This window comes from Solibacillus isronensis (assembly GCF_023715405.1).
In the GTDB taxonomy this organism is placed as follows: domain Bacteria; phylum Bacillota; class Bacilli; order Bacillales_A; family Planococcaceae; genus Solibacillus; species Solibacillus isronensis_B.
Map to the genome: position 1 here is coordinate 1 of NZ_JAMBOC010000008.1, position 54,267 is coordinate 54,267.

Here is a 54,267-nt window from a genome sequence, read left to right on the forward strand (position 1 = left end):
AAAAGTAGTTTGAAAGCTCATTTGCTTTGCTAGCGATCCAACTTCGTTAGAAGTTGGAATCTATTGTTTGCTTCATTTAAGAAGCTTGTTTCATTAACGTTGCTTGTTCAGTTTTCAAGGTTCATTGTGTTGTCGTTGTGACAACTTTTATATCTTACCATTTATGTGATATGAATGTCAACAACTTTTTTCAAAAAGTTTTTAACCCATATTTCACTGTAAATTCAGTAACTCTTAAACTTTACCACTCTAAAGTCGAAAAGTAAAGAACTTTGTAATTTGTTGCGTCACGTTTTAGCGACAAGAAATAATATACCATCCCCATAACTATATTGCAATAGTTATTTCAAAAAATATTATACTTTTTATCAAAATCTATATAGCTTCACTTAATTCCCTTTCAATACATATAGAAAAGTACGCTTGATTGCTTCCTCATCTCCTTATATCCTTATATCCTTATATCCTTATATCCTTCTATAGTACTCTAACCGCCAACACACTCTTATTGTTCACCAGAACAAATAAGTACACTTTTCTTTCTATAATAAAGAAAAGAGCCCTGCGAATAACGCAGGGCCCTAAATAAACTTACTTCGTAGTATGGCGCATTGTCGGGAATAATAAAACATCACGAATTGATGGTGAGTTCGTTAGCAACATTACTAAACGGTCGATACCGATACCTAAACCACCAGTTGGCGGCATACCGTATTCTAGTGCTTCGATGAAATCATTATCCATTTCATGTGCTTCGTCATTTCCAGCTTCTTTCTCAGCCATTTGAGCTTCAAAACGCTCACGTTGATCGATTGGATCATTTAATTCTGTGAAGGCATTTGCATGCTCACGTCGAACGATAAATAGCTCAAAACGGTCTGTGAAGCGTGGGTCTTCAGGGTTTTTCTTCGCTAATGGGGAAATTTCCACTGGGTGACCTGTTACGAAAGTAGGTTGTACTAATGTTTCTTCTACTTTTTGCTCAAAGAATTCATTGATGATGTGACCTACTTCATGTGCATCTTTAATTTCCACACCGTGTTCAGCAGCATGTTTGCGTGCTTCTTCTACAGTCATCGGTGCCCAGAAGTCTACACCAGTTGCTTCTTTAACTGCATCTACCATATGCACGCGTTTCCAGCCAACACCTAATTCAATTGTATCTTCACCATATTGTACAGATGTTGTACCAAGAACGTCTTGAGCTACATGTGCAATAAGGTTTTCTGTTAAATCCATAATATCGTTATAGTCTGCATACGCTTCGTATAATTCAATCATTGTGAATTCCGGATTGTGACGAGTTGAAATACCTTCGTTACGGAATACACGGCCGATTTCATACACTTTTTCCAAGCCGCCAACAATTAAACGTTTTAAATGCAGCTCGATAGCGATACGCATATATAATTCCATATCCAATGCATTGTGGTGTGTAATGAACGGACGAGCCGCCGCACCACCTGCAATTGTATGCAACATTGGTGTTTCAACTTCCAAATAGCCATTGTTATCTAAATAGTTGCGGATTGCACGGATAATTTTTGAACGTTGGATGAATGTTGTTTTTGATTCATCGTTTGTCATTAAGTCTACATAACGTTGACGGTAACGTTGTTCTACGTCTGTCAGGCCGTGGAATTTATCAGGTAACGGACGTAACGCTTTTGTCAGGAAAGTGAACTCTGTCGCTTTAACAGATAACTCTCCAACTTGCGTACGGAATACGTTTCCTTTTACCCCTACGATATCCCCAAGATCTGCTTTGTTGAATAATTCATATGCTTCTTCACCGATTGCATCTTTACGTACATAAATTTGGATTTGGCCAGCTAAGTCCTGGATATGCGCAAAACCAGCTTTACCTTTACCGCGCTTCGTCATAATACGTCCAGCGATTACAACTTCACGTGGATTTTCTTCTAATTGCTCTTTATCAAATTGCTCATTTTCTGCAATAATTTCGTTCGATAAATGTGTGCGTTCAAAACGGCTGCCGAATGGGTCCATACCGTTTTCGCGAATATCTGTCATCTTCTGGCGTCTCACCAAAAGTTGGTCGTTTAATTCTTCGATATTTGACACGTATTTCACTCCTTAATGTTTTTGCGCTCCAAAACGGCACAATAGTCCATAATGTTTCCATTGTACAGTATTTCGTTTGGTGATTCACCTGTTTCGAATTAATTTTAAATATCAGACAATTCTGTTAAGTGATTTCCCTTTACATAACAAAAAGGCATCATCAGCTGATGCCTTTCATTACTGTTTATACAATAACCGCTTCTTCTTCGTATTCCTCTGCCACACTATTTAAAAGAATACGTAAATCTTGCTCAGTCTCTGTTAAATTGATGGCATTACGGATTTTCCCGTTTCCGCGAATTCCTTTTAAATACCATGATGCATGTTTACGCATTTCTCTTACCGCCACTTTTTCACCTTTAAGTGCTTTTAAACGTTCAAAATGAAGTAAACAAACGTCCATCTTTTCACGAATAGAAGGCTCTGGAATTTGAATACCTGATTCCAAGTATTTCACCGTTTGATAGATCATCCATGGATTTCCTAAAGCAGCACGACCAATCATAACCGCGTCTGCATTCGTATGTTCCAGAATGCGCTTTGCATCTTCCGGTGTTTCCACGTCCCCATTCGCGATAAACGGGATGCTAATATTTTTTTTCACTTCAGCTAAGACATCCCAGTTTGCCTTACCTTCGTACATTTGCACACGTGTTCGGCCATGCATTGCAATCGCGGCTGCACCTGCACGTTCTGCTGCTTGAGCATTTTCTACAGCGAATACACGCTCTTCATCCCATCCGATACGCATTTTTACCGAAACCGGCTTATCGACTGCATCGACAACAGCTGAAACCATTTCGTAAATTTTGTTCGGATCAAGAAGCCATTTTGCGCCAGCTTCACATTTAATAATTTTGTTTACAGGACAACCCATGTTGATATCGATAATGTCGGCTGTTGTATGTTTGTCTACAAATTTTGCCGCCTCTACTAAATTTTCTTTGTCTCCTCCGAAAATTTGCAGTGTCATCGGATTTTCTCGCTCATCGATATAAAGCATGTCCAATGTTTTTTTGTTGCGGGTATTCAACGCCTTATCACTGATCATTTCCGCATAGACTAACCCTGCACCAAATTCTTTTACCGTTAATCGGAAAGCCGAGTTGCAGATTCCCGCCATCGGAGCAAGAACGACACGGTTATCCATAATAATATCGCCTATTTGGAAAGGCTTTTGGTCGATGTTTGACACCTTTTGTTCCCTCCACCAGGTTATTCACCTTTTAATTCGATTATATCTATTTGTAATACATCTGCAATTGTTTGAAGCTGTTCTTCGGAGGGTTGTTTCTCGCCTCGTTCAATCCGCCCTAAAATTGTTACAGATATACCAATATGTTTTGCAAATTCGGTTTGCTGAATTCGTTTCAGTTTTCGAAAGGCACGAATTCTGCGACCGTATTGATTTTCTTCCACAGATTGACGCCTTCTTTCTTTATATCAAGTGCATGTAACGCTTTTTGCACGCCTACAAGCATATCATAATTTTGCGTCATAATCTCTTCTAACGGCACAAGAACGAATGCACGCTCATACATACGAGGATGCGGAATCGTTAAGGCTTCTGTTTCATATTGTTTTTGACCATACAGCAAAATGTCCAAATCGATTATTCGCGGTCCCCAGCGGAATTCACGAACACGGCCAAGATCATTTTCGATTTTTTGGCATTGTGCTAGTAGATTATGGGCATCAAGCTCCGTCTCAAGAGCAACGGCAATATTTAAAAAATCGGCCTGATCTGTAAAACCGACTGCTGCCGTTTCATAAATTGAAGAAATCGCTGTTACAGATATCGCCTCATGTGCGATGAGCAGCTTTACCGCGTCTTGCAAGTTTTGCTCACGCTCACCAATATTCGTACCAATCGATAAATAGGCTGTCGTCATACGAATTGCCCTCTTGTAATTTCGACCGCGACTTCTTTGTAATGTCCCGGTATTGGAGGATCAGGCTTAATAATTTCGACGCGGCACCCAAAAATCTGACCTTCATATTGCGTTAAAATACTTGAAGCAACTTTTTCCGCAACCGCTTCAATTAATTTATACGGTTTACCTTCAATCACTTCTTTACAGATATCATAAACGCCAACATAACTTACCGTATGATCCAGCTCATCTGTCTCACCCGCTCGTTTCATGTCCACAGCAAGCGATACATTAGCCCGAAAGCGTTGCCCTAATACGTTCTCTTCCGGTAATACACCGTGATAACCAAAAAACTGCATTTCTTTTAAATGAATGTAATCCATTGCAAACTCCTTAATGTCTCGGTGCCAATTCACCTTGTACTTCAAATTTCCCTACAAGCGCATCCATCATTCTTACTGTACGCGCCACTTCTTTAACATCATGAACACGCATCATATGGCAGCCCATTTGGACACCAAATGCACAAGTAGCGGCTGTCCCTTCCACTCGTTCCTCTACAGGTAATTCTAAAATTGACCCAATCATACGCTTGCGGGATGTCGCAAGCAATACCGGATATCCTAATGCAACAAGTTCATCAAGGCGCTGCATCGTTTCAATGCTTTCACTTAAGCTTTTCACAAAACCGATGCCCGGATCAAGGAAAATATGCTCGTCTCTTACTCCCGCTGCTTTTGCAATTGCAATACTTTCCTGCATATCGGCCATATAATCAGCAAAGTAGTTATCGTACTGATCTGACAGACGGTTATGCATTAAAATAATCGGTACATCCAGTTCTGCTGCAACATTTGCCATTTCCGGATCCGCTTTTGCGCCCCAAATGTCATTAATAATATGTGCACCCGCTTCAATTGCGGCACGCGCAACATTTGATTTATACGTATCAATTGAAATAATCGCAGGTACTTCTTTTAAAAGCGCTCGAATTACCGGTACGACACGTGCAATTTCCTCCTCATCGGAAATTCGTATATAACCAGGGCGTGTTGATTCCCCGCCGACATCGATGATTTTCGCTCCATCTGCCACCATTTTTTTCGCCTGGGCAACGGCTTTTTCTATCGAATTGAACTTGCCGCCATCCGAAAATGAGTCCGGTGTTACATTTAAAATGCCCATCACGAATGTTTCTTTGCGGAAATCCAGCTCAATCCCATTTAATGTGAGTACTTTATAGTTTTCTAACATGACGGTCTCCTAAACGCGTATTGATTTTTTGTAAATATATTTGATGCAGCTTTTTATAAAGTCTGCCTTCACTGCCGGCAAACTGTACCTTCCCAATACGGGAAATCGGTACAAGCTCCTGTACAGCCGTTGTAATAAAACATTCATCCGCCTGTTCCAATTCCCATGCCATAAAGCGGCCTTCTCGGACCGGGATTTGGAGTTCGTCAGCGAGTTGAATGACTATTTTTCGGGTAATGCCCGGTAAAATACCTAAATTAGTAGAAGGCGTATACAGTATACCATCTTTTATCCAAAAGACATTTGACGTAATACCTTCTGCTACAACACCGTCCTGATCCGTAAAGAAACCTTCTTGTGTCGCTAAACTCGGCAATTCTAACCGCGCTCGAACATTATTGCCGTAATGATGGCTTTTATAGCGGATCTGCTGTTCAGGAGAATTACGTGCTGTTTTCAGCCAGACCGCTTCTTTTTCTGTACCGCGCACCATATTCGGCAGTTCTTTACGAAACAGAATAACGGTTGGTTCGTTATATTCTGACGGAGCAAGTCCAATCGAATGCACACCAGCCGATACATTTAAACGAAAATACCCTTCTTTGCCATTCTGTGCATTGAGCTTTTCAATGACCTCTTCTATGTTCTGTAGCGTATACGGAAAATGAATACGGTACTCTTTTAACGCTTCCAGCAGGCGGCTGAAATGTTCATGCAAATAGACAGCCTTGCCCTCATATGTCCGAAACGTTTCAAAAAAACCGAGACCATATAAAAAACCGTGATCAAACGGGGAAATTTTCAAGTCCTGTTCATCGATATACTGGCCATTCATCCAACAAAGCATTGCCCATCCCTCCTAACAATACGTCTCAATAAATGTTCGTAACAGTTGCTTGCCGTCTTCAGTCATAATCGATTCAGGATGATATTGAACTCCTTCAATCGGATACTGTTTATGACGCAGACCCATAATTTCGCCTTCCTCTGTCCAAGCCGTTACTTCCAGACAGTCCGGTAATGTTGTAGGTTCTACGATCAGCGAGTGATAACGCGTTGCTAAAAACGGGTTCGCATTCTTTTTATGCAGACCAACCCCATTATGAAGAACAGGTGAAGTTTTCCCGTGCATCAATCTCTCTGCACGCACTACATCGCCGCCAAACACTTGTGCAATTGCCTGATGACCTAAGCACACACCTAGAATCGGAAGCTTCCCTGTGAAATGTTCGATAATCCGAAGACTTTCCCCCGCATCGTTTGGTGTACAAGGCCCTGGTGAAATAACAAGCACCATCGGTCGGAGCTTTTCGATTTCTTCTACCGTAATTTCGTCATTGCGCTTTACGACCAGTTCATGACCGAATTCACCGAAGTATTGCACTAAGTTGTATGTAAACGAATCATAATTATCAATCATTAAAATCATTTGCTCACCTCTTCTGCCATTGCTTTTGCCTGCCACATTGCTTTCGCTTTATTCATTGATTCAATATACTCGTTTTCCGGAATCGAATCGATGACTATTCCGGCGCCCGCCTGAATGTATGCAATGCTATCTTGAATATACGCTGTACGGATAACGATGTTTAATTCCAAATCGCCTGTATAGCCAATCCAGCCGATCGATCCTGTGTAAAGACCACGGCGTACCGGCTCAAGCTCTTCAATAATTTCCATCGTACGGATTTTCGGTGCCCCTGTAATCGTTCCACCCGGGAACATCGCCCGAATCACATCCGCATTTGTTTTTCCATGCGCAATTTCTCCTCGAACATTCGAAACAATATGCATTACATGTGAGTAATGCTCAATCACCATGAACTCATTTACTTCTACCGTCCCGTATTTGCTCACCCGTCCTAAATCATTGCGTTCCAAATCAACTAGCATGACATGTTCTGCACGCTCTTTTTCATGTTCAATGAGTTCATTGGCCAACGCTAAATCCTGCTCTTCTGATGCTCCGCGCGGACGTGTCCCAGCAATCGGTCTTGTTGAAAGCTCATTTCCTTTACGCTTTACAAGCAATTCCGGAGAGCCACTAACAACGGCAAAATCTTCACTTTCAATATAAGCCATATACGGCGAAGGATTAAACGAACGAACTGCCTCATACATCGCAATCGGTGCAGCCGAAAGCTTTTTCGCCTGACGCACAGACAAGTTCACTTGGAACACATCACCTTGTCCAATATAGTGCTGAATTTTATGTATAGCAGCTTCAAATGCATCTCCACTGAAGGAGACTTGCAATTCCGCTTCATCCTGCTGCATATTTTTTGCTGTTTCCTGATTAAAATGACGCTTTTCCAATCCGGCTACCGCATGCTGTTGCCAATCCGTTTGCCATGAAAGTAAATCAACTTCACTATTAGCAAATTTCATCAATGTCACTTCACCTGTTTGTACATTATGTACTGCCCAATGATCAAATAAATAAAAATAAAGATCCGGTACTTGCAAGTCATCTTCCGCCTCATTTGGAAGGAATTCTATCGTGCGCGCATAATCATATGAAATAAAACCAATTGCCCCACCTTGGAAATCAGGTAGTTTCGGATTCGCTTCAAGCTTGTACTTGGCGATCACTTTTTCCAGCTCCGCGAGTGCTTCACCTGTTTTCAGCTCTGTTTCTCCATTTTTCCAAGTTAGTTCAAGACCTTGTGCCACTGACTTTGCCTTTGCAATTGGCTGCCATGCGGCGATTGAATAATGCCCTCCACGACCGCTTTCCATAAACGTCCGCTGTTTTTCCGTTGCCGTCTGTTCTTGGAAACTATAATAAAATTCATCTTTTGTCATGTAAAAAGTATGTGTTTCTAGTTGTTGCATCAATTTACACCTGCTTTACCTTTTTCTTAATTAAACTCGATAACGCTGTAAAAATCCATTTTTAACTTAGCAGTTTCTAAGAAAAAAGCCATTCTACGAGAGTTGTTCTCGCAAAATGGCTTTTATAATTTCTTAGATAAATTTTAATTAGTCTTCAAATTGGTATAAAGGTGTTGATAAGTAGCGCTCACCGTTTGATGGAATAATCGCTAATACGTTTTTGCCTTTACCTAAACGTTTTGCAGTTTCGATTGCTGCGTAAATCGCTGCACCTGAAGAAATACCAGCTAAAATACCTTCTTCGCGCGCTACTTTACGTGCATATTCGAATGCTGTTTCGTTTTCAACCGGTAATACAGAATCATATACTTCTGTGTTTAATACGTCCGGAATGAAACCTGCACCAATACCTTGAATTTTATGTGGGCCAGGGTTACCGCCTGAAAGAATTGGAGAATCTTTAGGCTCAACAGCGATGATTTCGATTTCAGGGAATTTATTTTTCAATACTTCACCTGCACCAGTAATTGTACCGCCAGTACCTACACCTGCAACAAATGCATCTAATTTTAAGCCTTCTTGCTCGAATGCTTCCGCAATTTCAGGACCTGTTGTTAAACGGTGAATTTCTGCGTTTGCTTCGTTTTTGAATTGTTGTGGCAAGAAGTATCCTTCTGATTTAGATAATTCTTCTGCTTTTGCAATTGCACCTTTCATACCTTCTGGACCTGGTGTTAATACTAAGTCAGCACCATAAGCACGTAAAAGGTTGCGACGCTCTAATGACATTGTTTCAGGCATTACTAAAACTGCTTTATAGCCTTTAGCTGCTGCAATCATTGCTAAACCGATACCTGTGTTACCAGAAGTCGGTTCGATGATTGTGCCGCCTGGCTTTAATGTGCCATCTTTTTCTGCCGCTTCAACCATAGCTAAAGCTAAACGGTCTTTAACTGAAGAACCTGGGTTAAAGTATTCAAGTTTTACGTAAACTGTACCTTCATTTTCACTTGTTGCATTGTTTAATTTTACGATTGGTGTGCGACCTACTAAGTCCGCCACTGAATTTGCTAATTTACTCATTTTATCCATTCCTCTCCAAATCCCTACCAAATCAATAGGTTTTACTTAATTTGTATCTTATCAATTTTTAATACTACTTGTCAATTAATTGAAACGAAATTTTTGGAAAATTTCTGACTATTTAGGTTTACTTAATAAAAAGGCAGGGACAGCAAAATTGATTTCCATTCCAGGGGACGCTTTCCGCGGGCGTGGCCCCTCCATTCCAATCAATTTTATAAAGTAGCAGTTTCTCAATAAAAGTTTCTCTTTCACTAAAAACTTCAACTTCTGTCCTTGCCTGTCTAAAATCCTGCGTTAATTTTTGGATTCTCCGTAAATCCATGTGGCATTAAATTCTGCCCAGAAAGCTTCCGGTGTAATGGAAGGTGGCAGCTGTTCTAAAGCAAGCTGACGTTTTACATGGCCTTCTACTTCATCAAAGCTGAATGACTGCCCTTCCATGTTCTCTGTAACCTTGACAATCGCATAGCGCCCATCACTTAATACAAATGGTTTGGAAGTTTCATCTTCCTTCAGTTTTTCCACTTCTGGTAAAATTGCAGGATCGACTGCCGATTGACTTGATGAAATAAAGCCAATATCGCCGCCTAAACTAGCCGAAGCTGTATCCAATGAATGTTCACGTGCCAGAACCGCAAAATCAGAGCCGTCCTTCAGCTCTTTTTCCACTCGTTCCGCGTCCTCTTTTGAGTTCACGATAATCATACTTGTTCGGTGTGTAGTTGGAATATTATAAATCGACTTATTGTCTTCATAATATTTTTTAGCCTCATCCTCTTCTACAACAATATCATTTGTTAATACTTTATCGAGGATGAGTTGAGCTCGCATTTTTTGACGCAGTTGCTCCGGAGATAAGCTATGTAGAGTTGTATCATTTGAATCTTGTGCCGAGCGTAATAAGGCGATTTCTAAATCAATCTCTTCTTCTTTTACATCGAGTTTATATTTTTTCGCTGCTTTTTCCATAACAGCTTCATTTACTAAACTCTGCAATGTTTCTTTTCCATATCGGTTTTCCATTTCAGCAAGCCATTGTTGGCGTGTAATTGGATCTCCCTCGACGGCAGCGATGTTTTCGCCGCCGCCATCTTCTTTTTCTGACGTTTTTTCATCAGATGGGAGTAACCATAGCACAAACCAAAATAGATTTCCGATTAACAATAGTAACAATAACATCAACGTAGGTTTTGTTTTTAAGCGTCGTTGTGTGTACGGTAAATTATTTTGTGTTGGTTGTGGTGTTTGGTGTAAATTACGATTGGATTTCATTCACAAAGCCTTCAAGTTCACTTTTATCGAAGTGGTACTTTTCTAAACAGAAGTGACATTGTGCTTCTGCTTGACCATCTTCGTCAATCATTTCCTGAATCTCACCGACACCTAAACTGATAATTGCCGCACCAAAACGCTCTTTTGAACATTGACATTGGAACTGTACAGGCATTGATGAAAGAATTTGAACGTTTCCTTCTCCTAATACCGCTTCTAAAATTTGCTCAGGTGAATATCCCTTTTCAATCATTTTTGATACAGGCTCAATTGAAGATAAACGTTTTTCAATTGCTTCGATCGTTTCTTCATCACAGCCAGGCATTAATTGAATGATAAAGCCACCTGCAGCTAAAATTGTATTATCCGGATTTACTAATACACCTAGGCCTACTGAAGAAGGTACCTGTTCAGATGAAGCGAAGTAGTATGTGAAGTCTTCAGCGATTTCTCCTGAGACAATCGGTGTTTGGCCTGAGAACATATCACGTAAACCTAAATCTTTAACAACTGTAAGTGCTCCCTGAGAACCGACACCTGCACGTACATCCAGTTTCCCCTGTTCATTTAATTCAAAGTGAACATGTGGGTTTGTAACGAAGCCGCGCACATCTCCTTTGGCATCTGCATCGATAACCATTGGACCGATTGGACCGTTCCCTTCGATTTTTACCGTAATTTTGTCGTCCCCTTTTAACATCGCACCCATCATTACAGATGCTGTCATTGAACGGCCAAGCGCAGCAGATACTACAGGCCATGTATTATGGCGGCGTTGTGCTTCTCCTACAGTTTCAGTTGTATTTGTTGCAAATGCACGAACTTGTCCGTCATATGCAATTCCTCTTACTAAGTAGTCTTTCATGTTGAAATTCCTCTTTTCTATTGATTTCTTTTATAAATCGTCGCAAGTCCCTTGAGTGTCAAAAACGGATCGACAACATCAATCATCTGGGTTTCATTAGCGATTAATTTAGCCAGCCCGCCAGTTGCAATTACGAGGGGCTCTTCTTTACTTTGAGCTTTCATACGACTGACGATGCCTTCTACTTGTCCTAAAAACCCGTAAAAAACACCCGCCTGCATAGCAGCTACCGTATTCTTTGCCACAACTTGCGATGTATGGGCAATTTCTATGCGAGGTAATTTGGCAGCACGCGTATAGAGCGCCTCTGTTGATATAGCAATACCAGGTGCAATGGCTCCCCCTAAATAATCGCCTCGCTCATTAATAAAGCAATACGTAATCGCTGTACCAAAATCGATAATAATTAGTGGCCTGCCGCTATATTGCTGTAATGCGGCAACCGCATTCACGATACGGTCTGACCCAACTTCACGCGGGTTTTCATACTTTATATTCAAGCCTGTTTTTACACCAGGCCCTACAATTAAAGGCTGGATACTGAAATATTTTTTACACATTAATTCAAGTGCAAACATTATAGGTGGCACAACTGAGGATATAATAATCCCTTTTACTTGTTCAAATGAAATGCCTTCATGAGCAAAAAACGCCTTAAATTGCATCGCATATTCATCTTCAGTTTTTCGTATGTTTGTTTCTGTTCGCCAATGATGGATAAGTTTATCCTGATGATAAATTCCTAAAATGATATTGGAGTTACCTGCATTCATTACTAAAATCACAAGTGGCACCTACTTTTCCTGTACTGAAAAAAATCATACCATATTTGGCCATCTACTATACAGTATTCAGTATTTTTAGCCGGCAATCCTTCCCTTTCAACAACATCCGTTGATTTGCCAAGCGGACAGACGCTTTCCGCTAGAGTTTGCGTCCTCTATTTTAATCAACTTCCGTTATGTCAAAAGGAAATATATTAAGAAGAAAAAACTGACTATCTCCTTTTCCCAGGAAATAGTCAGTTTCATTGTATTATTTTGGACGGTCTTCATCGATGCCTTGCGGGCGATCATCTGAAACGTCTTTCGGTAAATCTTCAACTGTTGGTGATTTCTTTTCACCTTGAACTTCTTTGTTGATCGAAACATTACCAGCAGTTTCAATTGTTGGTGTTGCTTCTTTTTGTTCTTTTGGAAGCTCAGATTCTACTACCGCCTCTTCAGGAGGTAATATACCGTGGTCGCGTAAATGTTCGATTTGCTGTGCATTTAACGTTTCTTTATCAATTAACGTATTTGCGATTAAATCTAGTAAATCACGACGCTCTGTTAAAATACGTTTCGTACGGGCATATTGCTCATCAACGATACGCTGAACTTCTTTATCAATTTCATATGCTACTGTATCAGAATAATTTTGATCTGAACCGAAGTCACGACCTAAGAATGGGTTACCGCCTTGGTTTGAGCCGTATTGAACAGCACCAAGACTATTGCTCATTCCGTATTCTGTTACCATTGCACGTGCAATGCTCGTTACTTTCTGGAAGTCATTATGTGCACCTGTTGATACTTCGCCAAGCACGATTTCCTCCGCAACACGTCCGCCAAGCAATCCGGCAATACGGTCAAGTAACTCTTGCTTCGTTGTGAAGAAACGCTCTTCTTTCGGTAACATGATGGCATAACCACCAGCTTGACCACGAGGGACAATCGTTACTTTATGAACAGTATCTGCTTCATCCAATTCAAGACCGACCACTACGTGACCAGCTTCATGGAATGCAACAAGCTTTTTCTCTTTTGGAGAGTATACACGGCTTGCTTTTGCAGGACCGGCAATTACGCGGTCAGAAGCTTCATCAATATCAGCCATGTTTATTGATTTTTTGTTTTTACGAGCTGCTACTAGTGCTGCTTCGTTTAACAAGTTTTCTAAATCTGCACCTGAGAATCCTGGTGTACGTTGTGCAACAGCTGCCAAATCAACTGTATCTGATAATGGCTTATTGCGTGCATGTACTTTAAGGATTGCTTCACGGCCTTTTACGTCTGGGTGACCAACTGTAATTTGACGGTCAAAACGACCCGGACGTAATAATGCTTTATCTAGAATATCCGGGCGGTTTGTTGCAGCGATGATAATAATACCTTCGTTTGCACCGAAACCATCCATTTCAACTAGTAATTGGTTTAATGTTTGTTCACGCTCATCGTGTCCACCACCAAGACCTGCACCACGTTGACGACCTACTGCATCAATCTCATCGATGAAAATGATACATGGGGCATTTTTCTTAGCGTTTTCAAATAAGTCACGAACACGAGATGCACCGACACCGACGAACATCTCTACGAAATCAGAACCTGAAATCGAGAAGAATGGTACGCCCGCTTCACCGGCAACAGCACGTGCAAGTAATGTTTTACCTGTACCTGGAGGACCTACTAATAGAATCCCTTTAGGAATACGTGCACCGATATCAGTGAATTTACGGTGATCTTTTAAGAAATCTACTACTTCAACTAGTTCTTGTTTCTCTTCGTCGGCACCTGCCACGTCATTGAAACGAACTTTTTTCTTCGTGTCATCAAATAGCTTAGCTTTTGACTTCCCGAAGTTCATCACCTTATTACCGCCACCTTGCGATTGGCTTAGTAAGAAGAAGAATAAAATAATAATGATGACAAATGGAATGATGCTCGTAAGGAATGTTACGAACCCACTTGTTTGTGGTTGTTCTAAAATTTCCACTCCTGGATATTCACCGTTTGCAACTTGTTCTTCAACTTGCAAAATACGGTCTACAGAAGTTTGGTCATTTTGTAAAACGTTCACTGTGAAAGTTTCGCCTTCTTCAGCGCCTCTCATCTGACCTACAATCTTATACACGCCTCTTTCAGGCTGTATGTCCATAGAAGCAATCTCATTGCTCTCTAAAGCCTCAAAAAACGCATAGTAATCAAGGTTTTCAGTTGTCTTTTTTCCACCATTAAATGTTCCAAAAATCCCGATAATCACGAGAAATATTAGTAAATAAAATATGGTGTATCGAAATATTCGATTCATCCCCAGCCTCCTCACAACGTTACAGAAAAACTATAAGTAAAATCTTAACATACGTTGAAATTTTCATACAATAAAAAGCACCGCACATTTTAAACGTTAAAACGAATTATGACAAAATGCGCTCATTTACTACTTATGTCCTGGATGCTTGCCTTAAAATTGAAGGTTTGTACAATCTAGAAAATATTAGAATGAGTATACTTCACGTTTTAAAATTCCAATGTAAGGTAAGTTACGATATTTCTCTGCATAATCTAGACCGTAGCCTACAACAAAACCGTCCGGAACTTCGAAGCCAACAACATCTGCATTCAATTCCACTTTACGACCAGATGGCTTATCCAGTAACGTTACGATTTTAATCGATTTTGCTTTACGGTATTTAAATAAATCCACTAAATAGCTTAAAGTTAAACCACTGTCGATAATGTCTTCAATAATAATGACATCGCGACCTTCAACACTTGTATTTAAGTCTTTAAGAATTTTTACTTCTCCAGATGAAACAGTTGCATTCCCATATGAAGTAACATCCATAAAGTCCAGCTCTACATAAGAATCGAAACGTTTCATCAGATCCGTCATAAATGGCATTGCACCTTTTAGCACCCCGACAGCTAATGGGAACATGTCTTTGTATTCCTCTGTCAATTGAGCGCCAAGCTCTTTAATACGTTCCTGGATTTGTTCTTCTGTAATCATAATTTTTTCGATGTCATTTTGAATCATGAGTAGATTCCTCCTTTTATTGTTCAAACTTTCTAAAGACGTTCATTGCTATCGACAAGAAGCACCATTTCATGCAATGCCGACTTTACATTAGAAAATTTATTGTTAACGCGTACAGCTACTATCGCTAAAAGGTCATCATTAGCATCGACTAACAATGGCCAGCTAGCTCTTTTTGTTAAAGGAATCTTGTCATCAATAAAAATGCGAGATACTTTTTTCTGATGCGGCATACCTTGTAGCAAAATACGATCCCCTTGTTTGGGAGCCCTTACGAATAAGGGAAACGATACAGTTGATGCGGTGAAAAAGTGATGCGGATACTTTTGCAGTAAGTCCTCATCACATCGTGCAAGTTCCCCAATATATATGCGCATCGTTCCAAGCACACACCACTCATTCAAAGCGATTTGTTGATTTGATGTCGGCAAGTCCTGCTGCTTATATTCAAATACAACTTCATCGTATTGTTGACGCGCAATAAAATTCTCCGGTAAATCAAGTATACGACTTCCATCCGACGTTGAGAATAACGTCAAAATCGTCGTACAAAGTGCGTAGCTTTGAATCGTATTTGAATCGTTATAAAGATAACTTAATAGTATTAAAATGAGCCTTCTTTGTAAAGCAAGTGGCTCTTTTTGCAGTTCCGAAACCTTCACTTTATAACAATTTTTGTCGACTTTCTGAAAAAGCTTCGAAAAACGCTCTTCTGCAAGCTCCATTAAATACGAATCATCATCTAAAAGCTGCTGTGCAATGTGGACTGCGTGCCGGGAAACAAGGGGGTTTTCTTCCTTCAAGACTGGGACGACATTGTGACGGAAACGATTACGGGTATAGTTATTCTTTGCATTGCTTGGATCTTCACGGTATAAATGACCTTTACTATGTAAATATTCCCCAATTTCGTCTTTTGTAACCATCAAAAAAGGACGAATTACGGTAAATTGTTGAAATTTACGTGACGGTAAAATACCTTTCAATCCGTTTAGTGAACTCGCTTTCGTCAATGCCATTAACATTGATTCGAGCTGATCGTCCGCATGATGTGCCGTTACTAATTTTGAAAACTTATGTGTATGCATGACGGTTTCAAAGAAATGATAGCGTTCCTTCCGGCAAATCGCCTGAATGTTTCCGCCTTCTTTTTTGTGGATTTCCGCAATGGGTATCGCACAGCTATAGAAAGGTATCGCCCAGTCATTACATGCTTGCTCAACAAATTGGAGGTCTTGAGCAGATTGTTCGCCGCGCAGCATATGGTCAACATGCGCCACGGCGAGCTCAATTTGAAAATAGTTTCGGAAATGATAAAAAAAAGAAAGAAGCGCCATTGAATCAACGCCTCCTGAACAAGCAATTAATAGTTTATCTCCACTTTTAATAAGCTGCTGCTCTTTTATATACGCTAATACTTGATGTTCTAAAGTGTGCATTTACTCACCTCATATTACATTTCAATGTGTGATTGCTGGTCTGAATACTTGCCACGGTTTTATTACATGCTGCAAACGGAATAGCATTACGGTGCAATCGTCTGCAATCGGGTATCTTTGTTTGAATTGTGTCATGACATCGAATAATACAACCTGGATGGAAGCGCCATTTTCCAGCCCTTGACGAATCAGCCTGATAAATAATTGCTCCTGTGCATCCCATTGCGCAGATGGTGAAAATAATCCATCAGAAATCATTAAAATAACATCCTCTGACAATAGTTGCGTCATTTCCGTATCAATTGCGAAATTAGGTAAAAAACCAATCGGGGCACTTGTACTTTCTATTTTGAATAGATCATTCCCTCTTAACACATATGTCGTCATGCCTCCCGCTTTCCAACACCATAAATGGCCGAACTGTAAATCGACAAGTGCAAAATCCATTGTTGCATACATGTCCGAATCGTTTTTCAGCGACATTACATAATGCATTGTGTGCATCGCTGTTTCAGGATCCATGTTATACGTAAGGCAATCCTGCATCATTTGAATTAAGCGTTCACTTTCACGATTTGCTCGCACATTCGTCCCCATTCCATCCGACAGCATAATCGCCATAAGTCCCGGATGAATCGGAAACACACGGTAAGAGTCACCGGAAATTGCATGATTTGCGTGGGAATACGTATATATATCATACTCCAACTGATAACGAATTGCTGAAGTAAACTTAATTTGACGGTAAAAAATAGGCGAGTGCTGCTCGTAAATCTGTTCACCTTTCAATGGTTCATGCAAAAATTCAAACAGTTGCTGCTCTAGTTGGTGGATAACGACATGTGCATCACGATGATCTGCGACATAACAAACGAACTCTCGATTCCCTATTTCATTTTTTATCCACTGAATATGCAAACAGTTAATATCATGTTCTTTTAAAAATTGCTGCATCTCCCCATCCATTTCCGATGTGCCGATTTCTAATCGCTGGCTGTTTAACAGCTTTTCAAAGTGACTGCTTAAATCCCGAAGCTGTAAGGCAATCATTTTTTTGCCATGATAGAACTGTCTCTCCATATGCTCTTTGTGTAAAGCAGACTCTAGTTCTTCCAGCAATTTAGAAGATTTAATGCATTTCCCTTTCAGCTGCTCTTCTACCCGAATCCAGCTAACCGGTTTCGTACTTCTTTTTGCTAATCTCCACGAATCAATAATTCCTTCCATCTCCCCGTTTCTCCCCCAGCACTCTTCATATTTGAAACAGCTGGAGCAAATTAGAAACGGTTCTGCAGTTGTCTTACTTTTGGTCTTATTTTGTGTGAAATGATCAAACACAAGCTCCTTCATAAAAGATACAAATTGCTGAAACTGCTTAAGCTGCACTTCCACCACTTCATTACGGTTCACTTGAATGATGCTGACTGTTGTTTGTTTATAGTACATTTTACAATACTCAAGTATATTTTTCGGCAAAAGCAGAAAAATGATGGCCCCTGTAAGCATCGATATAAAATAAACACTATCAATCGGTAATGTCGCATCATAAAAGAAGAAAAAGATACTTGGCAGAAAACTAAAGAGCGCAACGACATAACGTCCCTGATTTTGTACAAAAGCTGCGACCAGCCCCGTACAAGCATATAAAATCATCATACCTGTGAAAGATAAGTTTGCTAAGCCGATAAAAAAGCCAAGAGATAATGAAAAGATGACCGTAGCTCCAACCGTAGAGGCATAGGCTACAAGGCAAATGAGGAAGTGAAGAACGATCAGCGCCATTGAAAAGTAAAAAAGCGCTAAGTTTTCCATGCCGATCAACATACCGGCCAAAACGACAATAATTGCCGTTATTTTTTCTCTTGTCCACTCGATATTTCCATTTTCTTTACTCGGCAATGTCAAAATACGCATAAAAAACAAAATCGATACCGCAAAAAAGCATTCATATACGATATAAAATAATGTCATGACGGATGGCATACCGCTATGAAGCATCATCTGCCATGCTAGTTGAATAGCAATAATTGTACTGGCTAGTAAAAAGTAAGGGGATATTTTTATAAACTTAAACCGGACGAGACATTCCATGAAGAAAAGCTGCACTAAAACAACAGCTGCTTGTCCAAAGCCAAGAAAGAGCGTTCCTAGTATTCCCCCTAGTAAAGCACTCTTCTGAAATGAGACAAATCTCGTTCGAATAACAAGCCAAAAAGGTAAAAATAACGGAGTAACAGCTTCAAAGAAAACTGCCTGTGCAAAACAGAAAGCTGCAAACGCTATAACACTCGCTATTATCATTCTCGATTTTTCTTTATATAAGAATAAGCTTAAGTTTAGTGTTTGAAACTCATTTTGATTATTTAATGTCACCATTTTTACTATCACCTTTTCTTTTTAACGCTATTATATAAAGCTGAAAAAGTGAAATTTGTCTGTTTGTAGGATTGGCGTCAAAAAATTGTTCGACGGTTTTTTTACGGTAATATGCGCGTTTTTACGCGTTTTTTAGTAGAAATTACAAAAAATAATACAAAGTAACTTTATGCGTATTATGATAGTGGAAATTACAAAAAAATAGTGTTGACACTAAATAGACTGCAATGTATTATTAGTTTTGTTGTTAATTTTGGCGGTGTAGCTCAGTTGGCTAGAGCACTCGGTTCATACCCGAAAGGTCGTGGGTTCGACTCCCTCTGCCGCCACCATTTATAGGCCCGTTGGTCAAGTGGTTAAGACACCGCCCTTTCACGGCGGTAACACGGGTTCGAATCCCGTACGGGTCATCTCAAAAGCTGTTTAGGAACTTAGTATTCCTAGGCGGCTTTTATTTTTGTCTCTATTCGTATTCTGTAATTTCGTGACACACACTCTCCCTTATACATTATACTTATTAAATAAGAGGAGGCGTTTTCTTTGGTGCAAAACTTTACATATTTAGCTTTTCTTTGCGGTATTAGCATGCTTCTAGTCGTTGGAGGCGTCATATTGACAAACTTGCCGCTCCCATTACAAATAATTATGATTGCAATCGGTTTAATTGGAGGCATTTTTTGCTTTGTTACCCTTATCCGTGTGCTCATCAAGCATAACTCTGAAAAAGAATGATCTAATTACGGACCCCTATATCTTCTTTACGAAAAAAAGCGATGGATTGTAAGTTTTGCACTTACAATCCATCGCTTTATCTATTTGACACTTTTTCTACGTTCAAACAGCCAGCAAAATTATCCTCTGCGAGCTCCACGGCCACCGCGCTTAGACTCAGTTGCACGCTTTAATGTAGTTAAACGCTCATCGCTATCTTTTAAGAAACGCGCCATCTTCTGTTCAAAGTTCTCTTTTGGTTGACGATCATTACGATCGTTAGAACGGTTGTTTTCGCGACGAGGACGCTGTGGACGCTCTGGTCGCTCAGCTTGAGGCTTTGCTTTACGAATTGAAAGACCAATCTTTCCATCCGCTTCAACATTCATCACTTTAACTTCGACTTCATCGCCTACTTTAAGATGCTCGTTAATATCTTTTACGTAGTTATCTGCCACTTCACTAATGTGAACTAAACCTGTTTTCCCATCTGGAAGCTCAACGAATGCACCGAAATTTGTGATTCCTGTTACTTTACCTTGTACTTTGCTGCCTACTTCAATTGACATAAAAAAAATGCTCCTCCTTAAATTTTAAGAGACTCTTCGATTGAAAAGCCATTTATCAATTATAATGAAACTTTTGTTCAATAGCTTCTTCTCTAATTATAGCTAACATAAAAAGAGTGTCAACAAGACACTCTACCTAAAGGCAATTAATACCAGAAATTTTATCACGAAATTACAATACTGACTGGTTTTTTATTAAATTTCAAAGTCACATTTTTCTTTATATAACGCGTTTTACAATATTATTTGTCATCTTCAGGCTTGTCTTTATTTTCTTTGTCCGATTTATTCGGTATTGTGAAAATAATTTCGCCTTCTTCAGAAAGGAAAAATTCTTTTCTTGCCAGCTTCGCAATATACTCATCATCTTCCAGCTTCGCAATCTGCAAATTCAATAGCTCTTGTCTGTGAAGCGCTTCTTCCAATCGTTCTTCAACCGCGGCTTTCGCTTCTTGTTTCGCGGCGAGGCGATCACTTTGGACCATGTTCGCTTTTACTAATACGGCTATTACTACAGTTGCTAAAATGAAAAATACTGCTAATCTTCTGCGACGACGTACAGCAATTTTTGCTTTAATTTGAGCTTTTGCTTGCGGATTTGAGCGGACATAATCGTTATTCAACGACTGGACATTATGGTTATGTAGCTCTTCTTGCACATTTCTTCTTCCCATTTCCGTCTCCTCCCTCACAATCAATAGTTGTTATCATTATACGAGTTCACTGCTGTGTTTTAAAGTTTTTTAACAAATATTTCTTGAAAAACTTAATAAAGGGACGGCAAATAAATAATACAATCCCTATTACTAGTTTTATAATATTTTTAACCAGTTTAACTACTACATGTCCAATAAAAATAACCGGCTTCACAAATAAATTTATACATACTCTTCCAACAAAGCGGATAATTTTTTGGAACAGCAATTCATAAGTTGCAATTCCGGCGATTTGGGCAAGTGGATCAACTACCCGCCATTGCCCTCCTTTTACTATAAATAACAAATAAAACGTAGTAACCCCTAGTATTAACCAGACTATCCATTCTAAAATCCAGGTAATACGTCGAATATTTTTTAGAGGGATACGATTTACATTAATGCGGATACAATCGATTATTGCACCTACAGCAACTCCGCTTATAAACATGACAAGAATGCTTATAAGCTGCGCACTCATCATCATCCAAACAATTTATGAAGGAAACTTTTCGATAAGCCACTCTCGCTTTCATCGTATTGGAATTGCTTCACTTCCCCTTCTAACGTCAGTAATCCCTTGTCCACATCTAAATGAACAATACGCAGTTCCTCACCACGAATCAATAAATGCCCTTGTGATGTATTCACATAAAATTCTTCCTGATCAAATCGTTCGATACTTTTAACAGATGTCATGTCCATCCGTTTACGATTACGTACCGTTACTAAGTGATCTCCTGACGAAATGGTATAACGTGCGCTTTCTTGATGAATAGTCAATGCAAGTCCCCCTTTGAGCTTATAGTTGTACACTATATGCACCAACGGAAAGAAGCATGACTCAAAAAGTTGGTCATGCCCTATTCTTATTCTTCATCATCAATAAATTCAGGTTCAACTTTCTCTAATCGCTCTTCTTTTATTATCGTGAACATTTTTAATGCATCTTCTTTTTTCACATTTTCGCGGATTTCTTCGACACGTGCCGTTACAATTTTTTGACCGAAACGAATTGCCAGCTCATCGCCTACTTTTACGGTACTGCTTGCCTTTGCTACTTTATCATTGATCGTAATACGGCCTTGCACCGCTACTTCCTTTGCTAATGTTCGACGTTTAATTAAACGTGATACTTTTAAAAATTTATCTAAGCGCATCCCATTACTCCCCTTTTTCCAGTTGTTTTGCTTCATTCCAAAATGCATCCAGCTGCTCTAATGTAAAATCACTGAACTTCTTGCCGCTCTTAGCTACACTTTGCTCAACAAAATGAAAGCGACGTGCAAATTTTTCGTTGGCATGTAGCATCGCTTCTTCAGGTGAAATTTTATAAAAGCGTGCGATGTTCACAAGTGTGAATAATACATCCCCGAATTCATCAGTACGGCTTATATCGTTACCTTGCGTTATTTCTTCGCGGAATTCTTGCCATTCTTCCGTAAACTTCTCCCATGCATCGTCAGCATTTGGCCAATCAAAACCAACTGTCGCCGCTTTTTTCTGATAGTTGTACGATGTTTGAAGTGATGAGTACGGACTATATTCGTTCTTTAATAATTGTTCGTCATCTACATGGCCTTTTTCCTGCTTTTTAATTTCTTCCCAATTGGCTACTACAGTTTCCGCATCTTCTGCAGTCACATTCCCAAAAACATGCGGGTGACGGCGAATCATTTTTTCGCTGATCGATGCAAGCACTTCTTCCAATGTGAAATACCCGTTATCTTCCCCTATTTGAGCATGTAAAAACACTTGTAAAAGGACATCGCCGAGCTCTTCAACCATAGCAAAGTCATCTTCGGCATCGACCGCTGCTAAAAACTCATGTGCTTCTTCCAATAAGTATTTTTTCAATGATTCATGCGTTTGTTTCTGATCCCAAGGACAGCCGTCAGGGCCACGCAACGTTGCAATGATTTGACGGAATGTTGTCCAGTCCCGTAAGGCCTCCTCATCAGATTGAACAGGCGGCACATATACCGTCGTTAAATTATTGATCTCTGCTGCCTGATCAAGCTCATAAAGCGGCACAGTACGCAATGACTCCTGTATAGACCCCGCTGCTGTAACAATCGTTACCGGGTAGTCATCACGATATTTTTCCATTAATGTGAGCTTTACTTCTGACGCACTGAACGAATCATACACTTGGGCAATCAAAATGTGCTGGCGCATGTTCATATCATGGATAGACATGCTCGTCCCGTCCAATAGCTGAAACCCTTCAATCGGATCAATTTTTAAAGCGCCGAAAATCGGGTCTAAAAAGCTTTGCCCTCCCTCGATTACAAGCTTGATCTGCCCGTTGCGGTCCGCTTCAATTAAGTGCTGGACGGTCTGTTCTGCTACGAGCGGATGTCCCGGAACAGCATACATTATGTCCTCTTTTGCTACAGCCTCAATAAGACGCATTGCAATTTCTTCATAAACGGGACCGAACGAGCCATGTTTAATATACACATCATCAAAGCTCGTGAACTCGATTCCTTCCAGTTTTAAGTCCTGGATGACAGGATGGTCCTCTGTTCGGACATATATTTTTTTGGCTGCTTTAATTTTTTTATAAACACCCATTTGCATTTGTTCAAAATCGGCTGCTCCTAAGCCAATAACAGTTAATTGATTCAAGTTATACACCTACTTCTTTCGATTTAACAATAGTTGATATGCAGCCATTCTCCTGCCGAGCGGGATTAAAAACCAATCCTTTTCAGTTAATACACGCATTTTTGCGACTGCTGTAATAAAAGTCCCTGCGCCAAGCATGACAAGCACACCGCTGTAAATAAGTGCATCAAAGCGACTAAACAAGCCGGTAAACAAGCTGTTTAAGCTGTAAACAGCAACTTGTACGACGACGATCATGACAAGGCAGGCAATGGCCAGTTTTCTATAAAACGAACGATTTGCCAGGCAGATCGACGTTAGTTTTTTTAAATAAATTATAAGTGCAACAGCTGTAAAAATCAGACCGATATTACTCGCTATTGCCGCGCCCAACACATCATAATGAGGGATTAAAATAATGTTCCCTATACATTTTAATATGATTCCGAATCCTAAAAAAACGGCAGGCCCCTTTAATTTGCTATAGCCCTGTAAAATCGCTGTAAACGTTAAAATAATCGATAACGGAATAATTTGAAACGAATAAAGTTTCAACACATTTGAATAGGCATCCGTCTTAAACAGCATTTGATTCACATAAGGCATAACAAGTATCAATCCGAGTGCCGCAGCAACTCCGAATATGAGGGAGCTCCGGAAAGTTAATTGGATAAACGGCTTTGCACCGCGACCATTAGGCTGATTTGCCTTTAATGCAACAAGCGGCACAATGGCCAGCGATAAAGATGTAGCAATAACGATTCCAAGCTGCACAAGCGGTTGCCCGCGGTCATAAATCCCCTTCACTTCCATCGCTTCTACTGTAGGCATTCCCGATTGGACAAGCATTTTATATATCGTAAAGGAATCTACAAGCTGGAAGCATAATAATAGCAACGCACTCATACTGATCGCGATACTGTATAATGTGACCTCTTTTAAAATCGGCCAAATTTTTACACGCACTATTTTCCCTGAAGGCTGATACTGCCGTTTCAAAAAGTAGAGCAGCAGAACAATACCTGCTATTTCCCCGACAACTGTACCGAGCATCGCCATTTTCCCTGCTGCGTAAACAGATTGTGTATACTGCAGCAACACAATTGTTCCGACTAATATAATTGATACCCGAATCATTTGTTCGAACACTTGAGCATAGGCAACGGGCTGCATTTTACTTTCCGATTGGAAGTTGCCCTTTAAAACAGCAAGCAGTGGCATACATAACGTAATAAATGAGCCAACTTGCAATAATCCTGCCAGCTGAGAATCTTCCATCAAATTAGCTAAAGGCTGCGCACCAAAAAATAACAGACAGAAGAAGATAATGGCCAATGCTGTTAAATAGTAAAAAATAATGCGCGATACAGATCGTCTTTCTTCGTATGTACCACCACGCCCTTCAATATCAGCGAGCATTTTGGAAATGGCAACAGCAAATCCGCTTGATGTCCATACGACAAAAAATGAGATAAACGGGTACACTTGCTGATACACATAAAACCCTTGGTCACCTACTAAGTTTTGATAAGGAACCCGGTAGATGGCGCTTAATATTTTTACTAATAGCGCCGCTACTGTCAGAAGAAGAGCGCCCTTCATATAATTTTTCATACCATAACTTTGCGAAGTCATTCTATTTCCTTCCTCTATTTCATACAATGTACTAATTATATCATGAAAACCATTTGCTAATTTTACGCGAGGAATTAAAAAAACGCCCATTAATATGGACGTTTTGAAGTGATTTTAGTTTTCCATTTGCTTTGCTAAAAAGTTGGCTGCTGTTTCAGCAGTTTTTTGTTCGACTTCACCGATAAAATGGGCCCGTGATATTAAATAAATAGCACCAATCGGATCTCCATTCGAAACTATCGGTACGATGCAATACGATTTCACTTGTTCATACTGTCCTGCTACAAGTTCAATCGACATCTCCAGCTTCTCACTTACAGGTGACCTGTTTTTGATAATATCTTCTGCAAATACTGTTAAACGTCTCGCCACATAATCTTTTTTCGAAACGCCTGCAACGGCTATTACTTCATCTCGGTCACTTATTAATGTCGGGGTACCTAATGTTTCAAATAATGATTCCGCATATTGTTGTGCGAATTCGCCTAAGTCATTAATTGGCGAATACTTCTTTAAAATCACTTCTCCTTCGCGGTCCGTATAAATTTCAAGGGGATCCCCTTCACGGATGCGAAGTGTTCTTCTGATTTCTTTTGGGATAACAACACGACCTAAATCATCGATGCGGCGAACTATTCCTGTTGCTTTCATCGTTCATGTTCCCTCACTTTCCATCAATTCACAGCATGATGCTCCTAGTATGGAAAGAAATACATGAAACTATGCATTGTTCGAAAAGGATAAAATAATATTTCGTATATGCTGATTCAAATATGATGAAGTACCTATTTTTTAAAATCTGTTATGGGAAATTACAACGTTTTCTTTCATTTTATGTTTTGTTTTTATGAAAAAGGCAATAGACAAAATAAAACAATCTTTTTGGAGGTGCAGTAATGGTAAGAGTCGATCGTATTACGTCAACACCGGATGCATATCGCCAGCATCAATATTATGCAGGCACACATCTAGCCTATTACCCGGATTTATCGAAGGAACGGTCTACAGCTGTTTCAAAATTTGAAAACGGCATTTTTAAACGTTACTTAGAAAAGCCTAATGGCCAGCGTGATTTAGTTTCTGCTTCCACGACAAGAGAAAAACAGTTATTAGAAATACGCGAAGAACACCGTAACCGCGAAGAGTTGCTTCAACGCTTAAATTATTCGAACGGAGTACATTATAGTGTGCAACAAACTTTCTTATAATTCATTCTCTTTATCCAAACGAAAAGAGAGGAAATGTTAAAAGTCGCAAACTTTTAACATTTCCTCTCTTTTTTTATGAATTTTTTTTTGCAGACGCAATAATTTGCATCATTTTTTCTACTACATCAAATGGCAGGTGTTTCCCGCACTTATTGTAATCTACTGTAATTACCAGCTGTGTTCCTTCCATTCCAAAACCGACCGCACGACCAAACTCCATTGATTGCTCAACGATTTGCGCACCGTTTGTATTGGCTGTTCCTTCTTCTGAAAGAATAATAGATACAACCTGCTGCTTTTCTTTTATTGAAAGCACATCTGCCTCTTTCGCCCAAACTTTCATACGGGCCACGCGCATCAGACGCTCTGTTTCAACCGGTAAATCTCCAAAACGGTCTTGCAGTTCATCGATAATTTCCAAATAATCCTCGATGCGTTCCATCGCCTTAATCCGTTTATACATCTGGATTTTCTGGTAGCCATCCGGAATATACGCGTCTGGAATGTAAGCATCAATATGCAGCATAATCTCTACATCTTGCTTCTCTTCTCTCTTCACACCGGTACGACGTTCTTCAACTGCTTCTTCCAGCATTTGTGAATACAAATCAAAACCGATTGAATCGATAAAGCCATGCTGCTGAGCACCAAGTAAATTCCCGGCACCACGAATCGATAAGTCACGCATCGCAATTTTGAAGCCTGATCCTAATTCCGTAAATTCTTTTACTGCCTGCAAACGCTGCTCGGCCACTTCAGTAAGAACTTTATCACGTTCATACATAAAATACGCATAGGCAATACGATTCGAACGCCCTACACGTCCTCGCAACTGATACAGCTGGGAAAGACCCATACGATCCGCATCATGAACAATTAAAGTATTTACATTTGGAATATCTACACCTGTTTCGATAATCGTTGTTGTGACAAGTACATCATACTCACCTTCTATAAACGATAAAATAACCGATTCAAGCTTTGCCTCTGTCATTTTGCCATGCGCAAAGGCAACTCGTGCATCTGGAACAAGCATCTGAATTTCTTCTACTCTTCTTGTAATATCCTCTACTCGATTATATAAATAAAACACTTGTCCACCGCGCGCCATTTCACGTTCAATCGCTTCACGTACAAGCGCTCCGTTATGTTCCATTACATACGTTTGGACAGGGAAGCGGTTTTGTGGCGGTGTTTCGATAACCGACAGGTCACGCACTCCTACCATTGACATGTGCAGTGTACGCGGAATTGGTGTTGCGGTTAACGTCAGTACATCGACATTAGTCCGGAGCTGCTTAATCTTCTCTTTATGTGTTACACCAAAACGCTGCTCCTCATCGACGATAAGCAGGCCTAAATCTTGATATACTACATCCTTCGATAGAATACGGTGTGTACCTATCACCATATCAACTGTACCTTCTTTTAGGCCTTTTAACGTGTCTGTCTGCTGCTTTTTCGTGCGGAAACGACTAAGCAGTCCTACATTGATTGCATAGTCTTCAAATCGCTTCGAGATCGTTTCATAGTGCTGTTGCGCCAAAATGGTAGTCGGCACTAAGAAGGCCACTTGCTTGCCATCTAAAATAGCTTTAAATGCAGCTCGAATGGCAACTTCTGTTTTTCCGTATCCTACATCCCCGCAAACAAGTCGATCCATTGGACGTTCCCGTTCCATATCTATTTTCACTTCAGCGATTGTGCGTAACTGATCTTCTGTCTCCTCGTATGGGAAAGCAGCCTCAAAGCTTCGTTGCTCATCGGAATCAGGAGAAAAGGCATAACCTTTTTCCGCTTCGCGCTTTGCATAAAGTTTGATTAGATCGTCCGCAATATCCTGTACTGCATTCGAAACTTTCTTATGTGTTTTCTTCCACTCCGTGCCGCCGAGTTTATGAAGTTTCGGTTCTTTTTCACCTGATGGCACATAACGCTGAATCAGTTCGATTTGATCTACAGGTACATATAACTTATCGTCCTCACGGTAGCGTACATGCAAATAATCTTGATGCGTACCATTCACAACAAGTGTTTCGATGCCAATATATTTCCCGATACCATGATGTACGTGTACAACATAATCGCCTGATTTAATTTCGGTATATGACTTTATTCGCTCAGCATTTGTCATCTGCTGTGGCCGTGATTTTTTCTTCGCCTGTTGTTTAAAAAGCTCATCATCCGTAACAACCGCTATTTTCTGTAACGGCAGCTCAAAACCTGACGACAATGCCGTATTGACTAAATAAATACCTGGTTCATCAGCATAACCGATTGTTGAAGCAATATGATAATCATCCAGTAAATTTTGCATCGCCTTTATCCGGCTTTCAGAATTGGCCGTAAATAACACGACGAACTTTTCATTTGACCAACGTTCAATTTCATTTTGCAGTAAAGCAATTTGTCCGTGGAACTGCTGCATCGGTTTACAGGAAATGTTGATTGTCTTTTTAAGAGTAATGCCTGCAAATGTTCTTGTGAATAATGCGAAATACATTTTCTGCTGTTTCAGCATTGAAAGCACTTCTTTTAATGAATGGGATGGCTTTACATCGTGAAGCATTTTGCCCCCTTCAATCAATGAAATAAACCATTCATTTTCTTCACGTTCCCAGGCTTCCATTACTTCCTGGATACGGCCCAATTCATCAAATAAAACAAGACCATCCTCTTTAAAGTAATCACCTAAAAAATACGGCTGTTCAAATAAAAGCGAGCCATATTTTGCAATATGATCCGGCAGATGACCAAGACGCAGCAGCTCAATATCATGTTGAATATTTTGCATGAGCAATTCCTGGGTTTCCTTTTTGCGCACCTTTTTTAAACTAGCTGCCAATGACACTTCCAGGCGTTCTGCAAGTTTTATACGCTCTTCTTTCGTTAAAAGAAGCTCTGTGGCAGGGAAAATTTTAATTTCATTTAATTTTTCAATTGAACGCTGATTATCGGCGGAAAAGGTACGAATCGAATCCACTTCCGTATCAAATAACTCAATACGAATCGGATCTTGTGCATATGGCGGATAAATATCCAAAATTCCGCCGCGCATCGCAAACTCACCTGGTGTTGTAACCATTTCACTTCTCGTATAGCCCATTTCGACAAGCTTATCTAACCAAATATTGATGTGGACATCTTGGCCTAAAGAAGTGTAAAGTTCGTATCCAAGCCATTTTTGAGGTGAGCTTAGCATACTGCGCATACCTGCAACCGGAATAATATAGATTCCGCGTTCCTGATTGACTAAACGCCCTAATGTAGCAATACGCTGTGCACGCAGCTCATGGGAAGAAGTCGTCATATTGGCTGCGATAAACTCCTCAGCAGGGTAATAATGAACATGCCCTTCACCAACTAATGCAGTCAAATCATCTACTAACTTTTGCGCCTGCAATAGGTTTGAGGACACGATATAAATCGATTTATTTGTCTCTTGATAGATTGTATGAATCAATGCGGGTCTTGCACTTCCCGTTAACCCCGTAATAAGGTGATCGTTTGCTTGATTCTTTTGAATTTGCTCTATCATATTATCAATCTGTTTATCTTTTTTAAATATTTGATGAATCGTATCCACGTCTAGTCCCCCTTCTCTTTTTCGATAAATGAAAACGGAAATGGAAAAAGCCTTGGCGCAGTTTATGCGACCAAAGCAACTCCTCTACTGTAACCATCTTTTTAACGCATAGTAATCGGGAAACTGACGCAATGAATCTTCACAATGTTCACAAATGCTGTAAACGGTCGTTTCTCCCCGCTCATTTTTTTTAATAAATTCATCGATTTCACCTATTTCAAACAAATGAAGCTTTTGAACCGTTTCTTCTGCATCGAAAGGCAAAGTACCAATCTCTACCTCACAATGTCTACAGCGGTAGCGTACAGGCATCTCCCATGGCCTCCTTTAAACACTTATGTATATTAAAGTCTAACCATATTTTGATTAATTTATGCGCCGTTAAATTTGTTCATCACTTCTAAAAACGGCTTTGTTAAAGCTGTCTCCACAGCATCACAGCTCTTTTCGACAGCTTCTTTTACAATTGGCTGATCCTCTTTTGAAAATTTGGCCAATACGTAATCCGCCACTTTCATACCTGCCGGCGGGCGGCTAACTCCGACACGAATTCGGTTAAATTCCTGTGTCCCTAAGTGCTGAATTAATGACTTAATCCCGTTATGTCCACCAGCACTTCCTTTGCCGCGTAATCTTAACTTACCCGTTTCCAGATCTAAATCATCATAAATAACAATAATATCTTCAATTTCTATATCAAAATAATCCATTAGAGGTCTAACACATTCTCCTGATAAGTTCATATATGTTAGCGGCTTCAATAAAATGACTTTTCCTTCAGGACGATGAACCGTTGCATACATACCATTAAATTTAGTTTGATTTAATGGTGCGTTCCACCGATTGGCTAATTCATCAATCACATCAAAACCTATATTATGGCGTGTATGTTCATATGGTTTTCCCGGATTTCCTAAACCAATAATTAATTTCACTAGTAATCGCATCCTTTTTCTCTAATCGCCTTTATTTTATCATATATGCTCCTGAAAAGTATGTATCGTCCTCTAGTATTGTGCCAATGATTTCTCGCGCATTTTCCTTACAATGAAGAGCACTAAGAAGCCTACTGCTGCGAAAAAGCGAACTGCTGTCGATAAATACATCGCTGTTTCCATCGAGTATGTTTCGAGCAGCCAAATTCCGATCTGTGGAGAAGAAAATGCGATGACTGCCAGCAGCACATTATAAGTTGTAATACAATATGTACGGACTTCCTGCGGTGAATTTTCCAGCAATAAATTAAATAATATTAAAACCGTTCCTGAAACAAACAAACCGGAAAGAAAGGACATCGCGACTAAATAATACAGGTTAGTCGATAAAACCATCAGTAATGGTGCTGTCGACATACCAAAAGCAACCCAGACGAATACACTCATATTGCCATATTTTTGCGACCATTTACGCCAAAGAGAAAACGAAATAATTTGGGCAATCATATTTGCCACATTGAACATACTAATCCAGAAGATTGTTGCTTCTGCATAACGAACATTATAAATATTAAAAACACCCCATGCCATTTGCCAGCCAAAGTTAAAAACGAGCGCAACAATTAAAAACAGGACATATTTATTGTTTTTAAAAATTGACCAATCCATTGCACGTTTCTTTTCTACATTCAGTTCACGTGCCGGTTCATCATGCTTTAATAAAAAATACAGTTCAACAACCCCGACAACGAACGTAAACATAAATAGTATTTGATAAGCTATCCGATTAGCGGTCATGTCTTTCATAACAATGCCAATCGTTAATGTAACAAATAGGCCTACAACTGTCAGCAAGCGATTACGGTCACTGAAAAACTGCGCTCGACGCGTTTCCTCAATAATATTGCCGATAAAAGACTGCCAGCCCATATTAGCCATCGTATTCGGTACACTCATCGCAGCAATCAGGCCAAGCAGCAACCATGAACCAAAACTGCCTGGTACATAACTAATAAAGGCAATTAGCAGGAAAACAAAGCGTGCTGCCAATACGGAGAAAGCAACGAGCCTTTTTTGTTCGAATGCACGGTTTAGTAAAATGGCAGCCGGCAACGTCATTAGCAATGTAATTAAAGGTGGCAAAGAACTGATCAACCCGACCTGATAATTTGTCGCACCAAGAATCGTCATTGCAAAAATCGGAATGTAGCTGTTTGAAGTATTTTGTGCAACAGCAGATGCCATCCCATGGTAAATACTCATTTTTTCATTATGTGTTCTCATAAAGTCCTCTAATTTTTCTTAATATTTACTCATCTCCATATTATTATACTTATTTTCTTTCGTATGTCGAAGTATTTTTTTACATTAAAAAACCGCTCTATATAATAGAGCGGCCTGTCCAATTGCTTAATTTTCTCTACCTGGTTTTTCAGGCGATAATTTTTCTCCCGTTGCATCAAGATCATCGGCTGTTACATTATCTGCATCTGCATCAACATCTTCAACTGGTGCTGCTGGCGGTGTTACCGTTGCTAATGTATAGTCATCATTATCTACAATTGTAAAGGCTGTAAATTGATCACGAACATTACCCACAGATAACGATTCACCAACTGCTAATTCGGATACATCGATTTCAATTGTGTCTGGAATTTCACTTGGCTTCACTTTAATTTTCAATGTATGGTTAGGTTGAGTAATTACTCCACCTTCTTTTACACCAACTGAAGTTCCGATAAATGCGATTGGAACATCCACTTCGAGTTCTTCTTTCATATTGATAGCAAGGAAGTCAACGTGCTTCACATGTCCTTTTAGTGCATCACGCTGGATATCAGTAAGTACTGCATTTACTCTTTTCCCGCCTACTTCAATTTTAAACACGCTTGTTGAACCATATGTTTGAACTGCTTTAGCAGTGTCTCTATAATCCAACGAAATTGGTGTTGTTTCAGTTTCATAGCCATACAGCACACCTGCCAGTTGGCCTTCTTTTCTAAGTTGGGTTAATAACGAACGTTTCCCAGTTTCTCGCTTCGTTGCTTGTAATACTGTAGTCATATTCCATCGTCCCCCTTAAATAATTATACAAAGATACATTTACCCTATCTTTGTCCACCCTAAACATAATAAATTGTCAGATTTTTTGCAAATATTTGCATATAAAGCTACTATGAAATAAAAAAACAGCCTAGGAAATAAAATTCCCAAGCTGTTTTGCTATTGATTAGTCGAATAACGTACTAACAGATTTATTTTCATAAATACGAGAGATTGCATCTGCCATTAATTTCGCAACTGATAATTGCTGAATTTTTGGAGAAAGTTTTTCTTCAGATAATTGAATTGTGTTTGTTACAACTAATTCTTTAATTGGAGAATTTTCAATACGCTCAATTGCTGGACCTGATAATACAGGGTGTGAACAACATGCGTAAACTTCTTTAGCACCGCTCTTAATTAATGCCTCTGCACCAATCGTAATCGTACCGGCCGTATCGATAATATCATCGATTAAAATACATACTTTACCATCTACATTACCAACAATGTTCATTACTTCTGCCACGTTTGGTTTTGGACGACGCTTATCAATAATAGCAATCGGAGCTTTTAAGCGCTCTGCCAATTTACGCGCACGTGTTACACCACCATGGTCTGGAGAAACAATAACTAATTCCTCTTCATTAAATCCTTTTGTTCCGAAATGTTCGGCAAGTAGCGGTACAGCCACTAAATGGTCGATTAAAATATCAAAGAAACCTTGAATTTGAGGTGCGTGTAGATCCAATACAATTACACGAGTTGCACCGGCAGTTTCAAGTAAGTTTGCTACTAATTTAGCAGTGATTGGTTCACGCGCTTTTGCTTTACGGTCTTGACGTGCATAGCCATAGTAAGGCATAACAACGTTTACTGTACGAGCAGAAGCACGTTTAACAGCATCAATCATAATTAAAAGTTCCATTAAATGCTCGTTAACAGGTGCAGAAGTAGATTGAACGATAAATACATCCATTCCTCGAATACTTTCTTCAATGCTAATTTGGACTTCTCCATCACTGAAGTGTTTAACAGATGATTTCCCTAGTTCTAGACCCATTTCATCGGCAATCTCTTTGGCAAGTGGATTGTTAGAATTTAATGAGAAGATTTTTAATTTTGAGTCAGCGTATTGATACGGCATGATGGCCTCCTGTATTTTAGTTAATTTTATTTTGAATTTAATTTACTCACATAGCCTAATTTATTTTCCTGACGAGCACGTGCAATCGCCAATGCATCTTCCGGAACTTCTTTAGTAATTGTTGATCCTGCAGCAATGAAAGAACCTTTTTTCAATGTTACCGGAGCAACTAAGTTCGAATTACATCCAATGAATACATCGTCTTCAATAGTTGTTTTATATTTGTTTTTACCGTCATAGTTAACAGTAATTGAACCGCAGCCAATATTTACGTTACTGCCGACTTCTGCATCGCCAATATAGCTTAAATGAGACACTTTCGTATCATCACCTAACGTACTCTTCTTCACTTCAACGAAATTACCAATTTTCACATGGTTTCCTAATGAAGATTCCGGACGTAAATGTGCAAACGGACCTACTGCTGTTTCGTTGCCGACTTGGCTGTTTAGCACAACTGAACTATGAATCGTTGTTGCACTACCAATTTGACTGTCCACAATATGACTATTCGGACCAATTTTACAATCTTCACCAATAACCGTTTTTCCTTCAATGATCACTCCAGGTAAAAGAACCGTATCACTTCCGATTACTGCGTCTGCACTAATATGTGTAGAAATCGGATTAATAATCGTTACACCGTTGCGCATATGACGTTCGTTAATACGTGCACGCATAAGCTCCTCTGCTTGAGACAGTGCAAAGCGGTCATTTACGCCTAGCGTTTCATCAAAGTTTTCTGTTACATATGCTGCAACTGTTTCACCTTGCTTTTGTAAAATTTCAATAACATCCGGTAAATAGAATTCACCTTGTGCATTTTCATTTTTAACGAGCTTAAGTGCTTCAAACAATGCTTCATTATCAAAGCAGTATGTGCCTGTATTAATTTCTTTCACAAGCTGCTGTTCAGATGTAGCATCTTTTTGTTCAACAATTTGCGACACTTGTCCATGTTCGTTACGTAAAATACGACCATAGCCAGTCGGGTCATCTGTAACCGCTGTCAAAATAGTTGCTTTTGCATTTTGAGATACATGTTGATCAAGCAGTGCCTGCATTGTTTCAGGGCGAATTAAAGGAGTATCACCACATACGACAAGTGTAGTTCCGCTAAGACCGCTTAAAATCGGCTCAGCTTGCTGAACTGCATGCGCTGTACCTAGTTGTTCTTCTTGTAAAACATACTCACTCTTATTTCCAAGTGTTTCTTTTACCAGCTCTGCACCATGTCCTACAACAGTTACGACACGCTCAACATTTAATGAACTGATATGATCGATTACATGTTCCACCATTGGCTTTCCGCATACTGGGTGAAGCACTTTATATAATTTGGACTTCATTCGTGTACCTTGACCAGCCGCTAGCACGACCGCAAAAATATTCGTCATATTACAAGTCCTCCATTTTAGCTCTTTTTCTCTTATGACTATAAAGCAATTTCATAATCTTTTCAAGGTATTCAGACTTGACAAATGTTTGAATTTAAAATATCTATAATAGTTTGACACATTTTCTTTTGTGTACTAATTCAGCAAAATTTTACGTTAAAAAGTAAATAATCAGTATATTTTCGACCTTATTGTTCTTTTTACTTTTCTGTTATAGAACATTTCTGCGTAGAAAATAATTCATAAAAAAAAGAGCCCCCTCATATGAGTGACCCTAATTAATATTAAACATTCACTTCTTCAAGCTCCAAGGTTTCCTCTGTATTTTCCTCAGCAGATGCATGGAAAGCTTCCAAAACGATTTCTTGAATTTTATTGCGCGTATTCGAATTAATCGGATGTGCAATATCGCGGAATTCGCCATCTGGTGTTCTTTTGCTAGGCATAGCTACAAATAAACCAGTATTTCCATCAATTACACGAATATCATGGATGACAAATTCATCATCTAGCGTAATTGAGGCAATTGCACGCATACGTCCTTCTGTTTGAACACGTCGTAGTCTTACGTCAGTTACTTCCATTATTTATACCCCCTGTAGTTTGATGCGTAATCTTTAGTATTCGGGATGAAAGAATATAATCCTTCTATCATCCAGTAAATTTCTAAAAATACATCATTTATCAATAGAATACAATATAATGTAATTTTTTTCTATCTACAATTTTTATAATTATTAAAATAAACTAAATATTCTACTTATTTATGAGATTTTTCTTAATAACTGCTGTAAATAGAGTCAAAATATTTTTTTAGTAAAAAAAATCCACGTCTTTTCTATAATTAGAAAGCCGTGGATTTAAGCTATAAACAAGTTTATTCAAAATTAGAACTAAGAAATTATTATTTTACTAAGGCAATTACTTCAATTTCAACTTTTACATCTTTTGGTAAACGTGCAACTTCTACTGCCGAACGAGCTGGCTTGTGCTCACCAAAATGACTAGCATACACTTCATTCATTATAGCGAAATCATTCATATCTTTCATAAATACTGTTGTTTTAACAACTTGGTTTAAAGAAGAACCGGCTGCTGCTAAAACAGCTTTTAAGTTTTCGAATACTTGGTTTGTCTGTACTTCGATATCCCCTTCTACAAGTTCCCCTGAAGCTGTCAGTGGAATTTGGCCAGAAGAATAAAACATGTTATTTACTACAATACCTTGTGCATATGGACCGATTGCTGCTGGTGCATTTGTTGTTGAAACTGTTTTCATTTTAATTTCTCTCCTTTTGAAAAAAATTACCTTCACTTAATGCAATTGTGCGATCTTTCTCACTTACTTCCTGTAGTTTTACTAAAGAATAGTAATCATCTACTAATGTAACATCAGCATGCTGTGCTTCTACTAATACAGCGATACCTGCCAACTCACATTCGAATTCTTCCAGTAAGTTCTTCATACCATTCATCGTGCCTCCGACTTTCATGAAATCGTCGGTAATTAATACACGCTGCCCACTTTTCATACTACGTTTTGATAAAACCATCGTTTGAATACGACGAGATGATCCTGATACATAATTAATACTCACCGTTGAACCTTCAGTCACTTTGCTGTCACGACGTACAACAACAACCGGGACATTTAAATGTCTTGCAATCGCATGTGCAATTGAAATTCCCTTTGTCGCTACGGTCATAATGACATCAATTTGACGATCTGCAAATACGCTCGCAAATACTTTACCAACGCGATTCATCAATTCCGGATTTCCTAAAAGGTCCGTCATAAATAAATAGCCACCAGGTAATAATCGATCGGATTGACAAAGTTCCCCCATAAATTCCCCAATTATATCACGAACTTCTTGTTCCGCCATTTTAGGGATATATTTAACACCGCCCGCTGCACCAGGTACGGTAATTAAAAGCCCAATTCCTTTTTCTTCGAATGTTTCCTTTACAATTGTTAAATCTTCACTGATTGAAGACTTTGCAGAACTGTAAAGCTCAGAAAAATAAGTTAGCGGGATCAACTGATGTGGATGCTCAAGTAGATAATAAGTCATATCCACAAGGCGTTCACTGCGCTTCCATTTCATGCGACCCTCTCCTAAACATTAATTAATAAAATACGAATATTTAATAGTCAAATTACCATAATTATACGTATTTATGCAAGTGGATTTCGTTCCCCCAACATACGTACTACATAAACTTCCTCACAAAAACCACGTAATCCATTATAAATACGGCTGACACGTGCTTCATTTTCCACTAGCCCAAATACTGTCGGACCACTGCCGCTCATTAGTACCGCATCGGCACCAAAGCGCTGCATTTGTTCTTTAATTGTTATAACTTCAGGATGAAGCTCAAATGTTACAGTTTCCAAAACATTTCCAAGTGAATGGCACATTAGCTCATAATCATCCGTTTCAATTGCCTTAATCATTTCTTTCGTGTTTGGATGCTGTAGTCCTTCAATATTCAGTCCACCGTATACATCCGCTGTCGATACGCCAATTTTCGGCTTGGCCAAAACGACCCAGCAAGTTGGAGGTGCGGATAGTTCTTTAATCTTTTCCCCGCGCCCTGTTGCCAAAGCTGTACCGCCATAGACGCAGAATGATACGTCAGAACCGATTTCCGCTCCATGCTCCGCAAGCTCGTCCAACGTTAAATTTAAATCCCAAAGCTCATTTAAACCGCGCAATGTAGCCGCTGCATCGCTGCTTCCACCCGCTAGACCCGCAGCTATAGGAATTTGCTTCTCAATTGAAATGGTTACGCCTTCTTTAATACCGTATGTATTTTTTAAAAGCTCTGCTGCCTGGTAAGCAAAATTCCGCTGATCATCCGGGACAAAATTATCTGTCGAAATAATTTTAATTTGACCGTCTGCTCGTGATTCCAGTCCAATTCGATCGGCCAAATCGACCGTTGTCATAATCATTTCCACTTCATGATAATGATCCGGACGTTTATAAAGCACATCAAGTGTTAAGTTAATTTTTGCGGGTGCTTTTACGTATAACATTGAAAATTCCTCCTACTGTATAAGGCACGCATAATATGTAATACGCGATTAAAATTCTATTGCCCCTATTTTACCATACGGAAGCCTTGTATTATGCACGAAAACATTCACTTTTCTTCGCAAATTATCGTAAAAAAATGCATGCCAGACAATTCAGTAGTAAGACATTCAAGTATTAAGAAAATCGCTTTCCTGCAATCAAAATAACACCACCGTAAGCGAGAACCTACGATGGTGCCATCTTTGTGTCAACTTATTTTTGGTTGTTCTGCGATTGTTTAGCTAAGTTTTCCTGAGCCATTTCAACCGCGCGTCTTACCATGTTTCCTGCATCACGGGCTTTAATACCGCCCCAACCCTCACGTTGAACTACGTCGTAAAATCCAAGTTCTTTTGCAATCTCTTCCTTTAGACGACTCGACATGATTTTTTGTCTTGCCATGCAAAAAACCTCCTTTTCGTTGACGCTTTTAGCATGTGCAAAAAAGAAAAAAACACTCACTTTAAATGAGCGCTTTTTTAAAAATATTAAAATAAGTACTAGAAAAACTATTTGATGGTAGCTACAGCATCATCTAAAAAAGTAATCTCTACTGCTTCGGTAAGTATATCTGTGTAACTGTAAGACACGCGCTTGCACGCATTATCTTCCTGCTTTAGTTCAATAACGAACACTGCATGGTAAGTGTCACTTAAGACGCCTTCACATTCAATTGTTTTCTTGCGACCACCATTTGCTTTTAATTGCAAACGTTTACCCAAATGACTATCCAATGATTTTTTAATGTCTGCTAACGTTTTTGGCATTTTTGCATACACCTCACTATAAAACAGTATACCATGATGTAATTAAAATGTCAATAAAATATAATATTTTATCACCGTGATACAAAGTCGTCAACTTTTTTCTTAAGATTTCTTAAAATTTTTTAATGTGAAATTCACTTTATTGTCTTACACAAAAGTTAGGATATAAGCAGTCCGCTAATTTTCCAAATTCTTGGATTGACAATGTTTCACCACGACGTGATGGTTCAATTCCGGCTTCTTCTAATGCTTGAAGGATAAGCTCTTTATTTTGCTTACCATTAACAAGTCCATTTTGTAAATTATTTAAAATTGTTTTACGACGTTGTGCAAACGAAGCACGGGATACTTCAAATAAGAAGTCCTCGTCAATTACTTTCACTGGAGGATTTTCATGTTTAATTAAACGGATTACTGCCGAATCTACATTGGGCTGTGGCATAAATACCGTTTTTGGCACAACCATCGCGATTTCCGCTGTTACGTAATACTGAATTGCAATTGATAAGGAGCCATATGCCTTCGTACCCGGTTTTGCGGTAATACGATCCGCTACTTCCTTCTGCATCATCACGACAAAGCCGCGAATCGGTAAACGATCATTTAAAAGCTTCATTAAGATTGGTGTTGTCACATAGTAAGGTAAATTAGCCACGACCATAATATCATCAATACCTGGCATTTCTTCTTCGATTACTTGTGCAACATCGGCCTTTAAAATATCCGAATGGACTATTTTTACATTGTCATAAGGGCTTAATGTATCCTCGAGTACAGGTAAAAGCCTTTGATCAATTTCAAACGATACGACTTTTTTTGCCTCGCGGGCTAAATGCTCTGTCAATGCACCAATCCCAGGTCCAACTTCAATCGCTCCACTATTTTCCGTTAAATTAGCGTGACTGACGATATTACGTAAAATATTCGGGTCGATTAAAAAGTTTTGCCCTAAACTCTTTTTAAATGAAAATCCGTATTTTTCTAAAATTTCTTTTGTACGTACCGGTGTAGCAATGTCTTTATGCATGCGTATCCTCCTGATCTAATTGCGAAATTGCTTCTGCAAACTGCTCGATTGTTATTTGAAACATCATCAATCGTTTATGAAGCTGTTTACCATTTGTCATTCCTATATTTAAAATTTCCCCTAACTGATCCCGACGTTTTTTTGATTGCGGGTGTCCTATCAGTTTGGCTATCATTAAATCTTCCAGTGTAATTCTTTCCTCAATTTGAGAATCTGCCAATGTATACACATTGCTTAATGCTTCACGGATATCCTCATCGTTTGCGTGTTCAATCCCTAAACCTTTGCCGTTTTTGGCAATTGTTTTCGCCTTTGCTAAAAACGCATGCTTCACACCTGGTATCCGCTCTTCTATAATCGCGCGAATACGGCGGCCAGGGTAATCAGGGTCCGTAAATACAATGACGCCTCTTTTTTTCTGGGCATGCTCAATACGGCGCAGGACTTCATCTGAAATTGCAGAACCGTTTGTTTCTATAGTATCTGCTCCTGTCGCACGCTTAATCGCTGTTGTATCGTCTTTTCCTTCAACAACAATAATCTCTTGTATATCCAAGAAACGTTCCTCATTTCTAACTTAGTCTTTCGCTATTTTACCATAGATTGCACTTTGTTACCGCTGTGCTAACTTCAATGAAAAAAGCTCCCTCGCCATCAGTCAAAAAGCGAGAAAGCCAATATACATTTTGGAATGTTGATTTAATATCATACAACTGAATAATCAATTACACCTCGGTGTAATTGCATCCAGGTTTTTTTAGGCATACATAATGTGGGTAAGTCAGCCGTTGCCACAACATATGACAAATGAAGGCTGGGTCCCTTTAAAAAGTTCTATGACATCCACCAAGGAGCTCCTCTTCATTCAGCGAGCGTTTGAAACACAGCTGAAACGAACAAAACAAGCATTCATCACCCAACTAAAAAGGTGAATGTTTTCTGTACTTGCCGCTACTCTTTCAGTATAAAGGGAATTTAATGAATGGCAATAAAATTTAGTTCAGTACTTTAATACGTACCTTTTTGCGCCCCCAGTTTTTTGCTTTGGACGTTGTCGGTACTAAGACATCGATTTTTTTACCTTTTATTGCACCGCCTGTATCAGCAGCTACAGCATTCCCGTAGCCTTCAACCCATACTTTTGTTCCTAATGGAATAATTTTAGGGTCTACTGCAATGACCTTCATATCCGGATTTGCGCGCAGGTTAAGACCTGCTGCCGAAATACCTGAGCAGCCTGCACAATTTGGTGTATATGCTGTTGCTGTTACATAAAACTCTTTCCCTGAACTTGGTTCACTAGATCGGGAAACATTTGCAGTGACAACTTTTGTCCCTACAGATACAACTTTTGTTTTTGGTTTTTTAACTACTTTTTCAGAAGCAAGTTTTTTCGAAACGACTTTACCATTCTCTTTAACAATAGAGTATGTACGTTCTACCTTACCTTTTTCACCTTCTGAAACAACCTTTTCTTTGCCCTTTAATAAAGAAGAATCATTTTTCTTTTCAATTGCGAAATCTACTGATTCTTCCACTACATCGGTAACCTTTTCTACGCGAACAACTGCGATTTTATCATTTGGAGCGATAACTTCCTCCAAACCTCTCTCGACACGATCCGATTCACCTAATTGAACCTCTTGTTGTTTTAAAAAGTTAGCGACCGTAGTCGAAGTGGACCATACTTGTCTCTCTTTTTTGCCATCGACAAGCGTTAACTGAAACGCTTTTTGAATATCGATTTTGTTATCGGCTCCTACTTCTGTATCTAAGCTTTGTGATACAAGATCATGCTCTGTTACTTCAATATTTGCTTCTTCCAAAATGTTCTTCACTACATTTTCAGTTGTCCAAACTTTAGACTGATTTCCATCAACTGAAATTACTACTTCTTTTGCCTGTTCCCATTCTATTGACATTCCACTATCAATACTGGTACTCAGTGAGGGTGATACTTTATCATATGTTGTATAATCTATATTTTGAGCTGTCAATAGCTCATCAACCGTAGTTGCGTGTGTATAAATTTTTGTGGTCTCACCGTCAGCTGTTAACGTAACGGGAGTTTTAGTTCCGTGGTATAGAACAAATGCAATTACAGATACAAACAGGACTACAGAAAGAATTCGGACCCCTGTTTGCTTACTCCTCAATGATCCTAAGAACTGGCTTTTCATGGATTGATTTGACATGAAAATAACGCCTCCTTAATACAAAGTTGGATTATACGTACTAGTTTTCTTACTGTCAATAAAAAAGAATTTATCAAAAATTGGGCATTTTGCTTGAACTCGTACTGCAACTAGTATTGGAGGCGTCTTATCATCAAGAACCTTTTGCACTTTGAAAAACAATCCTAACGTAAAAATCCGTAATTAATTTCTACCGTTATTTTGATGTATTTAGCATTAAATTTTAAAAAAGCGCTTTGCATTTTCCGTTGTTTTATTAGCAACTTCTTCCACAGGCAATTCTTTCAGACGAGCAATCTCCTCTGCCACCAATGTAACGAATGCCGGCTCATTTCGTTTTCCACGAAATGGATGTGGAGCTAAATAAGGCGCATCTGTTTCAATTAGCAAATGCTCCAGCGGAATTTCTGCCGCGACTTCTTTTGGCTGACGTGCATTTTTAAATGTTACCGGTCCTCCTAGACTAATCATGAAATTCATGTTTATGCATTCGCGAGCTGTTTCAACACTACCGCCAAAACAATGCATAATCCCGCCAACAGCTGCTGCGTCCTCCTCTTGTAGAATCCGCACAACATCGCCTGTTGCATCGCGATTATGAATGATAATTGGTAATTCGAGTTTTTTTGCCAATTGGATCTGCTTACGGAACCAATACTGTTGAACATCTTTCGGAGATTTATCCCAGTAATAATCCAGTCCTGTCTCACCGATTCCGACAACTTTAGGATGCTTTGCCAGTTCTTCAATCCAGTTTAAATACTCGTCTGTACAATCAACTGCATCTACCGGATGCCAACCAATCACTGCATAAATAAAATCGTAATCCTCTACTAGTCGCATCGCACGCTCTATCGTTTTTTTGTCAAAGCCGATGACAACCATCTTTTCTACGTTGGCTTCAATAGCACGGTCAATTACTTCCTGTAAATCTTCATCATACTGATCTGCGTTTAAATGGACATGTGTATCTATAAATGTGCTCATATTCATTTCTCCTATCGTGTATTGTACTCATAGATCATATTTCTTAGTTTTCAGTATTATTACATATAGGTTACAAAATACATATTTATTATTGTATAATCGCTAAAAATTGGGTGATGAAGTGCCAAAAAACCACTAAACATCCTTTTTCAACCATATATAAATTATATTTAAATAGTTTTTTATACTATTTGTAATGTAATGAAAAAGTCTGCTGAACTTTTCGGTTCCAACAGACTTTTTTCAAATTACTTCACTTGTGCACCATTTGCTAATTTGGGATCAACAGTAGCCAATGTTAAAACTCCCTCATGTGAGCCTGCTAAAATCATTCCTTGAGATAATTCGCCGCGTAATGTAACAGGTTTTAAATTAGCAACGACAATTACCCTTTTACCGATAAGTTCTTCCGGTTTATAGTGCTCGGCAATCCCTGATACCACTTGACGTTGTTCATAACCTAAATCAACCTGCAGCTTTAATAATTTCTTGGCTTTTGCTACTGGTTCACATGCCAATACTGTCGCAACACGTAAATCTACTTTCATGAAATCATCAATTGTAATTTCTTCTGTATCCGGTGCTTCAACAGTTGTCGTTTCTTCTTCCTGTACTGTTTTTACAGAGCTTTGCATTTGTTCACGAATGTAAGCTACTTCCACTTCTGTATCAAGACGCGGGAAGATCGGTGTTCCTTTTTCAGCCACTTTTATGTTTTTCGGAATAACATTACCGAATGTTTCAATTGTGTCCCATTGTAATAATTTTTCATCAAGACCTAATTGATCGATAATTTGTTTGGGCGCATTTGTCATGAATGGCTGAATCATAACTGCAATATGACGTAAGCTTTCTGCCAAATTATTCATAACAGCAGCAAGTTTATTTTTATCGGCTTCCTCTTTTGCCAGTACCCAAGGAGATGTTTCATCGATATATTTATTCGTACGTGAAACTAATGACCATAATTCAGAAAGTACGACACTAAACTGCATTTTTTCCATACTTTCTTCATATCTAACACGTACATTCTCAGCATGTTCTTTTAATGCTGCATCAAATTGTGTCGCTTCCAAGTTTTCAGTAGGAATTACCCCATCGAAATACTTGTTCATCATGGAAACTGTTCTGTTTAAAAGGTTTCCTAAATCGTTTGCCAAATCGAAATTTGTCCGCTCGACGAATGATTCAGGTGAAAATACGCCATCTTGACCAAATGGCAGCTCACGCAATAGGAAATAACGTGTTGCATCCAAACCGTATCGTTCGATTAACATTTCCGGATACACAACATTACCTTTAGATTTCGACATTTTTCCGTCTTTCATCATAATGAAACCGTGTGCAAAAATTTTCTTTGGTAATGGTAAGTCCAATGCCATTAAGAAAATCGGCCAATAAATTGTATGGAAACGAACAATATCCTTCCCTACTACATGGACATCTGCCGGCCAATACTTATTGAATAGTTCTTCATTGTCAGAACCATATCCTAAAGAAGTAATATAGTTCGATAATGCATCTACCCATACGTAAATAACATGTTTCGGATTCCCTGGTACTTTTATTCCCCAGTCGAATGATGTACGGGAAACAGATAAATCTTCCAGACCTGGTTTAATGAAGTTATTGATCATTTCATTTTTGCGAGATTCCGGCTCGATAAACTCTAAATTATTTTCATAATAAGCAAGCAAGCGGTCTGAGTATTTCTTCATATTAAAGAAATATGACTCTTCCTTCACTTTTTGCACATCTCGCCCACAATCCGGGCACTTTCCATCGACTAATTGTGTCTCAGTATAATAAGACTCACAAGGCACACAATAAAGTCCTTCATACTCGCCTTTATAAATGTCACCGTTGTCTAAGAACTTCTGGAAAATTTTCTCTACAGAATCTTTATGACGTGATTCAGTGGTTTGAATAAAGTCATTATAGGAAATATCCATAGTATTCCATAATTTCTTGGCGCCTTCTGCAATTTCATTTACATAATCTTGCGGATGCATATTAGCTTCTTGTGCTTTTTCCTGAATTTTTTGTCCGTGCTCATCCATGCCTGTTAAAAAACGGACATCAAATCCTTTTAGACGCTTATATCGCGCTATTGCATCAGATGCAACTGTCGTATATGCAGTACCGATATGGAACTTTCCACTCGGGTAATAAATTGGGGTTGTTATATAGAATGTTTGTTGTTCACTCACGAAAGTGCCTCCATTTGTTTGTTAAGTATAAGTCTTATTCTAACGAAGTACGAAAATTGTTTCAATGAAAGTTTATTGGAATTGAGTTTTGTCGAATAATCGAAACTAAATCTTGGCAATTACTTAAATCTTTTCGACTATTCTAAATATTCTATGGTAAATATTTTTTATAATTTCCTTAAAAAGTACAAATATGACAAAAAAGTTTCCTAAACGAAGGAAATTTGAATGCTAAATTATTGACGTATATGGTATTAATTGTTATGATTTTAACTAGATCAGGATGAATGTCGAATTTTGACGAATTTAAATAACTTTTCTTATATTAGGAGGAAATATTAATATGAAATCAACAGGTATCGTACGTAAAGTAGACGAATTAGGACGTGTAGTAATTCCAATCGAATTACGCCGTACATTAGGTATTGCTGAAAAAGACGCTTTAGAAATCTATGTGGATGACGACAAAATCATCTTAAAAAAATACATGCCTAACATGACATGTGCAGTAACTGGTGAAGTTTCTGATGAAAACATGCGTTTAGTAGGCGGTAAATTAATCTTGTCTTCTGAAGGTGCAGAAGCATTAGTGAAAGAAATTCAAGAAAACTTAAAAAAATAATATCACTTATTTAAACAAATGAAGCGGTTAAGCGTTCACTAGTTTATGTAAAGTAAAGTATTATTTTACCAAATATGAAAAGCGTTGAAAAGTATGTTGACTTTTCAACGCTTTTTTATTGATGGTACGCCTGGTAAACATCACGTTTTGGTATGTTTCGTAATTTGGCTACTTCTTTAATGGCTTCTTTTGAAGATATTTGAGTTTCTTCTATTATATAAGTAACATGCTCATCCAATGACATGGTTGTCCAGTAAGCTTCTTCTTCATCGTCGATTTCACCTGAAGTATTGCCTTCCAGCACGATACAAAATTCACCGCGAATTTCATTTTCACTTGCCCAAATGATCGCTTCTTCTATTGTACCCCGCAAAAACTCTTCAAATTTCTTCGTTAATTCCCGTGCCAGTGTAATTTTGCGGTTACCTAATACGAGCTGTAAGTCTTTCAATGTTTCCTTCAAACGATGTGGTGCTTCATAAAAGATCAGCGTCTCTTCTCGCTTCGACAATTTTTCCAGCTGTTCTCTGCGTTCCTTTTTGCTTCGTTTTAAAAAGCCGAAGAAATAAAACGGCTGTGGAGAAAGACCGGATGCAATTAGAGCAGTTAAAGCGGCATTGGCTCCAGGGATTGGTACGACAGCAAATCCTTCTGCAATTGCTTTTACGACAATATCAGCCCCAGGATCCGAAATACAAGGTAAACCTGCATCACTTACTAATGCAATGGATTTTCCTTCTTGCAAATAGCCAAGCAGTTTCTCGCCACCTACTTCAATATTATGCTCATGATAACTAATAAGCGGTGTTTGAATATCGAAATAATTACATAGCTTTTTCGTATTACGTGTATCTTCTGCAGCAATAATATCGACTTCTTTTAAAATACGCAATGCACGCATCGTCATGTCTTCTAGATTGCCGATTGGTGTCGCTACTAAGTATAGACAGCTCCCTTGTTCATGCTGGCTACTTTTTTGTGAGTTCATCTGCAGCACTCCTTATATACTTTATTTTTTGGGGTCGCTTTAATTGTTTAAATGCATATTCAGCAGACATTGCCTGCTGTTTTGTTTCAAATGTTTCATAATAAATACACGTTACTGGCCCGCGTGCTCGTGTATATTTTGCCCCTTTACCTGCATTATGTGTTGCAATTCGCTTCTCTAAATTATTCGTATAGCCTGCATATAGTGTAGCATCACTACACTCTAGCACATAAAAGTAATGTTTAGTTTCCTTCTCCATATAAAAGTGCCCTCACTTCTGGCGTATACTCATTATTATCCTCATATACGTACAATGGTGGCAATACTTTTAAGTCCGGCTTGCCGTCTTTAATTGCTTCAATCAGTAATGTATTCGCTTCTTTCCCCCGTTTTGGATAAACAAACTGTATGCGCTTTGGCTCCAGCCGATTCGCTCGCATTGCACTAACAATATCCAAAAGTCTGCCTGGTCTGTGTACAAAGGCCGCCTTTCCGCCTTGTTTTAACAGACGGCTTGTTGCTATGATTGCCTCATCAAGCGTTAAATACAGCTCATGCCTAGCAATTGCATAATGCTCGCTCGTATTTTTTTCGCTCAACTCATGTGCCAAAAAATAAGGAGGATTACATGTCACAACATCATATTTTTCAATACCTAGTGTTCCAGGTGCATCTTTTACATCACCGAGCTGCATGTCGATCTGTTGTGCCAAGTTATTGTATGCAATACTGCGTGTTGCCATATCATGCAACCGCGGCTGTAATTCTACACCAGTAATTTTTGCATTTGTCCGCGCACTCAAAAAGAGTGGGATTACCCCATTGCCTGAACATAAATCAATAATATGTCCTTTATTTTTCGGGACTTGTACAAATCGCGCCAGTAATACTGCATCCAATGAGAACGAAAAGACGGATGGGCTTTGAATAATTCGTAAATCTTCCGCCAGTAAATAATCTAATCGCTCATCATCCTTCAACCATTGTTCCACTATTAAATCCTCCACTTAACTGCTATTTTAATCAGCCTTTTCTAAACAAAAGACTGATATCTACTTTAGCAGATTCAGCCTTTTGTTTTTAACCATTTTGTTTATTTAAAAATGATAGACAGAACAAACAATCTTCACCTTTACGTGAGCTTCCAAAATGCACGTGACATACATGGAAACCTTCATTATAAAGCCTTGCTAAATTATCGTACCCTTCGCCAATATCTACTGGTTCTTTTTTTAGCTCTTCTACTCTTTTACTTGCAGTTGCTTCATTCGCTAATAGTTCTTCTAAGCGCGTACGTAGGTGAAGGTTTTCTGTTTGAAGCGTCTGATGCTCCTCCATCATATGCGCAACAAATTGCTTAAGTGCGCTAAATTGCTGTTGCATTGATTCAAGCTGTTGTTCGAACTCCATAACAGTATCCAAAAAATTACGGTCCTTCACTCAAGCCACCCCATTAATTCTATCTATATCAGATTTTTCTCATATTGCATAAGCTCTTCAAGCGTATATTCAACCATACGCTCCTGCTTCGTCAAATATACTTGGATGAGTCGCTCTAATACATTTAATCCGACGACTTTGCCTTCGCCTTCTGGTGTCATTGATAAATCACCGATGTCTGGCATACCTTCTTTTGCAATTTCATAATCATCATTTTCGTATTTTAGACAACACATTAAACGTCCACATAATCCGGAGATTTTTGTCGGATTCAGCGATAAATTTTGGTCCTTTGCCATTTTAATCGACACAGGCTCAAAATCACCTAAAAATGTCGAACAGCAAAGCATTCTTCCACATGGCCCAATTCCGCCAAGCAGCTTCGCTTCATCGCGAACACCAATTTGACGTAGTTCGATTCGAGTACGGAATACACTAGCTAAATCCTTTACTAATTCCCGGAAATCTACACGTCCTTCTGCTGTAAAATAAAAAATAATTTTATTGCGATCAAATGTATATTCAACGTCAACGAGCTTCATATCCAACGAATGCTCAACAATTTTCGTATTCGCTAATTCAAAGGCACGTTTTGACTCAATAGTATTTTCTTCTACCTGGAAACGATCACGTTCATCGGCTGGTCGAACTACTTGTTTTAATGGTAAAACAACGTCATTCTCCCCGACTTGTCGCATTGGTACTACGACTTTGCCATATTCAATTCCCCGTGCAGTTTCTACGATTACATATTCGCCAACTTCCAAAATATAAGCGGCTGGATCAAAATAATATATTTTACCCGCTTTTTTAAAGCGAACTCCGACTACATTATACAAATGTATACCCCTCCTGAAGATTCAGCATAAGCTGTTCCATCAATAACGTACGATTCATATTACGATTTAAATTTGTGCGGGCCTGCAAAATAGACTGCATTTGGCGTGACAGCTTTTCATATGTCAACACGAGTGCCAATTCATTAAATCGTTGATACATATCGGGATACGTGCACTTTGCTTGCTGGTTCGCTTTAATCGCTACAATATCACGGTACGCAAACAGCAACAAATCCAGTGCTAGCTCCATATCTTCTTTTTCTTTGAAGAGTGGAAGCCATTCTTCATGAATATATAATAGTGCTTCATGAACATTTTGATGAACAATCTCTACTAATTTTAACACTGTTTTTCGTGCAAGTACAAATTGCTCATCATTTGCAAGTGCAATAGCTGTTTCAACATCATTTGTCACCATGCTTGTTGTCGATGCCATTGAATTTGTAATTCCCTGTTCTACCAGCTGATCCATCAGCGTCGTACGGGGCGCTTTAGCAAATTTAATATGCTGACAACGCGAACGAATCGTCGGAATGATAGATTGGATTTGCTCAGTTAATAAAATCGCTACGACCTGTCCGTCCGGCTCTTCTAAAAACTTTAAAAGCATATTAGCAGACGCAATATTTAATTTATCTGCATGATGAAGCACATAAATCTTTTTGCCTTCTTCAACACCTGTCATCTTCATTTCAGCAACTAAATCTCTTATTTGATCAATTTTAATAAATTGTCCTTCAGGCTCTACTTGCCAAATATTCGGATGATTTCCCGAATCGACTCGTCTGCAATTTCGACATGTTTCACATGGAACATTTTCTGACAAATTTCCGCAAAGAAGAAGTTTCATAAAAAAAGAGACGACATCTCGTTTACCCGTACCTTTTTCACCTTCAAATATATAGGCATGTGCTAAACGATTTTTATCTACAATTGTTTGTAGTTGCTTCATCACTACAGGTTGCAGCTTCGTAAGCTCTTCAATAGTTCGTGTCAATTCCCTCACCTTTTTCATTTCCTGCTTCTATTTATTTGAATGCCCCTATGTACAATTCAAACAATATATATTCTGCTTGGAAAAATGCCCGTGTCTAGTGCACAACAAAGACACGGGCATTTTTTACATATACAGATTTATTAAAAGTCCCTTAATCTCGCCAATTTTCGCCAATAAATCAATAGACTCTTTTTCTTCATTTAAAATATCTTCTGCCAATTCGACAAGACGCTCATCAATTGTTTCAACAATTTTTAAGCGGCGTCCTTCTCCAAAACGGTTCCATGTATGTGATTGCTTTGTCTCAAGCCCATAATCTACTGCTTCCTGTAAAAAACGTTTCACAAGCATTTTAAAGCGTGCTAATTCACGTAGATTCCGTGATCTTGCTACTCGGTCACCCGCTGTAGAAATATCACCCATTAATCTTGTGAGCTGCTCTGACTGCATTTTGGACTCTTGCTTTACAATCATGTCACCAAAGCGATTGCCGTTTTGATTTGCCGGACGCAAATCATTGCGATTCGCATTTAAATTTGTTCGGAGATCTTGATTAATCTTCATTACCATTCGCCTCCAAGAAATAACGCCCCACTATACTTACTACCGAACTCGGCTTTATAAACGCAATAATGATGGCTGCGCAAATTTACCAATACCGACAGGGGCTTCAATTTCTTTCAGTCTGTTGAAAGAAATTAAAAATGATGGAATTGTTCGATTGGTAATACAAATACAATCGCTCCTCCAACTTCAACTTCAACAGGGTACGGGATGTAAGAATCTGCGTTACCCCCCATTGGCGATACAGGAGCAACCATTTGCTCACGTGATCGACAGTTCTCACGAATAATATCTAATAACTTTGGAATTAAAGAATCATCCGTACCTATTAAAAATGTCGTATTCCCCGATCGTAAAAACCCACCTGTACTCGCTAACTTTGTCGCACGATAGTTGTTTTTTGTTAATGCATTCGATAAGCGGTTGCTATCTTGATCTTGCACTACTGCTACTACTAACTTCATCCGTACTCACCCCTTCATTGAATTGGTTCCTCTATTATATCATAAATAAAAGGTACACTTCATTTACTTTTACCCTAATAACGGATTTAAAATCCCCCATACCTCTTCTATCACCATTTCGATAGGCTGGTCGGCATTCACCATTTTAAAGCGCTCAGGGTATCGTCTCATTGCTTCCTCGTACCCTTCATATACTTTTTTATGAAATGCCAATCCTTCAGAATCTAATCGGTTAATTTCACCACTGCGCGTCGCATGAATGCGGGCTAATCCTTTTTCAGGTGCAATATTAAAGAAAACCGTTACATCCGGAAGTCGCTTTCCTATCGCAAATTCATTGATAGCAAGTACATCATTGACTCCGATTTCTCGTGCATAGCCCTGATATGCCAATGACGAGTCAATAAACCGATCGCATAATACATGCTTTCCTTCTTCCAATGCTGGTGTAATCTTTTCATAGAAATGCTGTGCCCGTGCTGCTGCATATAATAATGCCTCTGTCCGCTCATGCATTTCTGTATGGGCCGGGTCTAAAATAACCGCACGAATTTTCTCGGCGATTTCAATCCCGCCCGGCTCACGTGTAAGTAATGCCTCAATCTGTTTTTCTTTTAAACGCTCACCAATTGCTTTTAATACACTCGTTTTTCCGGCACCTTCCCCGCCTTCAAACGTAATAAATAAATTCCTTTGCATTTTTATATTCTCCCTGCATCTATATTATGACTTGTATTAATTTCTCCTGTAATCGGTGATCTCCTTGGAACAGTGCCCCGATAGCGAGTAGCCCCTCCAACTGACTAATTTGCGCTCCCGTAATTTTTTCACCTTGTACAAGTAATGGAATTCCAGGCGGATACGGAATAATTGTTGTAGCACAAATTCGTCCAACAGCTTGCATGTAAGGAATCCATTCTTTCTCTGCCTTTTCTATTTCCTCAAAGCTATACTCAGGTTGTGTAATCGTTATCGATTCGAAGCTTTCGATTTCATTTGTATTTTCAATGCATGGGAAGTTTTTTAAATGTGTATATGCCTCTTTCATACGGTTACATAAATCCTCCGTAGTTGAATAAGAGTCCTCCTGCTTTAATAACGGTAAAATTAAAAGCACTTGCTTTGCATCTGCCAACTCTACATATACATGTAATTTTTCCAGTGCTTCTTTTAATTGAAATCCTGTATAACCTGGAGCACGGACTAATAGTTTTAATGAATCATTCACTTCAACAACCTGTAAGTCCGTTGCCATTGTCAAAGACTCAATAAATTGCTGGCGTTTCTCTATAAAATATGCATAATCAGTTTCCGTATAGTTCGTCACATAACTTCTTGCATCGTCAAGGGAAGCTAATAATAAATACGATGGACTACTCGATTGTAACATACGTAAATAGCGGTTTACTTTCTGCTCGCTTACTAACGATGATTTCATATGTAAAAAGGAAGCCATTGTCATAGCGGGTAATGTTTTATGAGCTGACTGTACAACAATATCTGCACCTAGCTCCAATGCTGAAGGAGGCAGCTCCTCCGATACGGTTAAATGTGCACCATGTGCCTCATCAACTAAAACTGGAATCTTATATGCGTGGCACAATTCAATTTGTTCCGCTAAATCATTTGCTGTCACCCCGTAATAAGTCGGATACGTAAAAATAGCCGCTTTCGCATGGGGATAGCTTTCTATCGCTTGCTCTAATGTCTCCAAATCGATACAACTTGCTGTCTGACTTTTTATATCCCACTTTGGTGAAACATATACAGGATTTATTCCTACAAGTTCCAATGCATGAAAAATAGATTTATGTGCATTTCTTTGAACAAGTACTGTATCTCCTTTTTCACATGTTGCATAGATCATTGCCAAGTTTCCAACTGTTGAGCCATTCACTAAAAAGAAACTCCGACCTGCCCCATATGTAGATGCGAGGAGCTGCTCTGCCTGTTGAATGGCTTCTTCTGGATGATGGAAATCATCCAGCCCAGTCAGTTCGGTTACATCATATTTTAATGCCTGTTTAATTTCATTTGGCAAATTCGAAAGCAACCCATTTTTATGCCCAGGCACATGAAAAGATTGTGGATCATCCCCAACAAACTTTTCTAATGCTTGAACGATTGGTCGATCATTGTTCACCATGTTCACCTCATTTTCATCGTCCTTCTATTATAAGACGCATCCACCTTTCAGACCACCATTGGCATTAGAAATGAAAAACTAGCTAACACTGATTTGTTAGCTAATAATAAATCCGATATTGGTTTCTTATAAATTGATAATTGAATTACTACTTTCATCACTATCCTTAACAACTGTACACGCCACTGCTTCCAGGTTTTTGTTTTCCAAACGTTCAACTATTAATACATCTTTTGCTGTTAGTCGTTGTAATTGCCCTTTACTACACACTCAACCAACTTTTCTTGAAGAACTACAATTGTTACTGCCAGCATTGGAATAATATATAATAAAAGTTTTTAAACAAAACAAAAAACCCACTGATTTCTCAGTGGGTTTTGCATGTGCGAAGCGACGTCCTACTCTCACAGGGGGAAGCCCCCAACTACCATCGGCGCTAAAGAGCTTAACTTCCGTGTTCGGTATGGGAACGGGTGTGACCTCTTTGCCATCATCACTTCACTATAGTGGGC

General features: G+C 39.0%; 56 protein-coding genes, 2 tRNA genes and 1 rRNA gene. 5 read left to right on the top strand and 54 right to left on the bottom strand.

Features of this window, described 5'->3' with window-relative positions:
- Positions 1-591 precede the first annotated feature (591 nt).
- From lysS to M3166_RS18040, 17 genes are all read right to left on the bottom strand, one after another.
- On the bottom strand, positions 592-2,094 hold the full coding sequence (lysS, locus tag M3166_RS17960) for a lysine--tRNA ligase (protein ID WP_353056588.1): 1,503 nt from the start codon (positions 2,092-2,094) through the stop codon (positions 592-594).
- 175 nt (positions 2,095-2,269) lie between these two features.
- Positions 2,270-3,280: a tRNA dihydrouridine synthase DusB gene (gene dusB / locus M3166_RS17965; RefSeq protein WP_251691498.1), complete on the bottom strand. Its 1,011-nt coding sequence runs from the start codon at positions 3,278-3,280 to the stop codon at positions 2,270-2,272.
- Positions 3,281-3,300: 20 nt separating this feature from the next.
- The gene (locus tag M3166_RS17970; RefSeq protein WP_251691500.1) at positions 3,301-3,504 is read right to left on the bottom strand and encodes a helix-turn-helix domain-containing protein; all 204 of its coding nucleotides are present in this window, start codon (positions 3,502-3,504) and stop codon (positions 3,301-3,303) included.
- Positions 3,456-3,977 (bottom strand): 2-amino-4-hydroxy-6-hydroxymethyldihydropteridine diphosphokinase, encoded by a 522-nt coding sequence (folK, locus tag M3166_RS17975; RefSeq protein WP_251691503.1) that lies wholly within the window; start codon positions 3,975-3,977, stop codon positions 3,456-3,458. The genes M3166_RS17970 and folK overlap by 49 nt, the downstream gene beginning before the upstream one ends.
- A complete protein-coding gene (gene folB, locus M3166_RS17980; protein ID WP_251691504.1) occupies positions 3,974-4,342 on the bottom strand; it encodes a dihydroneopterin aldolase in 369 nt (122 codons plus the stop codon). Before folB ends, folK begins: the two co-directional genes overlap by 4 nt.
- Before the next feature lie 10 nt (positions 4,343-4,352).
- Positions 4,353-5,213, bottom strand: coding sequence for a dihydropteroate synthase (gene folP, locus M3166_RS17985; RefSeq protein WP_251691506.1), 861 nt, complete (start codon positions 5,211-5,213; stop codon positions 4,353-4,355).
- On the bottom strand, positions 5,197-6,060 hold the full coding sequence (gene pabC / locus M3166_RS17990) for an aminodeoxychorismate lyase (RefSeq protein WP_251691508.1): 864 nt from the start codon (positions 6,058-6,060) through the stop codon (positions 5,197-5,199). The genes folP and pabC overlap by 17 nt, the downstream gene beginning before the upstream one ends.
- A 12-nt stretch (positions 6,061-6,072) precedes the next feature.
- On the bottom strand, positions 6,073-6,642 hold the full coding sequence (gene pabA, locus M3166_RS17995) for an aminodeoxychorismate/anthranilate synthase component II (RefSeq protein ID WP_251691510.1): 570 nt from the start codon (positions 6,640-6,642) through the stop codon (positions 6,073-6,075).
- Complete coding sequence (locus M3166_RS18000) at positions 6,639-8,048, bottom strand: anthranilate synthase component I family protein (protein ID WP_251691512.1); 1,410 nt, start codon at positions 8,046-8,048, stop codon at positions 6,639-6,641. Before M3166_RS18000 ends, pabA begins: the two co-directional genes overlap by 4 nt.
- A 147-nt stretch (positions 8,049-8,195) precedes the next feature.
- Positions 8,196-9,131 carry a cysteine synthase A gene (cysK, locus tag M3166_RS18005; RefSeq protein ID WP_251691514.1) on the bottom strand — a complete coding sequence of 312 codons (936 nt, stop codon included), beginning with the start codon at positions 9,129-9,131 and terminating at the stop codon, positions 8,196-8,198.
- A gap of 297 nt (positions 9,132-9,428) precedes the next feature.
- Positions 9,429-10,406: a peptidyl-prolyl cis-trans isomerase gene (locus M3166_RS18010; RefSeq protein ID WP_251691516.1), complete on the bottom strand. Its 978-nt coding sequence runs from the start codon at positions 10,404-10,406 to the stop codon at positions 9,429-9,431.
- Positions 10,390-11,271 carry an Hsp33 family molecular chaperone HslO gene (hslO, locus tag M3166_RS18015; RefSeq protein ID WP_251691518.1) on the bottom strand — a complete coding sequence of 294 codons (882 nt, stop codon included), beginning with the start codon at positions 11,269-11,271 and terminating at the stop codon, positions 10,390-10,392. The genes M3166_RS18010 and hslO overlap by 17 nt, the downstream gene beginning before the upstream one ends.
- 17 nt (positions 11,272-11,288) lie before the next feature.
- Complete coding sequence (locus tag M3166_RS18020; protein ID WP_251691520.1) at positions 11,289-12,056, bottom strand: type III pantothenate kinase; 768 nt, start codon at positions 12,054-12,056, stop codon at positions 11,289-11,291.
- Positions 12,057-12,306: 250 nt separating this feature from the next.
- A complete protein-coding gene (gene ftsH, locus M3166_RS18025) occupies positions 12,307-14,343 on the bottom strand; it encodes an ATP-dependent zinc metalloprotease FtsH (protein WP_251691523.1) in 2,037 nt (678 codons plus the stop codon).
- Positions 14,344-14,529: 186 nt separating this feature from the next.
- Positions 14,530-15,072: a hypoxanthine phosphoribosyltransferase gene (gene hpt, locus M3166_RS18030; protein WP_251691524.1), complete on the bottom strand. Its 543-nt coding sequence runs from the start codon at positions 15,070-15,072 to the stop codon at positions 14,530-14,532.
- A 32-nt stretch (positions 15,073-15,104) separates the two neighbouring features.
- On the bottom strand, positions 15,105-16,511 hold the full coding sequence (tilS, locus tag M3166_RS18035; RefSeq protein ID WP_251691525.1) for a tRNA lysidine(34) synthetase TilS: 1,407 nt from the start codon (positions 16,509-16,511) through the stop codon (positions 15,105-15,107).
- 21 nt (positions 16,512-16,532) lie between these two features.
- Complete coding sequence (locus M3166_RS18040; RefSeq protein ID WP_251691526.1) at positions 16,533-18,887, bottom strand: SpoIIE family protein phosphatase; 2,355 nt, start codon at positions 18,885-18,887, stop codon at positions 16,533-16,535.
- 255 nt (positions 18,888-19,142) lie between these two features.
- Here M3166_RS18040 and M3166_RS18045 point away from each other — a divergent pair.
- From M3166_RS18045 to M3166_RS18055, 3 genes are all read left to right on the top strand, one after another.
- Positions 19,143-19,219, top strand: a tRNA-Met gene (locus tag M3166_RS18045).
- Between the two features lie 6 nt (positions 19,220-19,225).
- Positions 19,226-19,297, top strand: a tRNA-Glu gene (locus M3166_RS18050).
- A 133-nt stretch (positions 19,298-19,430) separates the two neighbouring features.
- On the top strand, positions 19,431-19,619 hold the full coding sequence (locus M3166_RS18055) for a sodium:potassium antiporter (RefSeq protein ID WP_251691527.1): 189 nt from the start codon (positions 19,431-19,433) through the stop codon (positions 19,617-19,619).
- Positions 19,620-19,738: 119 nt separating this feature from the next.
- Here M3166_RS18055 and M3166_RS18060 read toward each other — a convergent pair whose 3' ends face one another.
- The 8 genes from M3166_RS18060 to spoVT form a co-directional block, all read right to left on the bottom strand.
- Positions 19,739-20,167: a S1 domain-containing RNA-binding protein gene (locus M3166_RS18060; protein WP_008408265.1), complete on the bottom strand. Its 429-nt coding sequence runs from the start codon at positions 20,165-20,167 to the stop codon at positions 19,739-19,741.
- Positions 20,168-20,409: 242 nt separating this feature from the next.
- On the bottom strand, positions 20,410-20,841 hold the full coding sequence (locus tag M3166_RS18065; protein ID WP_251691529.1) for an FtsB family cell division protein: 432 nt from the start codon (positions 20,839-20,841) through the stop codon (positions 20,410-20,412).
- A gap of 46 nt (positions 20,842-20,887) precedes the next feature.
- Positions 20,888-21,343, bottom strand: a complete 456-nt coding sequence (yabQ, locus tag M3166_RS18070; RefSeq protein WP_251691531.1) for a spore cortex biosynthesis protein YabQ — start codon at positions 21,341-21,343, stop codon at positions 20,888-20,890.
- A 2-nt stretch (positions 21,344-21,345) separates the two neighbouring features.
- Positions 21,346-21,645: a sporulation protein YabP gene (yabP, locus tag M3166_RS18075; RefSeq protein WP_008408271.1), complete on the bottom strand. Its 300-nt coding sequence runs from the start codon at positions 21,643-21,645 to the stop codon at positions 21,346-21,348.
- A gap of 86 nt (positions 21,646-21,731) precedes the next feature.
- On the bottom strand, positions 21,732-22,022 hold the full coding sequence (locus tag M3166_RS18080) for an RNA-binding S4 domain-containing protein (protein ID WP_079523123.1): 291 nt from the start codon (positions 22,020-22,022) through the stop codon (positions 21,732-21,734).
- A gap of 4 nt (positions 22,023-22,026) precedes the next feature.
- Positions 22,027-23,493 (bottom strand): nucleoside triphosphate pyrophosphohydrolase, encoded by a 1,467-nt coding sequence (gene mazG, locus M3166_RS18085; RefSeq protein ID WP_251691533.1) that lies wholly within the window; start codon positions 23,491-23,493, stop codon positions 22,027-22,029.
- A 9-nt stretch (positions 23,494-23,502) separates the two neighbouring features.
- Positions 23,503-25,107 carry a putative polysaccharide biosynthesis protein gene (locus tag M3166_RS18090; RefSeq protein WP_251691535.1) on the bottom strand — a complete coding sequence of 535 codons (1,605 nt, stop codon included), beginning with the start codon at positions 25,105-25,107 and terminating at the stop codon, positions 23,503-23,505.
- Between the two features lie 114 nt (positions 25,108-25,221).
- On the bottom strand, positions 25,222-25,758 hold the full coding sequence (spoVT, locus tag M3166_RS18095) for a stage V sporulation protein T (RefSeq protein ID WP_251691537.1): 537 nt from the start codon (positions 25,756-25,758) through the stop codon (positions 25,222-25,224).
- 245 nt (positions 25,759-26,003) lie between these two features.
- Between spoVT and M3166_RS18100 the strand changes: the two genes are divergently transcribed.
- Positions 26,004-26,315 (top strand): hypothetical protein, encoded by a 312-nt coding sequence (locus M3166_RS18100; protein WP_251691539.1) that lies wholly within the window; start codon positions 26,004-26,006, stop codon positions 26,313-26,315.
- Positions 26,316-26,388: 73 nt separating this feature from the next.
- Here the strand turns inward: M3166_RS18100 and mfd are convergent, their stop codons facing one another.
- The 18 genes from mfd to metG form a co-directional block, all read right to left on the bottom strand.
- Positions 26,389-29,901 carry a transcription-repair coupling factor gene (gene mfd / locus M3166_RS18105; RefSeq protein WP_251691541.1) on the bottom strand — a complete coding sequence of 1,171 codons (3,513 nt, stop codon included), beginning with the start codon at positions 29,899-29,901 and terminating at the stop codon, positions 26,389-26,391.
- Between the two features lie 84 nt (positions 29,902-29,985).
- Complete coding sequence (locus M3166_RS18110; RefSeq protein ID WP_079523129.1) at positions 29,986-30,213, bottom strand: anti-sigma-F factor Fin family protein; 228 nt, start codon at positions 30,211-30,213, stop codon at positions 29,986-29,988.
- 59 nt (positions 30,214-30,272) lie between these two features.
- Complete coding sequence (gene pth, locus M3166_RS18115; protein WP_039967424.1) at positions 30,273-30,836, bottom strand: aminoacyl-tRNA hydrolase; 564 nt, start codon at positions 30,834-30,836, stop codon at positions 30,273-30,275.
- 72 nt (positions 30,837-30,908) lie between these two features.
- Positions 30,909-32,120, bottom strand: a complete 1,212-nt coding sequence (locus M3166_RS18120; RefSeq protein ID WP_251691543.1) for an MFS transporter — start codon at positions 32,118-32,120, stop codon at positions 30,909-30,911.
- A 126-nt stretch (positions 32,121-32,246) separates the two neighbouring features.
- Entirely contained in the window at positions 32,247-32,900 is a 654-nt protein-coding gene (locus M3166_RS18125) for a 50S ribosomal protein L25/general stress protein Ctc (protein ID WP_251691545.1), read from the bottom strand.
- Between the two features lie 166 nt (positions 32,901-33,066).
- On the bottom strand, positions 33,067-34,026 hold the full coding sequence (locus M3166_RS18130; protein ID WP_079523132.1) for a ribose-phosphate diphosphokinase: 960 nt from the start codon (positions 34,024-34,026) through the stop codon (positions 33,067-33,069).
- A 26-nt stretch (positions 34,027-34,052) separates the two neighbouring features.
- Complete coding sequence (glmU, locus tag M3166_RS18135) at positions 34,053-35,423, bottom strand: bifunctional UDP-N-acetylglucosamine diphosphorylase/glucosamine-1-phosphate N-acetyltransferase GlmU (RefSeq protein WP_251691547.1); 1,371 nt, start codon at positions 35,421-35,423, stop codon at positions 34,053-34,055.
- Positions 35,424-35,707: 284 nt separating this feature from the next.
- Entirely contained in the window at positions 35,708-36,007 is a 300-nt protein-coding gene (gene spoVG, locus M3166_RS18140; RefSeq protein WP_008408289.1) for a septation regulator SpoVG, read from the bottom strand.
- Between the two features lie 320 nt (positions 36,008-36,327).
- Positions 36,328-36,702, bottom strand: a complete 375-nt coding sequence (locus tag M3166_RS18145) for a RidA family protein (protein ID WP_251691549.1) — start codon at positions 36,700-36,702, stop codon at positions 36,328-36,330.
- Between the two features lies 1 nt (position 36,703).
- Positions 36,704-37,531, bottom strand: coding sequence for a pur operon repressor (gene purR / locus M3166_RS18150; protein ID WP_251691551.1), 828 nt, complete (start codon positions 37,529-37,531; stop codon positions 36,704-36,706).
- Between the two features lie 71 nt (positions 37,532-37,602).
- Positions 37,603-38,469, bottom strand: coding sequence for a 4-(cytidine 5'-diphospho)-2-C-methyl-D-erythritol kinase (gene ispE / locus M3166_RS18155; RefSeq protein ID WP_251691553.1), 867 nt, complete (start codon positions 38,467-38,469; stop codon positions 37,603-37,605).
- 253 nt (positions 38,470-38,722) lie between these two features.
- Positions 38,723-38,911 (bottom strand): small, acid-soluble spore protein, alpha/beta type, encoded by a 189-nt coding sequence (locus M3166_RS18160; protein WP_008408295.1) that lies wholly within the window; start codon positions 38,909-38,911, stop codon positions 38,723-38,725.
- Between the two features lie 107 nt (positions 38,912-39,018).
- Entirely contained in the window at positions 39,019-39,276 is a 258-nt protein-coding gene (gene veg, locus M3166_RS18165; protein WP_008408296.1) for a biofilm formation stimulator Veg, read from the bottom strand.
- A 139-nt stretch (positions 39,277-39,415) separates the two neighbouring features.
- A complete protein-coding gene (gene rsmA / locus M3166_RS18170) occupies positions 39,416-40,303 on the bottom strand; it encodes a 16S rRNA (adenine(1518)-N(6)/adenine(1519)-N(6))-dimethyltransferase RsmA (RefSeq protein WP_251691556.1) in 888 nt (295 codons plus the stop codon).
- On the bottom strand, positions 40,296-40,859 hold the full coding sequence (gene rnmV / locus M3166_RS18175) for a ribonuclease M5 (RefSeq protein WP_251691558.1): 564 nt from the start codon (positions 40,857-40,859) through the stop codon (positions 40,296-40,298). The genes rsmA and rnmV overlap by 8 nt, the downstream gene beginning before the upstream one ends.
- 439 nt (positions 40,860-41,298) lie before the next feature.
- Complete coding sequence (locus M3166_RS18180) at positions 41,299-42,498, bottom strand: G5 and 3D domain-containing protein (RefSeq protein ID WP_251691561.1); 1,200 nt, start codon at positions 42,496-42,498, stop codon at positions 41,299-41,301.
- A gap of 216 nt (positions 42,499-42,714) precedes the next feature.
- Positions 42,715-43,485, bottom strand: a complete 771-nt coding sequence (locus M3166_RS18185; RefSeq protein ID WP_251691563.1) for a TatD family hydrolase — start codon at positions 43,483-43,485, stop codon at positions 42,715-42,717.
- Between the two features lie 248 nt (positions 43,486-43,733).
- A complete protein-coding gene (metG, locus tag M3166_RS18190; protein ID WP_251691565.1) occupies positions 43,734-45,695 on the bottom strand; it encodes a methionine--tRNA ligase in 1,962 nt (653 codons plus the stop codon).
- Positions 45,696-46,038: 343 nt separating this feature from the next.
- Here metG and M3166_RS18195 point away from each other — a divergent pair, with 343 nt between their 5' ends.
- Positions 46,039-46,317 (top strand): AbrB/MazE/SpoVT family DNA-binding domain-containing protein, encoded by a 279-nt coding sequence (locus M3166_RS18195; RefSeq protein WP_285848974.1) that lies wholly within the window; start codon positions 46,039-46,041, stop codon positions 46,315-46,317.
- Positions 46,318-46,432: 115 nt separating this feature from the next.
- Here the strand turns inward: M3166_RS18195 and rsmI are convergent, their stop codons facing one another.
- The 11 genes from rsmI to rrf form a co-directional block, all read right to left on the bottom strand.
- On the bottom strand, positions 46,433-47,305 hold the full coding sequence (gene rsmI, locus M3166_RS18200; protein ID WP_251691567.1) for a 16S rRNA (cytidine(1402)-2'-O)-methyltransferase: 873 nt from the start codon (positions 47,303-47,305) through the stop codon (positions 46,433-46,435).
- Complete coding sequence (locus tag M3166_RS18205; protein WP_251691569.1) at positions 47,286-47,564, bottom strand: GIY-YIG nuclease family protein; 279 nt, start codon at positions 47,562-47,564, stop codon at positions 47,286-47,288. The genes rsmI and M3166_RS18205 overlap by 20 nt, the downstream gene beginning before the upstream one ends.
- Positions 47,548-48,297: a tRNA1(Val) (adenine(37)-N6)-methyltransferase gene (locus tag M3166_RS18210; protein ID WP_251691571.1), complete on the bottom strand. Its 750-nt coding sequence runs from the start codon at positions 48,295-48,297 to the stop codon at positions 47,548-47,550. Before M3166_RS18210 ends, M3166_RS18205 begins: the two co-directional genes overlap by 17 nt.
- Before the next feature lie 88 nt (positions 48,298-48,385).
- Positions 48,386-48,745, bottom strand: coding sequence for a DNA replication initiation control protein YabA (yabA, locus tag M3166_RS18215; protein WP_079523146.1), 360 nt, complete (start codon positions 48,743-48,745; stop codon positions 48,386-48,388).
- Positions 48,746-48,768: 23 nt separating this feature from the next.
- On the bottom strand, positions 48,769-49,584 hold the full coding sequence (locus M3166_RS18220; RefSeq protein ID WP_008408311.1) for a PSP1 domain-containing protein: 816 nt from the start codon (positions 49,582-49,584) through the stop codon (positions 48,769-48,771).
- On the bottom strand, positions 49,577-50,599 hold the full coding sequence (holB, locus tag M3166_RS18225) for a DNA polymerase III subunit delta' (RefSeq protein WP_427714233.1): 1,023 nt from the start codon (positions 50,597-50,599) through the stop codon (positions 49,577-49,579). The genes M3166_RS18220 and holB overlap by 8 nt, the downstream gene beginning before the upstream one ends.
- 105 nt (positions 50,600-50,704) lie before the next feature.
- Positions 50,705-51,145, bottom strand: a complete 441-nt coding sequence (locus tag M3166_RS18230) for a YaaR family protein (RefSeq protein WP_251691575.1) — start codon at positions 51,143-51,145, stop codon at positions 50,705-50,707.
- A 134-nt stretch (positions 51,146-51,279) separates the two neighbouring features.
- A complete protein-coding gene (locus M3166_RS18235) occupies positions 51,280-51,609 on the bottom strand; it encodes a cyclic-di-AMP receptor (protein WP_079523149.1) in 330 nt (109 codons plus the stop codon).
- 69 nt (positions 51,610-51,678) lie between these two features.
- Complete coding sequence (gene tmk / locus M3166_RS18240; protein ID WP_251691577.1) at positions 51,679-52,308, bottom strand: dTMP kinase; 630 nt, start codon at positions 52,306-52,308, stop codon at positions 51,679-51,681.
- A 19-nt stretch (positions 52,309-52,327) separates the two neighbouring features.
- The gene (locus M3166_RS18245; RefSeq protein WP_251691579.1) at positions 52,328-53,755 is read right to left on the bottom strand and encodes an aminotransferase class I/II-fold pyridoxal phosphate-dependent enzyme; all 1,428 of its coding nucleotides are present in this window, start codon (positions 53,753-53,755) and stop codon (positions 52,328-52,330) included.
- 385 nt (positions 53,756-54,140) lie between these two features.
- A 5S ribosomal RNA gene (gene rrf, locus M3166_RS18250) occupies positions 54,141-54,256 on the bottom strand.
- Positions 54,257-54,267 lie beyond the last annotated feature (11 nt).

What these genes read in the sequence shown, in the direction of transcription:
- folK (WP_251691503.1), bottom strand. Translation starts at nt 3,977, where the DNA reads ATGACGACAGCCTATTTATCGATTGGTACGAATATTGGTGAGCGTGAG.
- ftsH (WP_251691523.1), bottom strand. Translation starts at nt 14,343, where the DNA reads ATGAATCGAATATTTCGATACACCATATTTTATTTACTAATATTTCTC.
- pabC (WP_251691508.1), bottom strand. Translation starts at nt 6,060, where the DNA reads ATGCTTTGTTGGATGAATGGCCAGTATATCGATGAACAGGACTTGAAA.
- ispE (WP_251691553.1), bottom strand. Translation starts at nt 38,469, where the DNA reads ATGTTATACGTAAAAGCACCCGCAAAAATTAACTTAACACTTGATGTG.
- tilS (WP_251691525.1), bottom strand. Translation starts at nt 16,511, where the DNA reads ATGCACACTTTAGAACATCAAGTATTAGCGTATATAAAAGAGCAGCAG.
- M3166_RS18180 (WP_251691561.1), bottom strand. Translation starts at nt 42,498, where the DNA reads ATGTCAAATCAATCCATGAAAAGCCAGTTCTTAGGATCATTGAGGAGT.
- folB (WP_251691504.1), bottom strand. Translation starts at nt 4,342, where the DNA reads ATGGATTACATTCATTTAAAAGAAATGCAGTTTTTTGGTTATCACGGT.
- M3166_RS18205 (WP_251691569.1), bottom strand. Translation starts at nt 47,564, where the DNA reads ATGGAGAAGGAAACTAAACATTACTTTTATGTGCTAGAGTGTAGTGAT.
- M3166_RS18145 (WP_251691549.1), bottom strand. Translation starts at nt 36,702, where the DNA reads ATGAAAACAGTTTCAACAACAAATGCACCAGCAGCAATCGGTCCATAT.
- M3166_RS18000 (WP_251691512.1), bottom strand. Translation starts at nt 8,048, where the DNA reads ATGCAACAACTAGAAACACATACTTTTTACATGACAAAAGATGAATTT.
- cysK (WP_251691514.1), bottom strand. Translation starts at nt 9,131, where the DNA reads ATGAGTAAATTAGCAAATTCAGTGGCGGACTTAGTAGGTCGCACACCA.
- M3166_RS18110 (WP_079523129.1), bottom strand. Translation starts at nt 30,213, where the DNA reads ATGCCTGTACGCTACCGCTGTAGACATTGTGAGGTAGAGATTGGTACT.
- M3166_RS18010 (WP_251691516.1), bottom strand. Translation starts at nt 10,406, where the DNA reads ATGAAATCCAATCGTAATTTACACCAAACACCACAACCAACACAAAAT.
- veg (WP_008408296.1), bottom strand. Translation starts at nt 39,276, where the DNA reads ATGCCAAAAACGTTAGCAGACATTAAAAAATCATTGGATAGTCATTTG.
- hslO (WP_251691518.1), bottom strand. Translation starts at nt 11,271, where the DNA reads ATGAAAGACTACTTAGTAAGAGGAATTGCATATGACGGACAAGTTCGT.
- M3166_RS18195 (WP_285848974.1), top strand. Translation starts at nt 46,039, where the DNA reads ATGAAATCAACAGGTATCGTACGTAAAGTAGACGAATTAGGACGTGTA.
- purR (WP_251691551.1), bottom strand. Translation starts at nt 37,531, where the DNA reads ATGAAATGGAAGCGCAGTGAACGCCTTGTGGATATGACTTATTATCTA.
- rsmI (WP_251691567.1), bottom strand. Translation starts at nt 47,305, where the DNA reads ATGAACTCACAAAAAAGTAGCCAGCATGAACAAGGGAGCTGTCTATAC.
- folP (WP_251691506.1), bottom strand. Translation starts at nt 5,213, where the DNA reads ATGTTAGAAAACTATAAAGTACTCACATTAAATGGGATTGAGCTGGAT.
- pabA (WP_251691510.1), bottom strand. Translation starts at nt 6,642, where the DNA reads ATGATTTTAATGATTGATAATTATGATTCGTTTACATACAACTTAGTG.
- hpt (WP_251691524.1), bottom strand. Translation starts at nt 15,072, where the DNA reads ATGATTCAAAATGACATCGAAAAAATTATGATTACAGAAGAACAAATC.
- spoVT (WP_251691537.1), bottom strand. Translation starts at nt 25,758, where the DNA reads ATGAAAGCAACAGGAATAGTTCGCCGCATCGATGATTTAGGTCGTGTT.
- M3166_RS18130 (WP_079523132.1), bottom strand. Translation starts at nt 34,026, where the DNA reads ATGCCGTATCAATACGCTGACTCAAAATTAAAAATCTTCTCATTAAAT.
- M3166_RS18185 (WP_251691563.1), bottom strand. Translation starts at nt 43,485, where the DNA reads ATGAGCACATTTATAGATACACATGTCCATTTAAACGCAGATCAGTAT.
- M3166_RS18060 (WP_008408265.1), bottom strand. Translation starts at nt 20,167, where the DNA reads ATGTCAATTGAAGTAGGCAGCAAAGTACAAGGTAAAGTAACAGGAATC.
- holB (WP_427714233.1), bottom strand. Translation starts at nt 50,599, where the DNA reads ATGAAAAAGGTGAGGGAATTGACACGAACTATTGAAGAGCTTACGAAG.
- M3166_RS18245 (WP_251691579.1), bottom strand. Translation starts at nt 53,755, where the DNA reads ATGGTGAACAATGATCGACCAATCGTTCAAGCATTAGAAAAGTTTGTT.
- rsmA (WP_251691556.1), bottom strand. Translation starts at nt 40,303, where the DNA reads ATGCATAAAGACATTGCTACACCGGTACGTACAAAAGAAATTTTAGAA.
- yabQ (WP_251691531.1), bottom strand. Translation starts at nt 21,343, where the DNA reads ATGAGTGCGCAGCTTATAAGCATTCTTGTCATGTTTATAAGCGGAGTT.
- M3166_RS18235 (WP_079523149.1), bottom strand. Translation starts at nt 51,609, where the DNA reads ATGAAGTTAGTAGTAGCAGTAGTGCAAGATCAAGATAGCAACCGCTTA.
- glmU (WP_251691547.1), bottom strand. Translation starts at nt 35,423, where the DNA reads ATGACGAATATTTTTGCGGTCGTGCTAGCGGCTGGTCAAGGTACACGA.
- tmk (WP_251691577.1), bottom strand. Translation starts at nt 52,308, where the DNA reads ATGCAAAGGAATTTATTTATTACGTTTGAAGGCGGGGAAGGTGCCGGA.
- M3166_RS18230 (WP_251691575.1), bottom strand. Translation starts at nt 51,145, where the DNA reads ATGAAGATTAATCAAGATCTCCGAACAAATTTAAATGCGAATCGCAAT.
- M3166_RS18090 (WP_251691535.1), bottom strand. Translation starts at nt 25,107, where the DNA reads ATGACTTCGCAAAGTTATGGTATGAAAAATTATATGAAGGGCGCTCTT.
- spoVG (WP_008408289.1), bottom strand. Translation starts at nt 36,007, where the DNA reads ATGGAAGTAACTGACGTAAGACTACGACGTGTTCAAACAGAAGGACGT.
- M3166_RS18080 (WP_079523123.1), bottom strand. Translation starts at nt 22,022, where the DNA reads ATGCGCTTAGATAAATTTTTAAAAGTATCACGTTTAATTAAACGTCGA.
- M3166_RS18100 (WP_251691539.1), top strand. Translation starts at nt 26,004, where the DNA reads ATGGTAAGAGTCGATCGTATTACGTCAACACCGGATGCATATCGCCAG.
- M3166_RS18120 (WP_251691543.1), bottom strand. Translation starts at nt 32,120, where the DNA reads ATGAGAACACATAATGAAAAAATGAGTATTTACCATGGGATGGCATCT.
- M3166_RS18125 (WP_251691545.1), bottom strand. Translation starts at nt 32,900, where the DNA reads ATGACTACAGTATTACAAGCAACGAAGCGAGAAACTGGGAAACGTTCG.
- M3166_RS18065 (WP_251691529.1), bottom strand. Translation starts at nt 20,841, where the DNA reads ATGGGAAGAAGAAATGTGCAAGAAGAGCTACATAACCATAATGTCCAG.
- M3166_RS18040 (WP_251691526.1), bottom strand. Translation starts at nt 18,887, where the DNA reads ATGGTGACATTAAATAATCAAAATGAGTTTCAAACACTAAACTTAAGC.
- M3166_RS18160 (WP_008408295.1), bottom strand. Translation starts at nt 38,911, where the DNA reads ATGGCAAGACAAAAAATCATGTCGAGTCGTCTAAAGGAAGAGATTGCA.